Here is a 57671-nt window from a genome sequence, read left to right on the forward strand (position 1 = left end):
CCCCCCCCGCCCCCGCCGAGCCACCTCGCACACCCCGAACTCCCGCACCCATCGCCCGGCGACCTCGTCACCGGGCTCGACGACACGGGTGAGGAAGACACGGGCGAGGAATTCGCCGTCCGGTTCCTGGCCTGTGTTCACGTGGGCGCTCCGATGGCCATCGGTACGCCCCTGGGGACCCCGGTGCGCAGTTGCAGTGCGAGGGCGACGTCGGTCGCGTCGGGGCGGTCGTGTCCGAGCAGGTCGGCGACGGTCCAGGCGACGCGCAGGACACGGTCGAGTCCGCGGGCCGTCAGGACGCCGCGTTCGAGGTTGCGCTCGGCCTCGTCCATCGCGCCGGGTACCGCGTGCCAGCGGCTGCGCAGCTCGCGGCCCGGCACTTCGCTGTTGGTCCGCCACGGGGTGCCCGTGAGGCGTGCCGCGGCCCGCTCCCTGGCCGCCCGTACCCGGTCGGCCACCGTCGCGGTCGACTCGCCCCGGGCGCCGCGCTCGGTGAGCTGGGCCCGGGTGACGCGGTCCACCTCCACCCGCAGGTCGACCCGGTCGAGCAGCGGGCCGGAGAGCCGGGCCTGGTACCGGCGGATCACCGAGGGCGGGCATTCGCAGAAGTCGTCGGTCTGCGAGAAACGTCCGCAGGGGCACGGGTTGGCCGCCAGCACCATCAGGAACTTCGCCGGGAACCGCACGACACCCGCGCTGCGGGCGATCACCACATGCCCCGCCTCCAAGGGCTGCCGCAGTGCGTCCAGGGCCCGACTGCTGAACTCCGGGGTCTCGTCCAGGAAGAGAACTCCCCGGTGGGACAGCGACACCGCACCTGGCCGGGCGATGCTCGGACCGCCTCCGACGAGCGCCTGCATGGTGGCCGAGTGGTGCGGGGCACAGTAGGGGGCGACGTCGATCAGCGGTTTGCCAGGCGGCAGCAGACCCGCCACCGAGTGCACCGCCGTGACCTGCAGCGACTCCTCGCGGGTCAGCCGGGGCAGGACGGCGGGCAGCCGCTCCGCGAGCATCGTCTTGCCGGCACCGGGCGGCCCCTGGAGGAACAGATGGTGGCCGCCGGCCGCCGAGACCTCCACCGCCGTACGGGCCGAGCGCTGGCCCACGACGTCGGCCAGGTCGTGGCCGTAGTCCTGCTGCGCGGCGCCCATGCTGTGCATCCCCGTGGCCGCGCCGGTGCCCGGCACCCGCAGGCCCGCCATGAGCGGATCGGGGCGGCCCGGCTCGTCCGGCTCCTCGTCGGGAACCGGCTCGTCCGCGAGGACCGCGATCAGCTGTCGCAGACTGCGCACGCCCAGCACCGACACCCCGGGCACCAGCGAGGCCTCGACGGCGGCACACTCCGGCACGACGACCTGCTCATAACCCGCTTCCGCGGCGGCCAGCACCGCCGGCAGGATGCCCCGGACCGGACGTACCCGTCCGTCGAGGCCCAGCTCTCCGATCATCACGATGTCGGCGAGCACCCGCGGGTCGATCCGCTCCGCGGCGCCGAGCACCGCACACGCGATGGCGAGATCGAAGCCCGAGCCCGCCTTCGGCACCGACGCCGGGCTGAGCCCCACCGTCAGCTTCTTCTGCGGCCACCCGCCACCCGAGTTCACGACCGCCGCCCGAACCCGGTCCTTGCTCTCCGTAAGACTCTTGTCCGGCAACCCCACCAGCGTGAACGCCGCCACCCCGGGCTCCAGATCCGCCTGGACCTCCACGACCACGCCCTCGACACCCACCAGCGCCACCGAGCACGTACGAGCGAACCCCATGTCAGGCCACCCCTCGCGCGTGCTCGACGACGGGTGCGCCGCGGTTCGGCAGGACGACGCCCACGAGGTCGATGCGGACGCCGCCCGGCGGCGCTCCTCCGTGGGCGTGGATCCAGCAGGCGGCGAGACCCCGCAGCCGCTCCGCCTTCTCAGGGGTCACGGCGGCCATCGGATGCTCGAAGGCACCCGTCCGGCGGGTCTTGACCTCGCAGACGACCAGGACGTCCCCGTCCCGCGCCACGATGTCGATCTCACCCGTCCTGCCACAGCGCCAGTTGCGCTCCAGGACCGTCATCCCGGCTTCCGCCAGCCGCCGCGCGGCCAGCGTCTCGCCGTACTTTCCGAGTGCACTGCGTGCCTGATGTGTGTTCATGTCGGCACCACCTCCGGCGCCAACCGTCACGCACACCGGCCCACCAAGTTGATCTTGGTGGGCTACTCAGTGCTTGTGGAAAACTCCGTCACCCCGATGGAGCAACGTCAGCTGCCCGGAAGCTCCAGATCACTCTTGTTGAGCTCCTCAATGTTCACGTCCTTGAACGTGAGCACCCGCACCTGTTTCACGAACCGGGCCGGCCGATACATGTCCCACACCCACGCATCCGCCATCGACACCTCGAAGAACACCTCACCCTGAACCGAGTGCACCTGCATCTCGTAGTCATTGGTCAGATAGAAGCGCCGCTCGGTCTCGATCACGTACTTGAACAGACCGACGACATCGCGGTACTCCCGATAGAGCTTCAGCTCCATCTCGGTCTCGTACTTCTCGAGGTCCTCGGCGCTCATGGCATGTTCCCCTTCAGCCGTGCGGTCCCACCATTGTGCGCCAGTCCCGTCAGCCCCTAGACGATTTCGGGGTCGAGGGTCACGGGCGTGGCCGGGGGACCTTCGTCGAGCAGCCTGCGGAGCAGCTCGGCGAGTCTGGTCGGATACACCGTCTCATGTGCCCGGGTCAGTTCCTGACACGTCCACCAGCGCGCTCCGGCGACGCTGCGCCGCTCCAGCTCGGTCAGCGCCACGGCCCCGGGCACCACATCCGACGTACGGGCCGTCCGCGCCAGGTAGTACCACTCGTCCTGGTCCCACCGACGCCCCGCGAACGGGAAGGAGCACATCCGTCGCCAGAGCACCGGACCGAGCTCCACATCGGTGATGCCGGTCTCCTCCACGAGTTCCCGCAGAGCGGCCTGTTCACGAGTCTCGTCGCCCTCGATACCGCCGCCCGGGGTGAACCACCAGTCGTTCGTCGGATCGTCCGGTTCATGGCCGTACAGCAGGAGGATGCGGTCGTCCGGGTCGAGGAGCACCACCCTGGCGACCTTGCGCAGCCCGCCCTCGTAGGTGTCCGCCGAAGCCTCAGCGTGCACCCATGGGCTCCGTCCGGGTCCGGGAACGGCCGCGGCCCAGCAGTTTGGCGACCGGGCCGTAGGCGCCGCCGCCGAGGACGAGCGCCGCACCGGCCACGATCAGGATCGTGATCGTCCGCAGCGGGCCCGGCGCGGAGAGCGCACCGAGCTTCTCGAAGCCGGTCGGCTCCTTCAGCGTGCCGTTCATCGGCCATACGACGGCGTCCACGCGGGCCGTCACGGCGGACCGCGCGACAGTGCCGCTGGCGGCGTCCGTCAGATGGGCGCTGGAGTCCAGGGAGCCCTGCCGCTCGTCGCCCAGCAGGAACAGACGTCCCTCGGGGACCGTCACGGACGGGATGGTCTTCCACTCGGCCGCGCTGCCTGCGGGCAGATACGGCTCGTCGATCTGCTTGCCGTTGACGGTCAGCTTGCCGTCCGTGCAGCAGGCGACCGTGTCGCCGCCGACTGCGACCACACGCTTGACCACGGGGGCGTTGGACACCCAGGTCTTGTCGGTGAAGACGACGACATCGCCCCGGCGTACCTCACCGCCGTCGACACGCTGTGCCAGCACCCGGTTGCCGGCGTCGATGGTGGGCGCCATCGAGCTGGTGGGCACGGTGTACGGCCGATAGACCACCGCTCCCCAGGCGAACCCGCCGAGGAACAGCACAAGGCCCAGCGCGACGGCCAGCCCGGACAGTCGCTGTCCGGTCCGGCTGCCCACCGGGCCCGTGTTCGTGCCTCCGCTGCGCGGGGCCGTACGTGTCGTGCTCTCGCCACCCATGGGTCCGCACCCTACCCGGCGGTACCCGACACGGTCAGCCCCTCACCAGCGACGAAGGTCACCCGCTCCGTAAAGGTTTCCCTAGGTCAGCCGGTCAGCCGGTCAGCGGGTCTCGGCCGGCTCGATCCTCCGCCGGCGCCAGAGCACCACCGGCACCGCAGCCGCGAGCGCGAGGCCCTGCGGGGCCGTCGACAGGGTGGTGGAGGCGGCGGACCGGGTGCTCAGATCCTGGTCGAAGGTGTCCGGGACCGGCAGCGTGCCCCAGCGGTTGATCGGCCAGGCCTTCACGATGGCGCGTCCGACGACCTCGTCGACCGGGACCATGCCGTGGTACTTGTCGTCCTGGTTGTAGCGCGAGTCACGCGAGTTCTGGCGGTGGTCGCCCATGACCCAGATGTAGCCCTCGGGCACCTTGACCTTGAACTGGCCGCCGATGTCGTCGACCGTGCACGGGGTGTTGCCCGGGTAGACGTACGACGACTCGCTCAGCGCCTTGCCGTTGACCTTCACCGGACCGGTGCCCTTGCACTCGACGGTGTCGCCGCCGACGCCGATGACGCGCTTGATGAGGTCCTTCTCCTCGGCGGACGGCATCAGGCCGATCCAGCTGAGGAACGTCTGGATGGCGTTCGGGTCGGCGGTCGGCTCGCCCGCCAGCCACTGCGAGGGGTCGTGGAAGACGACGACCTCGCCTCGCTCGGGCTCGGAACCGAACCACGGGGTGAGCTTGTCGACCAGGACGCGGTCACCCTGCTGAAGGGTGTTCTGCATCGAGTCGGAGGGGATCGAGAACGCCTGCACCAGGAACGTCTTGATCAGCAGCGCCAGGACGAGCGCGATACCGATCAGGATCGGCAGCTCCTTCCAGAAGGAGCGCTGGTTCTTCTGCTTGGGGGCCGAGTCGCCCGGCCCGTCCTCCCCGGGCTGTGTCCGCTCGTCCGCCGCGGAGTCACTCCCGGAGGTCACGGCGTCGTCCGTGGCCGGGTCGGCCGCGTCCACGGGGCGTCCGCGGTGCTCCTCGCCGTCGTGCCCGGACCGTGCGCCAACCGCCACATCCCCCACGCCAACTCCTTACTCTGTGCCGCCGCCTGCCCCATATACGGTGCAGGCCCACCACTCCCATAACGAGCGGGAGTTCCGCAGGGCTCGGGAGCTGGATCGTTCCGTTCGGATCGTCGGAGGCAACCCTATGCGACAGCCGGGGGGCCGCAGTCGACCCGGCGGCCGAGTCGGTAATGGATGAGTATGTTTTCGGCTCGTCGAGGCTGTTCCAGTGGCCGAAGGGCCAGGCGATGACCCTCGCCCGTCCCACCACCGAGTCCTCGGAGACGGTACCGCCGTAGTCGGTGTCCTGATGCGCGCGGGAGTCCGCGGAGTTGGCCCGGTGATCGCCCATCACCCACAACCGTCCCTGGGGGACGGTGATGTCGAACTCCTGCGTCGACGGAGCGTTGCCGGGATACAGGTAGTCCCCCTCGGTGAGCGGAACGCCGTTGACGGTGACACGCCCTTGCGCGTCACAGCACTTGACCTTGTCGCCGCCGACGCCGACGACCCTCTTGATGAGGTCCTTCTCGTTGTCGGACGGCAGCAGGCCGATGAAGGTGAGCCCCTCCTTGATCTGCTTGATGACGACGGGGTCTTCCTTCTTCGTCGTCGTCTGCTCGTCCTTGAGCCAGCCGCCCGGGTCCTTGAAGACCACGACGTCCCCGCGCTGCGGCTTGGAGCCGAACCACGGGGTGAACTTGTCGACCAGCACCCGGTCGCCGATCTGGATCGTCTGCTCCATGGAGCCGGACGGGATCACGAAGGCCTGCACGAGGAAGGTCTTCAGCACCAGGGCTATGAGAACGGCGACGCCGACCAGGAGCGGTATCTCCTTGGCTGCGGAGCGCCTGCGGCGCCGCTTGACCTTGCGCTGGAGCTGGCGCCGCTCCGCGCGTGTACGGCCGCCGGCGGGGCTGGAGGCGCGCCGGACACCGGTGGGCAGAAGGTTGTCGGCGGCGTCGCTGGGCACACCGCGCGGTTTGCCGCGATTACCCATCGGCACCTGCCGCGGCGGGCACCCGCGCGTAGGCGTCGGGCCGGTGCAGCCGGGTCCAGTGCGCGGTCGGCCATACGATCCAGTCGGCGCGGCCGATCACCTCGGTCACGGGGATCATGCCGCCGCCGGGCGAGCCCAGATGGTCGCGGGAGTCGCTGGACTCGCCGCGGTGGTCGCCGAGGACGAAGAGGGTGCCGTCGGGCACGACGACGTCGAAGTCCACCGAGGACGGAGAGTCACCGGGATACAGGAACGACGACTCGTCGACCGACCGGCCGTTCACCTCGATCCTCCCCTCCTTGTCGCAGCAGACCACGTGGTCTCCCCCCACACCCACAACGCGCTTGATGTAGTCCGCATCCCCGAAATACCCGGTTCCGTCGAACACCACTACATCTCCGCGCCGCGGCTCGGCACCGAAACGGTACGCCAACTTATTTACGAGAACCCGGTCCCCGATCCTCAATCCGTTCTCCATGGATCCGCTGGGAATCTGGAACGGTTGCGCCACGAAAGCGTTGAGGGACAGCAAAAACAGCAGGCAGACCAACAGGGTCAGGCTGATCCGGCCACCGGGAAGCCACTCGGTGATCCGCGACACCAACGCGAAACGCGACCGTCCCTCCTGCCCCTCTGTGTCCGAGATCTCCTCGGATTCGGAAGGGCGGGAGGAGCGGTCGCGCTCCGTCTGCTGTGCTTCGGTGTCCATCGGGGCCAGATGCTATCCGGCCCCTCTGTGAACCCCGGAAGGCGAGATCAGTTGTCGCGCTTCTCCTTGATCTTCGCGGCCTTGCCGCGCAGCTCACGGAGGTAGTACAGCTTGGCGCGACGCACGTCACCGCGGGTCACGAGCTCGATCTTCTCGACGATCGGGGTGTGCACCGGGAAGGTGCGCTCGACGCCGACGGAGAACGAGACCTTGCGGACCGTGAAGGTCTCGCGGACACCGGCACCCTGGCGACGGATGACTACGCCCTTGAACTGCTGCACACGGGAGCGGTTGCCCTCGATGACGCGGACGTGGACGTTGACGGTGTCACCCGGGCGGAAGGCCGGGATGTCGGTGCGCAGCGACGCGCTGTCGACGGAGTCGAGCAGGTGAGACATTTCGTCTGCTTTCTTCACCCATGCCACAGGTCATAGGCGGTAGCTAGGTGTATCGGAGGATGCTGTCCGTGCCGGGGCGGGCGTCGTGTCCCCCTGTGGCAGGGGCGCACGCCGGACGACGCACAACAGCGACCTATTGTTCCACGTCGTCGACCCGACGCCAAAATCGGCCGTACGGCTCCCCTGCCGGATCGGGCGCCCAGCCCAGGATGGAGAGCATCTCGCGGTCCTTCTTGTCGAAGGACTTGGGATCGCACCGCTCGATGAGGTCGGGCCGGTTGGCCGCGGTGCGCTTGAGCGCCTCGTCGCGCCGCCAGCGGGCGATCTTGCCGTGGTGGCCGCTGAGCAGCGTCTCCGGGATCTCCCGGCCGCGCCACCGGGGCGGCTTGGTGTAGACGGGGCCCTCCAGGAGGTTCGCCATGGCACCGGGCGCGAAGGAGTCGTCCCGGTGGGACTCGGCGTTGCCCAGGACACCGGGCAGCAGCCGGGCCACGGCCTCTGTGACGACGAGGACGGCCGCCTCACCGCCGGCGAGGACGTAGTCGCCGATGGAGACCTCGTAGACGGGCATCCGGGTCGCGTACTCGTCGATGACGCGGCGGTCGATGCCCTCGTAGCGGGCGGGCGTGAAGACCAGCCAGGGCCGCTCGGAGAGCTCCACGGCGAGCTCCTGGGTGAAGGGACGGCCGCTGGGCGTGGGGACGATGAGCGCGGGCGCGTGGGAGCCCGTGTCATAGCCGTCGGCCAGCACGGAGTCCAGCGCGTCCCCCCACGGGTCGGTCTTCATGACCATGCCGGGGCCGCCGCCGTACGGGGTGTCGTCGACGGTGTTGTGGCGGTCGTACGTCCAGTCGCGAAGGTCGTGGACGTGGACGTTCAGCTGTCCACGCGCGCGTGCCTTGCCGACGAGGGAGACGTTCAGGGGTTCGAGGTACTCGGGGAAGATGGTGACGACGTCGAGCCTCATGCGCTGTCTTCCTTGGACGACGCGATTTCGGCCTGGTCGTCGATCAGCCCGGGCGGCGGGTCGATCACCGCCCGCTGCTCCTCGATGTCGATCTCGGTGACGATCGACTCGACGAACGGGATCATCACCTCGCTGCCGTCGGGCCGCTCGACGATGAAGAGGTCCTGGGAGGGCAGATGCGAGATCTCGGTGATCCGGCCGACCTCCACACCGTCCTTGGTCACCACGTCCAGGTCCATCAGCTGGTGGTCGTAGTACTCGTCCTCTTCCTCGGGCAGCTCCTCCGGGTCCACCTCGGCGATCAGGAGGGTGTTCCGGAGGGCCTCCGCGCCGGAGCGGTCCTTCACGCCCTCGAAGCGCAGGAGGAGGCGACCGCTGTGGACGCGGCCGGTCTCGATGGTGAGGGGGCCGGTGGAGGCGGGGTCCGTGAGCAGTACGGCGCCGGGCCCGAGCCTCAGCTCCGGCTCGTCGGTGCGGACCTCCACGGTGACCTCGCCCTTGATGCCGTGGGCACGGCCGATGCGAGCGACTACCAGCTGCACTGTGCTTGTTCTCCTGTAGGTACGACTACGGGCCGGGGACGGCCCAGTGGCCCTCCCCGGCCCGAGCCGGTGCTGCGTTTGGCGTCAGCGGACGTGGTCGACGTCGACGAGGTCGACGCGGACACCACGGCCGCCGATGGCGCCCACGACGGTACGCAGAGCGCGTGCGGTGCGGCCGTTGCGACCGATCACCTTGCCGAGGTCGTCGGGGTGGACCCGGACCTCCAGCACACGCCCGCGACGCAGGTCGCGCGAGGCGACCTGCACATCGTCAGGGTTGTCGACGATGCCCTTCACGAGGTGCTCGAGAGCCTCCTCGAGCATGCTCAGGCCTCGGTCGACTCGGACTCGGCGGCAGCCTCGTCCTTCTTCTCAGCCTTCTTCTTCTGGGTGATGGCCTCACCCTTGCCCTCGTCGTCGCCACCGAGGGCGTCGAACACTGGGCGAGTGGCCTTCGGCTCGGCCACGAGCAGCGGAGCCGGGGCGGGCAGGCCCTTGAACTTCTGCCAGTCGCCGGTCAGCTTCAGGATGGCGAGGACGGGCTCGGTCGGCTGCGCGCCGACACCCAGCCAGTACTGCGCGCGCTCCGAGTCGACCTCGATGCGCGAGGGGTTCTGCACCGGGTGGTACAGACCGATCTCCTCGATCGCACGGCCGTCACGGCGAGTGCGGGAGTCGGCGATGACGATGCGGTAGTGAGGCGAACGGATCTTGCCCAGACGCTTCAGCTTGATCTTGACTGCCACGGGAGTGGGTTCTCCTGGATTTGACGTGGTTGGGCACGGCGAGATTGCCGCGTGGGGTTGCGGTACCCGAGTGCCCGATGGACGCGTCAGCCGGAGGCGAGAGGGTTCCTGTGCGGCTGTCGAGTACAGCTAGCCATTGTGCCATACCCGGCGGGTCGCGTCGGACGGAGCCCGCGGCGAGGCACGCCTGAGGGGCACCCGGCGGCGCAGGGTGCCCCAGGCGTCGTTCCGGCACCCACGAGATGCCGGTACTCCACCGGCCGCGGCTACGCGGCCCCGAGGACCTCGGGAATCCGGAACGGCTTGCCGCACCCTCCGCAGACGATCGGCGCCTGCGCCAGTACCGACGGAACGACGCGCACATTGCGACCGCAGTCGCAGACCGCCTTGACGCGTACGCCGCCGCCGGACGAGCCGTGCCGGGCGGCCGGGCCGCGGAAGGAGCGGGCCGTGTCGGCCGAGGTGGCCGCCGTGTGGGCCTTCAGGGCGCGCTGGAGCCGCTCGATGGTCGGGCGATAGCGACGCTTGGCCTCGGGGTTGAGCGTGACCAGTGAGAAGCCACTGCTGGGATGCGGCTCCTCGGGGTGGTCCAGGCCCAGCTCCTCGGCGATCGCGAGGAATCTGCGGTTGTGGTAGCGGCCGGCGCGGGAGGTGTCACGGACGCCGCGGGAGGCGGCGATCCCATGGACTGCCTCATGGAGCAGTCGCTCGAAGGAGAGCTCGTGTCCGCACGCGGACGACGACTCTCCGATCAGGGACTCTGGCGCGGCGAGATCGGGCAGCTCGGGGTGGTACCGCTGAATGTCGGCCCACGCCTGCGCCAGCTCGGCGGCGAGAACAGGTGGTGTCTGTGTCGTGCTCACGTAATGACAACGAGCCGGAGTGCCCCAGTGTTCCGATTCCGGGGCATCCCAAATAATTTGCACGTACCCGTCAGTTGCCGCTGATGCGTCCTGACGAGGGCGGGTGCGCTGATCTGCGGAGAAGCCTCACAGCTCGTACTAAGCCGGTACGTAGTCTGATATACGACCCGCCACGTAGACGGTGTCCGCGCGCCGGGGCGACTGTGGTCCGCGGATGCGCAAGAGGCGTTTCGGTCGCTCTCCCGCCGGAAGGGCGCTACCTCAATCAGCGCGCGCGACGACCGCGACGTTACCGGGCGCCTTGTCGCCGTCGCCAACCGACCCGCCCGCGGCGACCAGACACCGTACGATCACCGCGAGCCCGGTCGGCATCGCCATGCCGCTCTCCAGGTCACGGGCCCGATCCCGATCCGTACCGGCACACTCTGACCGCCGAGCTCGCGGACCTTGGCCAGAACCGCCTCGTCGCCCTTGATCGCCCTATCGGCGGCCTGGATCCGTTCCCAACGGACCACGTTCGCCCACTGGTTGATCACCGGCAACCATCTCCGCCGGCGCCGACTCCCACAGCCCGTACCCGTACAGACGGATGACCATGCTACGGCTCCAGGTTGCCGGGATGTGAAATCTCGCCAGGTGCACAGCGAACCCACAAGCCGGGCCCCACAGACCCTGGACGCGCGCCCGAGTGCGGAGTTATCTGGCATACGGGGGGAGTGCGAGCGCACGTCACGGGGGCTATGGAATCGGGCACAGCAGCAACTCTCGGCGGATTGGGGCGCTTTCGATGACACCTACGCTCGTGCGGCAGCACCTGACTCATACGGGAGAGGAGCCCCGTGTGGACCGGTGTGCACGCGCGCGTGACTGGTCCGAGATCCAGGAGCGGATGCTGGTTCCGCTCTACGAGGCCGTCTACGAGCGACTCGAAGTGGGCGCCGGCACCCGGGTGCTGGGCCTCGGCTGCGGCAGCGGACTCGCCCTGCTGATGGCGGCGTCGAGAGGGGCCGCGGTCACCGGTGTCGACTCCTCGTCCTCCGAACGACTGGCGCTGGCCCGGGAGCGGCTGCTGCCCGAGGCGTGGGGCACGCGCACGCGTGCGCAGACCCGGATCGTCGACGGTCACCCTCGGGACGCGGCCGACGCGGAGACGCCCGCGTACACCCTGGTGACCGCTTTCGAGCCCATCGGGTGTCTCGCGGGGGACTCGGAGGGGCTCGCCGGGCTGCTCGCCGCGGCGGCGCCGCTCGTCGAGCGGGGGGCGCCCGTGGTGCTCGCCGGCTGGGGTCCGCCGGAACGTTGCACCACGTCGTCCGTGCTGCGGGTGGCCACCAAACTGGCGGATCCGCTGCGCAGCACGGGCAGTTGGCGCCCCGCCCTGCGTGACGACCTGGAGGAGGTGGCCCAGCGGGCGGGTCTCAAGCCGGACGGCTCCGGCCGGGTCGCCTGTCCCTTCGGCTACGCCGACGTGGACAGCGCGCTGCGGGGCCTGCTCTCCACGGGCCTCTTCGACGCGGCGATCTCCGCGACGGACCAGGCCCAGGTCGACAAGGAGGTCACGGAGGCCCTCCACCCGTACCAGCGCCGGGACGGGACGGTGTGGATGCCGAACGTGTTCCGGTACCTGATCGCGCGCGTGCCGTAGCGCTCCGCTGGTGGTGCCGAAGCGTGCCGTCGTTCGGCCGCGGCTTCGCCATGGCTGGTCGCGCCCGCGCGGCGGAGCCGCATATCGGTACAGCCCCAAGCCCCGTTGGGGCGCTACCGAGCCGCCTGCCTCAGCCTTCCGTCTCCTTCGTCAGCCGTGTGATCCCCGCGATCCGGTACGCGTCCGTCTCCTCCAGCGTCTCGTTCGCCAGCAGGGCCTGGGCGAGGGCGTCCAACTGGTCGCGGTGGTCGCGGAGTTTGCGGCAGGCCTCCTCGTAGCACTCGTCGACGATGCGCCGCATCTCGTCGTCGATCACGTCGAGGGTCTGCGGGGCGGCCGCCAGGCCGTATGCCTGCTGGGCGTCGTTGGGGAGCGCGGACAGCCGGCCCACCCGCTCGCTCATCCCCCACCGCGCCACCATCCCGCGTGCGATGTTGGTGACCTGCTCGAGGTCGTTCTCCGCGCCGGTCGTGATGACGCCGTAGACGACGTGCTCCGCGGCCATGCCACCGAGTGCGCCGATGATCCGGCCACGCAGGTACTCCTCGGTGTACGCGTACCGGTCCGCGTCCGGCGTCGACAGCGTCACGCCGAGGGCCCGCCCGCGCGGCACGATGGTGATCTTGCGGACGGGGTCGGCGCCCGGTTGCAGCATGCCGAGGAGGGCGTGGCCGCTCTCGTGGTAGGCGGTGCGGCGGCGCTCCTCCTCGGGCATCACCAGCGGGCGTTCGGCGCCCAGTTGGACCTTCTCCAGCGCCTCCGAGAGGTCGGTCTGTGTGACTCGCTCCTGCTTGCGCTTCACCGCCAGCAACGCCGCCTCGTTCGCCAGGTTGGCCAGTTCGGCGCCGGTCATGCCCGGGGTCGTACGGGCGACCTGGGCCAGGTCGACACCGTCGGCGAGCGGGATCTCGCGGGTGTGGATCTCCAGGATCGCCTCACGGCCGCCCCGGTCCGGGGGCGAGACCATGACCACCCGGTCGAAGCGGCCGGGACGGGTCAGAGCCGGGTCCAGGACGTCGGCCCGGTTGGTCGCCGCGATGACGATGACGCCCTCCGAGCCGGAGAAGCCGTCCATCTCGGTGAGGATCTGATTGAGGGTCTGTTCGCGCTCGTCGTGGCCGCCCATGCCCGAGCCGCCACCGCGGGCCCGGCCGATGGTGTCGATCTCGTCGATGAAGATGATCGACGGAGCCACCTTGCGCGCCTCGGCGAACAGTTCACGCACGCGTGAAGCGCCGACACCCACGATCATCTCGATGAACTCGGACGCGGAAGCCGAGAAGAAGGGCACACCCGCCTCACCGGCGACGGCCCGCGCGAGCAGTGTCTTGCCGGTACCGGGCGGACCCGCGAGCAGCACACCGCGCGGCATCTTGGCGCCCATCTTCCGATAGGCGTCCGGGTTCTTCAGGAAGTCGACGACGTCGTTGAGCTCGCCCTCGACCTCGTCGATGCCCGCCACGTCCTGGAACGTCGTGCGTTTCTCCCCCGACTCCAGCTCGACCGGCTTGGGCGGGGCCTTGCGCCCGAGCATCCCGCCGGCGCCGCCCATCCCCGCGCTCATCCGCCGCGCGATGAAGATCCACAGCACGACCAGGAGCAGCATCGGGGCCAGCGAGATCAGCAGGTTGGACAGGAAGCTGCGGTGCTGGACGACCGGCTCGGCCGTGACGGTGACCTTGTTCTTGGTCAGGTCCTCCCAGAGCTGGTCGTCCGCGAAGGTCGGCCGCTCGGTGTTGAACTTGGTGTACTTCCCGTCGCCCTCCGGGTTGTCCTGCTCCTTCTTGAGCTGGCCCTGGATCGCGTCGCCCTTGGCATAGATCTTGCTGACATTGCCGGCGTCGACCTGCTTGCTGAATTCGGTGTACGAGATCGTCGGCTCGTCGCCCTCGTTGAAGAAGGACAGCACAAGGTTGGCGATCAGGAACACGACCAGCGCGGTGACGACGAGACTCCACCAGCCGCCACGCGGCCTGCGCCCACCGGGCGACGGCTTCTGCGGCTCCTCCGGGGTGCCCTCGGTACGCCAGAGCTGGTCCGGGGACTTGCGGGGCGGCGTGGGGTTGCTCATATCCGGACGTTACGACAGGAAAGCCAACCCAGCATGCGCGCTTACGACGCCGGGGGCACCCCCTGGAACAGGGGGTGCCCCCGGCGTCGTACGGGAACGAACCGTCAGCCCATGAACTTCTTGAACTCGTCCGGCAGCTCGAAGTCCTGCGGGGCCTGCTGGCCCGGCACACCGAAGGCGTTGCCACCCTGGGCGCCCGCGGCCTTGCGCGCGGCCTCCTCGGCCTCCTGCTGCTTGCGCTTCATCGGGTTGCCGGAGCGCTGCTTGCCCTTGGCCTGCTTCGGCTGCTTCTTGGCGCGGCCGGGACCGCCACCCATGCCCGGCATCCCGGGCATCCCCGGCATGCCGCCGCCCTGGGCCATGCGGGACATCATCTTGCGGGCCTCGAAGAACCGCTCGACCAGGTTCTTGACCGCGCTGACCTCGACACCGGAGCCCTTGGCGATACGGGCGCGGCGCGAGCCGTTGATGATCGTCGCGTCCTGGCGTTCGGCCGGGGTCATCGACTTGATGATGGCGGCCGTGCGGTCGACGTCGCGCTCGTCCAGGTTGTTGATCTGGTCCTTGATCTGGCCCATGCCCGGGAGCATGCCGAGCAGCTTGGAGATGCTGCCCATCTTCCTGACCTGTTCCATCTGGGCCAGGAAGTCGTCCAGGGTGAAGTCCTGGCCCTTCTTGGACGCCAGCTTGGAGGCCATCTTCTCGGCCTCTTCCTGACTGAACGTCTTCTCCGCCTGCTCGATCAGGGTGAGCAGGTCACCCATGTCGAGGATGCGGGAAGCCATCCGGTCAGGGTGGAAGGCGTCGAAGTCCTCGAGCTTCTCGCCGTTCGACGCGAACATGATCGGCTTGCCGGTGATCTGCCGGATCGACAGGGCCGCGCCACCGCGGGCGTCACCGTCGAGCTTGGAGAGCACCACGCCGTCGAAGCCGACGCCGTCGCGGAAGGACTCGGCGGTGTTGACCGCGTCCTGACCGATCATCGCGTCGACGACGAAGAGGATCTCGTCGGGCGAAACGGCGTCCCTGATATCTGCCGCCTGCTGCATCATTTCCTGGTCGATGCCGAGGCGGCCGGCGGTGTCCACGATCACGATGTCGTGGACCTTGGACTTGGCGTGCTCGATGGAGTCCTTGGCGACCTTGACCGGGTCACCGACTCCGTTGCCGGGCTCCGGCGCGTAGACGGCCACGCCCGCGCGCTCGGCGACGACGCTGAGCTGGTTCACGGCGTTGGGGCGCTGGAGGTCGGCGGCGACGAGGAGCGGCGAGTGGCCCTGCTCCTTCAGCCAGCGGCCGAGCTTGCCGGCGAGGGTGGTCTTACCGGCACCCTGCAGACCCGCGAGCATGATCACGGTGGGCGGCTGCTTGGCGAAGCGAAGTCGGCGGGTCTCACCGCCGAGGATCGTGACGAGTTCGTCGTTGACGATCTTCAGAACCTGCTGGGCCGGGTTCAGTGCCTTGGAGACATCGGAGCCGAGTGCGCGCTCCTTCACGTTCTTGATGAACGTCCGGACGACGGGCAGGGCCACGTCCGCTTCGAGGAGGGCGATGCGAATCTCGCGGGCCGTGGCGTCGATGTCCGCCTCGGACAACCTGCCCTTGCCGCGGAGATTCTTGAAAGTCGCGCTGAGGCGGTCGGAGAGGGTATCGAACACGGCGGCGTCGGTCCTCGGAGTCGGGGGCGTTTGGACTGCCCTCCAGGGTATCCGGCCCGGCAAGCAAATCGTCCCCGCCCGCTGGGTTGAGCGGACAGGGACGGAAACCCCGGCGTCGGCGGGGAGCGGATCGCACGCATGCCGGCCTCGCGGAGGCGTCCTGGGATCACCCCCGCGTCAGCGGGGAACACACCCGGCTGTCGCGCACCATGGCCGCCGGGTCACGCCCGCAGCGTCTCCTCCAGCTTCCGCGCCACGCTCGACGCCTCCTCCCCCGGCAGCGGCGCCCCCTCGGGCCCCGTGACATAGAACGCGTCGACCGCGTTGGCGCCCAGCGTGGACACATGCGCGCTGCGCATCCGCACCCCCGCGTCCTCCAGCGCCCGCCCGATCCGGAACAGCAGCCCCGGTGCGTCCTGCGCGCGTACCTCGATCACCGTGGCCAACCGGGACGCGGCCGGATGGACGCTCACCCGTGCCGCGGGCGCCACCACACCGCGCCGGCGCGGATACGCGGCGTCCCGCTCGGCCAGTCGCCCGGCGACGTCCAGCGAACCGTCCAGCGCCCGCACGAGGTCCGCGCGCAGTCGCGCCGCCTGCGGCAGGGAGCCGTACTCCGCCGCCACCCGCCAGTTCAGCAGCAGCACCGAGCCCTCGACGCCGTTGGGCAGGTCCAGGGCGCGCAGCTCGGCCGTGCGGACGGTCAGGCGGTGCATGGCGAGCACGCCGGCCACCGCGGGCAGCACGCCCGGTCGGTCGGGCACGGCGATCAGCAGTTCCACACCGAGCGGCTCGGGGTCGCCGGCCGGCTGTTCCTCCGCGAGGACCGGCGCCTCGGTCTGCGCGCGCAGCGACAGCACCGGGCTGCCCGTCGCGATCGCCTCGATGGCGAGCCGCTCCTGTTCGGCGGTGGGCTCGGCGGCCTCGGGTTCGTCCGGGTCGTCGCCGGCGAGCACGGCCGAGACCCGCTTGACCAGGTCGGCGACGAGCGAGCCCCGCCAGGACGACCAGGCGGCCGGCCCGGTGGCCAGCGCGTCGGCCTCCGTCAGGGCGTGCAGCAGTTCGAGGGTGCCCTGCGAACGGACCGCCTCGGCGACCGAACGGACCGTCGCCGGGTCCTCCAGGTCACGCCGGGTGGCCGTGTCCACGAGCAGCAGGTGATGACGTACGAGGGACGCGAGCACCGCCACGTCCTCGCGGTCGAAGCCGATCCGGCTCGCCACGTCGCGCGCGATGATCTCGCCGGCCACGGAGTGGTCACCGGGCCAGCCCTTGCCGATGTCGTGCAGCAGCGCGGCGACGAGCAGCAGGTCGGGACGGTGGACGCGCCGGGTGAACTCCGAGGCCCGCACCGCGGTCTCGATGAGATGCCGGTCGACCGTCCAGATGTGCACCGCGTTGCGCTGCGGCCGGCAGCGCACCCGCTCCCAGTCGGGGAGCAGTCGTGTGATCAGTCCCTCCGCCTCCAGCGCCTCCCAGACATCGATCGTCGGGGCGCCGGAGCCGAGCAGGGTCACGAGTTGTTCGCGGGCCTCGGCGGGCCAGGGCGTGGGCAAGGGGCGCACATTGGCCGCCATGCGCCGTACGGCGTGCAACGACAACGGCAGGCCCGCCTGCGCGGCGGCCGCGGCGGCCCGCAGCGGGAGCACGGGGTCACGCTCGGGACGCGCGGCGCGGGCGAGCACCACCTCGCCGTCCTGCTCGACCACGCCCTCCGCCAGCGGCGACCTGTCCGCCACCGGCTTGCCGCCGCCGAGCATGGCGCGCAGCCGCGGCCGCACAGCACGCGAACGCAGCACGCGCCCCACTTCGCGCCAGGTGACATCACTGGCGTACGAGATGACCCGCGCCGCTTCGTACACCTGCCGCAGCAGCGTGTCCGCGTCGAGCAGTCCGAGCTCGGCGGCGACCTGGTCCTGCTCCTGGAGCGCGAGCCGGTCGGTCGCGCGCCCGGTGGTGAGGTGCAGGGCGTCGCGTACGTCGAGCAGCCGGCGCCGGGCGTCGTCGAGGCCCTCGCGCGGGGCGTCGGCCAGCCAGGAGGCGGCGACGGCGCGCAGGGCGGTGGCGTCCCGCAGTCCGCCGCGGGCTTCCTTCAGGTCCGGCTCCAGCAGGTACTGGAGCTCGCCCTGGCGCTCGGCGCGCTCGGCGCACAGTTCCTGGAGCTCGGGGAGGCGCTTGGGCGCCTGGTTGCGCCAGTCGGCGAGGACGGCGGTGCGCAGTCCGGCGGTCAGGCCCAGATCACCGGCGAGGTGGCGGGCGTCCAGGAGACCGAGTTGGACTTTCAGATCCTCTGCGGCCGTCTTGCGGGCTTCGGCAGGCGTCCGCACGGAGTGGTCGAGGGCGAGGCCCAGGTCCCAGACCGGGTACCAGAGACGGTCGGCCAGGGTCGCGACCGCGCCGGAGTCGCTGCCGTCGTGCAGCAGGAGCAGGTCCAGGTCGCTGCGCGGGGACAGCTCACCACGGCCGTAGCCGCCGACCGCGACCAGGGAGACCCCGCGCAGCGCTTCGGCGCCCGTGTCGAAGAGCCCCGCCAACCAGTCGTCCGTCAGCTCGGCGAGGGCCGAACGGCGCGGCGGCCCGGACTGCGCCCCCTCGGTGAGGAGGCGCAGCCGGGCCGCCGCATAGCCGCTGGGTCCCGAGTCTTCTGCTTCTTTTCGCACGTCCGTACTCGACACCCAGCAGCTCCTAAATCTTCTTCTGTCAGAGCGCGTCGGGTCCGCGCTCGCCGGTCCGGACCCGTACGGCCGTCTCGACCGGCAGGGACCAGACCTTGCCGTCACCGATCTTGCCGGTGCGGGCGGCCTTGACGATGACGTCGATCAGCTGTTCGGCGTCGTCGTCCTCGGCGAGGACCTCGATGCGGATCTTGGGGACCAGGTCGACGGTGTACTCGGCACCGCGGTAGACCTCGGTGTGGCCCCGCTGACGACCGTAGCCGCTCGCCTCGGTGACCGTCAGGCCGTGCACTCCGAAGGCCTGGAGGGCTTCCTTGATCTCGTCGAGCCGGTGGGGCTTGACGACGGCGGTGATGAGCTTCATGCGTCCACCTTCTTGCTCGCTCCTGCGGCGGCCGGGGCCGCGGGGGCCTTGGCGGCACCGCCACCGGCGCCGCTGAAGTCGTATGCGGTCTCGGCGTGCTCGGCCTGGTCGATACCGGCGACCTCTTCGTCCTCGGTGACCCGCATACCGATGGTCTTGTCGAGGATGAAGGCGAGGATCGCGGAGGCGATCAGGGAGTAGGCGAGGACACCGCCGACACCGGCGAGCTGCTTCCACAGCTGGGTCCACGAGTGGTCGCCGTAGAAGACACCGGTCGCGTCCGACTGACCCTTGCCGCTGGCGAAGAAGCCGATCAGGACCGAGCCCGCGACACCGCCGACGAGGTGGACACCGACGACGTCGAGCGAGTCGTCGTAGCCGAACTTGTACTTCAGGCCGACGGCCATGGCGCACAGGACACCGGCGATGGCACCGACCGCGATCGCGCCGATCGGGGTGACCGCACCACCGGAGGGGGTGATGGCGACCAGACCGGCGACCGCGCCGGAGGCGGCGCCCAGCGTGGTGAACGCGCCGTGGCGGATCTTCTCGTAGATGAGCCAGGCCAGCATGGCGGCGGCGGTGGCGACCTGCGTGTTGACGAACATCAGCGTGCCGACGCCGTCGTCGTTGCCGAGCCACGAACCGGCGTTGAAGCCGAACCAGCCGAACCACAGCAGACCGGCGCCGAGCATGACCAGCGGCAGGCTGTGCGGGCGCATCGGGTCCTTCTTGAAGCCGACGCGCTTGCCGATGACCAGGATCACGCCGAGCGCCGCGGCACCGGCGTTGATGTGGACCGCCGTACCACCGGCGAAGTCGATCACGCCCAGGTCGAAGGCCCAGCCGCCGGTACCCCAGACCCAGTGGGCGACGGGGAAGTACACGATCGTGGCCCACAGCGCGATGAACAGCGCCCAGGCGGAGAACTTCACACGGTCGGCCAGCGCACCGCTTATCAGGGCGGGCGTGATGATCGCGAACATCAGCTGGAAGACCATGAAGGCCAGGACCGGGATGTTGTACGGGAGCCAGAGGTCACCCTTGTCGATCCCGCTGAGGCCGACGAAGTCCGACGTCCAGCCGACGAGGCTGCCCTTGTCGGCACCGAAGGCCATGGAGAAGCCGTACAACACCCACAGGATGGTGATGATCCCCATGCTGATGAAGCTCATCATCAGCATGTTCAGGGTGCTCTTGACGCGGACCATGCCTCCGTAGAAGAAGGCCAGACCCGGAGTCATGAGCAGCACCAGGGCGGAACAGATGAGCATGAAGCCCGTGTTGGCGGGCGACAGCTCTACGTCTGCCGCCATCGTGATGGCTGGTGCCATCGGCGTCTCCTCGTCATTGGTACGGCCCCGTGCGGGCGAAGCCTGAGCGGATTTGAGGGGTGGGCCGGTTATGCGCCATGAGATTGGCGCAGCGCGGTTTCGTTGGAAGCCCCTCGTTGTTTCGCCGCCGTGACGAAGGCGCCTTACGTGTTACGCCTCGATGAACTGCCGGATGTTCGCCAGAAGGATCGTTATCGTGGCGCAACCTTCGGTGAAGGCAAGAAACCGGCCGCGGTCGGCCTTCCGATGACCTGGCATGGGGGAGCCGAGTCGGGCAGTTCGGGAGGGCCGGCCGCGGCCGGGGCTCAAGGAATTCAGACTGCTTCGGCCGTCTCCGGAAGCTCGATGCCGAGCTTCTCGGTGAGATCCACAACCTCGGCGAGATCACCGAAATCGCGTACGGCCGTGTCCACCGTCTTTCGGATACGAGTGTTCACCCGCTCGGAGCGAACCTTCTTGGCGATATGCATCGCCTCCTCGGCCAGCACCGCACTGCGCTCGGGCTCGCGCTGGAGCAGGTGCACGGTGGCCATGCCGATCAGGTTGAGTGCGTACGACCGCTGGTGCTCGGCGTCCTTGGCGAAGAGGTCCACGGCCCGCTGCATCACGGGCTCGGCCAGGGAGGCGTACGTGGGGCTGCGGCCGGCGACATAGGCCAGGTCACGGTAGGAGTGGGAGTTCTCGCCGTGCAGCTCGGCCTCGGAGAAGAAGCGGATCCAGTCGGGGTCCGGCTCGTCCCATTCCTCGGAGTCGGCGAAGGTGTCCTCGGCCATCCGGACGGCACGCTTGCACTTGCCGGGCTGTCCCATGTTGGCGTAGGCGCGGGCCTCCATCGCATACAGCATCGACTGGGTGCGCGGACTCGCGCAGTCCCGGCTGCCGTACTGCGCGAGGTGGATCAGCTCCAGGGCGTCGTCGGGCCGGCCGAGGTGGATCATCTGGCGGCTCATGCTGGACAGGACGTACGAGCCCAGCGGCTTGTCGCCGGCCTCCTTGGCGGCGTGCAGGGCCAGAACGAAGTACTTCTGCGCGGTCGGCTGGAGCCCGACGTCGTACGACATCCAGCCCGCGAGCTCCGCCAGTTCGGCGGCGACCTTGAACAGCTTGCGGGTCGTGGTGTCCGGCTGGGGCTCCTGGAGGAGGTCCGTGACCTCGTGCAGCTGGCCGACGACCGCCTTGCGGCGCAGACCGCCGCCGCACTGGGCGTCCCACTGCCGGAACATCACGGTGGTGGACTCCAGGAGGTCCAGCTCGGGCTTGGACAGCCGGCCGACCCGGCGGGCCGCGGCCGCCGACTCGGGCTCGTGGTGCGAGGCGGACGGGGAGGGCACGAGCCAGCGCTGCATGGGCTCGATGAGGGACGGGCCCGCGGACAGGGCCAGCGAGGTCCCGAGGAAGCCGCGCCGCGCCAGCATCAGGTCGCTGCGCGAGAACTCGCTGAGCAGGGCCACGGTCTGCGGGCCCGTCCAGGGCAGGTCGACCCCGGACACGGACGGTGACTGGCGGGCGGCGCGCAGGCCGAGATCCTCGACCGAGACGACACAGCCGAACCGCTCGGAGAACAGCTCCGACAGGATCCTGGGGATCGGCTCACGCGGATTCTCGCCGTCCAGCCAGCGGCGGACGCGTGAGGTGTCGGTGGAGATGTGGTTGGCGCCCAACTGGCGGGCCCGGCGGTTGACTTGGCGGGCGAGTTCACCCTTCGACCAGCCGCTGCGCACGAACCACGAGGTGAGCAGCTCATTGGGGCGCTTGTCGCCGTTCGCCGCGCTGCCGGCGCCCGTTCCACTTTCGCCGTTGCCGCTCACTGGAACGCCCCCATCCCTGAGACCACTTGTCGCTGAGTGCGCCAAGCCCTATCAGAATGCCGGTAAATACGGCCGCCCGTCCGGTACTTCTCACCCTTCGAACGGGATACCGACTTGCCTCCGGCATACCCACAAGTGCATGTGCCCCCAGGACTCGTGCACTCAAAGTAATCCTACGATCACCCCTCCAGCCATGGCGATCCCGGAAACGCCACCATTCGCCACCCCTTCGAATGAACTCACGGTCGCCCGCACGCGATTCACTTGACATAGGACAGCCGGGAGTGGGCGGAACGGTGCACTCAGGGGCGCACAAGACCGGGCGCACCACCCGGGGCACATCCGGGCGCCGAGTAGACGTTCAGGGGCACCACTCAGGTCACTTTCCGTGCATGTCTCGTAACCACCGGTGCGTCGGACCCGTTGGAGGGGGCATGGGCTTCACGATCGGCAGCAGTCGGGGGATCCGCGACATCCGGTCCTCCTCGCGTCGCCGCGGCCGCTCGTCGGAGTGCACCGCCGTGGCCGAGTTCACCGGGCTCTGGGGCTGGGACGTCGTCCCGGGCGCCCGGGCCGCCGCGGGCGCCTGCTCCTGCGGCCGGGCGGACTGCCGGGCACCGGGCGCGCACCCGCTGGACTTCGCACCGGAGGTGCCCGCCGGGGCGACCCTGGACGAAGTGACCGGCACCTGGGCCGAGTTCCCGGGCGCCTCGGTGATGCTGCCGGTCGGCCGGGCCTTCGACGTGATCGAGGTGGCGGAACCCGCCGGCCGCCGCGCCCTGGTCCGCCTGGAGCGCATGGGCCTCCCCCTCGGCCCGGTGACGGCGACCCCCGAGGGCCGCGCCCAGTTCTTCGTCGCCCCCGGCGCCGCGGCCGAACTCCCCGAGCTCCTCTACCGCATGGGCTGGGACGACCCGACCTCCCTGGACCTGCGCGGCCTGGGCCCCGGCACCCACATCACGGCCCCGCCCTCGGACCGCGCCGGCCTGGGCCCGGTCGACTGGCTGCGCTCCCCCGCGCTGGACTCGGCGACGAAACCGCCGGCGGCGAGGCTGCTGCTGGGGACACTGGCGTATGTGGCGCACCGGTCGCGGGCGTAGGACTCCGGACATACGCGGCGGAGGGCCCCGACGGCGAGCAACCACCTCCGCGAGAGCGGCGCCGGTTCAGGCGCAAAGGCAAGTGCCCGTCCCCAACTGCACCTTGGGGGCGGGCACTTCTTCGTGTGGAGGCAATCTCCCCACCGACAGCGGGTGAGTTCTACTCACCGATCAGTGCATCCACGAACGCTTCCGGCTCGAAGGGCGCCAGGTCGTCCGCACCCTCGCCAAGACCCACCAGCTTCACCGGCACGCCCAGCTCCCGCTGGACCGCGATCACGATGCCGCCCTTGGCCGTGCCGTCCAGCTTGGTCAGCACGATGCCGGTGATGTCGACGACCTCGGCGAAGACACGGGCCTGCACGAGGCCGTTCTGTCCGGTCGTGGCGTCCAGCACCAGCAGCACCTCGTCGAGCGGTGCCTGCTTCTCCACGACCCGCTTGACCTTGCCGAGCTCGTCCATGAGCCCGGTCTTGGTGTGGAGGCGCCCGGCGGTGTCGATCAGCACGACGTCCGCGCCGATCTGCTTGCCCTCCTTCACCGCGTCGAAGGCGATGGAGGCGGGGTCGCCGCCCTCGGGGCCCCGGACGGTGTGGGCGCCGACCCGGTCGCCCCAGGTCTGGAGCTGGTCGGCGGCTGCGGCACGGAAGGTGTCGGCGGCGCCGAGGACCACGCTGCGGCCGTCGGCGACCAGGACCCGGGCGAGCTTGCCGGTGGTGGTGGTCTTGCCGGTGCCGTTGACACCGACGACCATCACGATGCCGGGCTTGCTGGTCTCGGGCTCGGTCCTGACCGTGCGGTCGAAGTCGGTGCCGAGCAGCTTGAGGAGCTCCTCGCGCAACAGGCTGCGCAGCTCCACGGGGGTTCGGGTGCCGAGCACCTTCACGCGCTCGCGCAGGCCCTCGACCAGTTCCTGGGTGGGGGCGACGCCGACGTCGGCGGTGAGGAGAATGTCCTCGATCTCCTCCCAGGTGTCCTCGTCGAGGTGCTCGCGCGACAGGAGCGTGAGCAGCCCCTTGCCGAGCGCGTTCTGGGAGCGGGAGAGGCGCGCGCGCAGGCGGACTAGCCGTCCGGCCGTGGGCTCGGGGACCTCGATCTCGGGGACTTCGAGAGCGGGCGGCTCCTCGACGGCGGCCGGGGCCGAGCCGTCCGGGAGATCCACCTCCTCTATCGTCCGGCGCGGTTCGTCGCGGGGCGTCTCGGCCTCGTCGCCGATGTGCGGCTCGGCCGGAGGGGCGGTGATGTCGGGCGCTGCGGGAGGCGGCGGGGGCAGCGGCTTCTTACGTCGGCTGCCGACGACGAGCCCGCCGAGCACACCGAGCACGACCACGGCGATGACTACAGCAAGGATGACGGTTTCCATAACCTGTCCAGTATCAGTCATGGGCCCCTGCCGGACCCAGCCTGCACATTCCACCAAAGGACAAAAGGCCCAGTAGAGGCTTAATCAGACGAAAGCATGATCGCGCCCCATGAGCACCACCGCCTCCTGATGCCGGGGCGGCTTCGGCCCGGCGGCGGCCTCGTCCGAGGGCTCACGACCATGGCCATCTGACGCATCGTCAGCTAGCGTCCCCCTCCACCGTCCAGTGCATCGAGGGGGAACCCATGCCCGTCACGGTCGTACGCTTCAACCTCGTCGAACCCGGCGCCACCCCCGCCTCCCTCCGGGCCCGCTACCAGGCCGCCCTGGAGATGGCCGCGTACGCCGACGAGCACGGGATCACCACCGTGCAGACCGAGGAGCACCACGGCGTCGCCAACAACTGGCTGCCCTCGCCGTTCGCTTTCGCGGGCGCATTGTTCGGCGCGACCCACCGCATCGCGGTCACGGTCTCGGCGATCATCGGCCCGCTGCACGACCCGTTGCGGCTGGCCGAGGAGATCGCCGTACTGGATCTGCTGAGCGGCGGCCGCCTGGTGACGGTCGCGGGAATCGGCTACCGGCCCGAGGAGTACGCCCAGTTCGACGTGGACTGGAAGCGGCGCGGCAAGCTCCAGGACGAACTGCTGGAGACGCTGCTCAAGGCCTGGACCGGCGAGGAGTTCGAGTACCGAGGCCGTACGGTACGGGTCACCCCGCGCCCCTGCACCGACCCGCACCCCCTGCTCCTGGTCGGCGGCTCCTCCCGAGCCGCCGCACGCCGGGCCGCGCGCCTGGGCCTGCCGTTCTTCCCCAGCGCGCATCTGCCGGAGCTGGAGGCGTACTACAAGGAGCGGCTCGTCGAGTACGGCACCGAGGGCTGGACCATGATGCCCGCGGCCGAGACACCGCTGCTGCACATCGCCGAGGACCCGGACCGGGCGTGGGACACGTACGGCTCCTGCTTCCTGCACGAGGCCCGGACGTACGCCTCCTGGCAGTCCGGGGACATCCGGTCCGCCGTGAAGTCGGGGGCCACGAGCGTGGACGAGCTGCGCGCCGAGGGGGTGTACCGGATCCTGACGCCGTCCGAGTGCGTGGCGCAGGGCCTCGGCAACCTCGTCCTGCATCCGCTGGCGGGCGGTATGCCGTTGGAGGAGGGGTGGCGGAGTCTGCGGCTGTTCGCGGAGGAGGTGCTGCCGGCGCTCACGGACTGACCTGTGCGGTGGCCCACCGGGGCGCGTGAGCCTCGATGCGGATGTGGTCCGCCGAGGCCCGGCAGGGAGTTCGAGGTGCTCGACACACCTGAGCGGGGCGACGGCCCGGCCGGCTTCGAGGCGTGGCGCCAGGCCGTGCGGGGCTCGGCGTGGTGCGCTCGCTGAGGGCCCGCTTCCTTCACACCGCCGCCCCCGAACCGGGCAGTGACCGGGTCGGGGGCGGCGGCCGGATCCGGGGAGAAGGGCAGCGGGGATCGGGCCCGTCCCCCCCGAGTTCGTACGGGCCGCTCAGCCCATCTCCTCCAGCGCCTTGCCCTTCGTCTCCTTCACGAACCTGAGGACGAACGGGATGGAGAGCGCGGCGAAGACCGTGTAGATCACGTAGGTCAGGGAGAGGTTCCAGTCCGCCAGCGACGGGAAGCTCGCGGTGATGGCCCAGTTGGCGATCCACTGCGCGGAGGCGGCCACCCCCAGGGCGGCGGCGCGGATCCTGTTCGGGAACATCTCGCCGAGGAAGACCCAGACCACCACACCCCAGGACAGGGCGAAGAAGAGGACGAAGATATGGGCGGCGATCAGGGCCGTCCAGCCCTGCGCGGCCGGCAGCTTGCCGTCGACCAGGTCGAAGGAGAAGGCCCAGGCCTCCAGACCGAGACCGATCACCATGCCGACCGAGCCGATGAGAGCCAGCGGCTTACGGCCGACGCGGTCCACGAAGATCATGGCGATCACGGTGCCGACGATGTTGATGATCGACGTCGTGAACGAGTAGAAGAACGACTCCGTCGGGTCGACACCGACCGACTGCCACAGGGTCGAGGAGTAGTAGAACGCGACGTTGATGCCGACGAACTGCTGGAAGACCGAGAGGCCGATACCCACCCAGACGATCGGCTTGAAGAAGAAGCTGCCGCCGAGCAGGTCCTTGAAGGTGGACTTGTGCTCGCTGTTCATGGCGTGCTCGATCTCGGTGACGCGGGCGTCCAGATCGATGGTGTCGCCCTCGACCTCCTTGAGGATCTCGCGGGCGCGCTCGCGCTTGCCGACGGAGATCAGGAAGCGCGGGGACTCGGGGATCGCGAAGGAGAGCAGGCCGTAGAGAACGGCCGGGATCACCATGACGCCGAGCATGACCTGCCAGGCCTCGATACCCATCACCTTGCCGCGCTGGTCACCGCCGGCCGCGTTCAGCAGGCCCCAGTTGACCAGCTGCGAGATGGCGATACCGATGACGATCGCGGCCTGCTGGAAGGAACCGAGGCGACCGCGGTAGGCCGGAGGGGCGACCTCCGCGATGTAGGCGGGGCCGATCACGGAGGCCATACCGATGGCGAAGCCACCGACGACGCGCCAGAAGGCGAGGTCCCACAGGGCGAAGGGCAGCGCCGAGCCCACCGCGCTGACCGTGAAGAGGACAGCCGAGATCTGCATGCACCGGATGCGGCCGATCCGGTCGGCGATCCGGCCGGCGGTCGCGGCGCCGATGGCGCATCCGATCAGGGCGATGGCGATGACCTGGGCCAGCGCTGCGGAGCCGATGTCGTAGCGATCCCGGATGGCCTCGACCGCGCCGTTGATCACGGAGCTGTCGTAGCCGAAGAGGAAGCCTCCCATCGCGGCGGCGGCCGCGATGAAGATGACGTGACCGAGGTGCTCGGGCTGAGCCGACCTCGCTCCTGACTTGGGTGCCGCTGTGCTGGTCAAGTGGAACTCCTCGGGCCACCGGCAGCGCTGCCGGGTGGGGGGTTGAGCCCTTCCAGTGGCGCATGGCTTCTCGCCGCCCACCACCTGAAGGTAAAAGCAACGTTGCAGAGACTATTCCTTCAAGTTTCGAAGTCAACAGGGGACCACTGTGAATCTTCCGCACCCATGAGGTGTCGATACGTTCAAGACTTGAAGTCAATCAGAAGGCGCAGGTCGCGATAGATGTAGAGGCCACGCGACTATCGGAGGCGCTGCGAGATGACCTTCGACACACCGTCGCCCTGCATGGAGACGCCGTACAGCGCGTCGGCGACCTCCATCGTGCGCTTCTGGTGGGTGATGACGATCAGCTGCGAGGCTTCCTGCAGCTCCTGCATGATGCGGATCAGCCGCTGCAGGTTGGTGTCGTCGAGGGCCGCCTCGACCTCGTCCATGACATAGAACGGGCTGGGCCGGGCCTTGAAGATCGACACCAGCATCGCCACGGCCGTCAGCGACCGCTCACCGCCCGAGAGCAGGCTGAGCCGCTTCACCTTCTTGCCCGGCGGACGCGCCTCGACGTCGACGCCGGTGGTGAGCATGTTGTCGGGGTCGGTGAGGATCAGCCGCCCGTCACCACCCGGGAACAGCCGGCTGAAGACACCCTCGAACTCCCGGGCGGTGTCCCGGAAGGCCTCGGTGAAGACCTGCTCGACGCGCTCGTCGACCTCCTTCACCACCTGAAGCAGGTCGGCGCGGGTCTTCTTCAGGTCCTCCAGCTGCTCGCTGAGGAACTTGTGCCGCTCCTCCAGCGCCGAGAACTCCTCCAGCGCGAGCGGGTTCACCTTCCCGAGCTGCTGATAGGCCCGTTCGGCCGCCTTGAGCCGCTTCTCCTGCTCGGCCCGGTGGAACGACTTCGGCTGGTTGCGCGGATGCTCCGGGTCCTCCGGCAGCTCCTCGCCCTCGGCGGGCGGAGAGGGCGGTACGAGCTGATGGGGCCCGTACTCGGAGACGAGCCCGGCGGGCTCGACGCCCAGCTCCTCCAGCGCCTTGGTCTCCAACTGCTCGATCCGCATGCGCTTCTCGGCGCCGAGCACCTCGCCCCGGTGGACCGAGTCGGTCAGCTTGTCGAGCTCGCCCTTGAGGTCCCGGCCGGCGTTGCGCGCGGCGGCCAGCTCCTGCTCGCGGCGCGCCTTGGCGGCCTCGGCGGCGGCCCGCTCCTCCTCGGCTCGCCCGACCGACACCTCGACGTGCGTGAGGAGTTGCCGCGCACCGGAGGCGACGGCCTCGGCGACAGTGGCCTCGTGCCGCAGCCGTGCCCGCCGCTGCTCGGCACGCGCGCGTGCGTCGCGCTCGGCTCGCGCGGCGCGGTCGAGGGAGTCGGCGCGGCCGGCGAGGCCCTTGACCCGCTCCTCGTGCGTACGCACTTGAAGCCGAGCCTCCATCTCCGTCTGCCGGGCGTTGGCACCGTCGGCGGCGAGCCGGTCCCGTACGGAGGTGTCCGGCTCTTCCTCGACGGGCATCTCCTCGGCGACGGCGAGGCGTTCGGCGAGTTCCTCCACGTCCTGGAGGGCCTTGTCCAGCGATTCCTGTGCCCTCGTGGCGGCGGCGACGGATCGTTCGGCCTCGCCCGCGGCGCCGCGGGCCTGTCCGGCCAGGCGACCGAGCTGCTGGGCCACGGTCGACTTCTCCCGGTCGGCGGCGCGGCGCTGCTCGCTGAGTTCCTCGACCAGTGCGGTACGTTCCCTCCGCCGCTCCTGGGCCTCATGCTGGGCCTCGCTCAACTCCTCGCAGCGGACGGCGAGTTCTTCCAGCTCGGCTGCCGCCTCGTCGACGGATGCCTGTACTTCGAGGAGGCTGGGGGCGCCCGCGGAGCCACCGTGGGCGAAGTGCGCGCCGAGGAGGTCGCCTTCGGCGGTGACGGCGGTCAGGTCGGGGTGGGCGTAGACGAGGTCCTCGGCGTCTTCGAGGGTGCCGACGACGACGATGCCGTGGAGCAGGCGGCGTACGGCCGGCATGAGATCCGAAGGGCCGCGGACGAAATCTGCCGCGCGAGGTCGTGTGGCGTCTGCGGGTCCGTCGTGGCTGGTCGCGCAGTTCCCCGCGCCCCTGAGGGGCGCCTCAGGCACCCCGGCCAGCAGGAGCGATGCCCTCCCGCCGTCCTGCTTCCGCAGCAGCCGGATCGCGTCCGCCGCCGCCGACGGTGATGTCACCGCCAGTGCGTCCGCCGCCGCGCCGAAAGCCGCCGCCAGCGCCACCTCGTAGCCCGGTGTCACCGTCAACAGCTCTGCCGCCGGGCCCAGCAGGCCGGTGAGGCGGTCCTTCGCGCCCAGCAGTATTCCCGTCCCGTCCTTCCTGCGCAGCCCCAACGCGAGCGCCTCGTGCCGGGCCTGTGTGGCCGCCCTCTTCCGCTCCGCCGCCGTGGCCGCCTCCCGGGCTGCCGTCAGCGCGGTCTCTGCCTCGGCCAGCGCCGCCTTCGCCGCGTCGTGCTGTTCCGCCAGTTCGGCGTCGTCCGCGTCGAGCCCGTCGACCTCCGCCTTGAGCGCCTCGTACTCCTCCTGCGCGGCGAAGGCCCGCTCCTGGGCCTCGTCCCGCGTGGCGGCCAGCCGGTCGATCTCGGCCTGGGCCGAGGCGGCGCGCGAACGGGCCGCGTTGACCTGCCCGTTCAGCCGGGCCAGACCCTCGCGGCGGTCGGCGATGGCGCGGGCGACGTCCTTGAGGCGCCGTTCTTCCTGGGTGAGTTCGCGTTCCAGGTCGGCGCGGTGCGCGACCGTGTCCTCCAAGGCATGCTCGGCCGCCTCCAGGGCCGCTTCGAGCTCGGCCTCCTGCTCACGGATCCGGGCGGCCTCGCGCTCCATGTCCTCGGGGTCCCGGCCACGCCGTTCCTCCGGTGGCGCCGAGGTCGCGCTCTTCACGCGCGCGTCGGCGAGCGAGACCGTGCCCCGCACCCGCTCGGCGAGCTGGGAGAGCTCGTACCAGGTCTGTTGGGCCCGCTGGAGCCGCGGCGTCAGCTGCCGCACCTCGTCCTCCAGGAGAGCCTCCCGTTGCAGGGCCTTCTTCAGCTCCTGCTCGGCGGCTTCCCTGCGCTCCTTCAGCGCGGCCTCGTCGGCGATCTCGGACTTGAGCGCCTGGCGCAGCCGTACGAGATCGTCGGCCAGGAGCCTCAGACGGGCGTCGCGCAGATCCGCCTGGATCACCGCGGCCCTCCGCGCGACCGCCGCCTGGCGGCCCAGCGGCTTCAGCTGTCTGCGCAGCTCGTCCGTGAGGTCCTGCACGCGCGCGAGGTTGGCCTGCATCGCGTCCAGCTTCCGCAGCGCCTTCTCCTTGCGCTTGCGGTGCTTCAGCACACCCGCGGCCTCTTCGATGAAGGCCCTGCGGCCCATCGGATCCGCGTGCAGGACCGAGTCGAGCTGGCCCTGGCCGACGATGACATGCATCTCGCGGCCGATGCCGGAGTCGGAGAGCAGTTCCTGAATGTCCAGCAGCCGGCAGGTGTCGCCGTTGATCTGGTACTCGCTGCCGCCGTTGCGGAACATGATCCGCGTGATGGTGACCTCGGCGTACTCGATGGGCAGCGCCCCGTCGGAGTTGTCGATGGTCAGGGACACCTCGGCACGGCCCAGCGGGGGCCGCCCGGTGGTGCCGGCGAAGATGACGTCCTCCATCTTGCCGCCGCGCAGCGACTTGGCGCCCTGCTCGCCCATGACCCAGCTGAGGGCGTCGACGACATTGGACTTGCCCGAGCCGTTCGGTCCGACGACACACGTGATACCCGGTTCGAACCGGAGCGTGGTCGCCGAGGCGAACGACTTGAACCCGCGGAGGGTCAGGGCCTTGAGGTGCACGCCGCTGGACTCTACCTTCCGGGGTTGTCTCACTCCATGAACGCGCTGTGCCCCGCGGTTTCACCAATGAACGTGCAGGGCACATCAGACGTTAAAGAGAGCGGGAAGGTGTACACGGGGGAAAGAAAGAAGGGACGCCGAAGCGTCCCTTGCAAACTCAAACTCTGACAACTTAGCGGTTGATACGAGCAGCCCAACCACTGCGTGTGTCGTGATGCGATGCAGTGATCAGGTGAGCGCGGGCTCCGCCTGGTGTGCGTCGATGCTCTCCAGAAGCGAGTCGTGAGAAGCGGCAGCCGCGAGCGCGTCGTTCTCGGCCTGGATCCGTACGAGCTCGGATTCAAGGTCCTGTACGCGCTGCTGGAGCCGTCGCATCTCGGCAATGAGTCGCGGGTCGGAGCCGCCGACGTAACCGAGAAGCGCCTTTGCCATGATGGATGGTCCTCCACACTGAGTGACCGACCGAAGCGGTGTGGGTCGTGAGGGATTCGCACCCGCGATGCTTGGCACTGTTGAGTTTGTGCTGTCGTTCATCCATGCCAAACAGCTAAGGTGCGCGGGGTGCATTCAGCGTCTCACCAAAAAGTTTGACGGTCAACACGATCACGCCCCGTATTGGCGGCAACCCGGGGGCACGCGGCCGGGAAACGGCGGCGCAGCGACTCCTGCGGGGCTCTCAGGGCGTAGCGATCATCCTTAAGTGCGGAGCCTCCCAGGAAATGCCGTTCTTGGCAACCACCAGGGCCTTTCTGCTTCGGGCAAGTGCCAATGGCATGTCCCTCCGGTCCCACCTGGCCCGCTTTACAGAACCGGCTCAGCGGATGGCGAAGCCGTCGTAACCCCCGCGGGGTGTGTCCCAGATCTCGGTGACGCCGTCCACGCGCCCGGGCGTGTCCTCGCCCTGGAGCCAGTCGAGGAGCCCTTCGCACCGCCCCCTCGGGCCCTCCGCGACCACCTGGACCCGTCCGTCCCCCAAATTGAGAGCAAAACCACTCAACCCACCGAGCTCGAGGGCCTTGGCCCGCGTGAACCAGCGGAAACCCACACCTTGGACACGTCCTCGCACCCAGGCGACCAGTCGCACATCCTCGCTCATAGATGCAACCTAACCAACCAATGTCTCTCTGGGCTCTCCCTCCCCTGGCGCCATGCGGTACCGTCCCCTGCCAATGAATCTCATACGAAACTCACTCGATCGTGTGAGTTTTGTGAGTTCGGTCCGACCGCTGGGGACGAGTCGGCCACAAAGGACGAGGAAGGCCAGGACACATGGGACGCCACCGACGCTCCGCCGCCGGCCGCGCCGCCACGGGCCGCGCCACGGGGGTCACAGAAACAGACGGCTCGTACACGAGCGGCTACGACCCGCAGCACTCGTACAGCTACGACCCGCAGCACTCTTACGGCTTGGACCAGCAGTTCTCGTACGACTTCGACGCCGACGCCCGGGGTCACCACACGGGCGAGTACCCCACGGTGGGCATCGCGCCCTATCTGAACCCCGAGGCGCACTCCCGCAGTGACACCTACCTCTACGCGACGGACGACGACTACGCCCAGGCCACGGGCACCACGAGCACTGCGCTGTTCGCCAGCGAGGGCTTCTCGCCGGGTGACGGCCCGCGGCGCGGCGGTGGTTCGCGCCGCCGCCGTAAGAAGAGGGTCGTGACGCCGGTCAAGACCGGGCTGCTCGGCGTCTCCGCGGCGGTCGCGATCGGCACGGTCGCGGTGGCCACGGGTGTGGTGCCCGGCCTCGATAACTACAAGATCGGCGGCGGCAACGCCGACAAGGTGCAGGCCGCGGACACTCCGACCAACTCCGCGACCGAGCAGGGCGGTACCTCCGGCAGCGCCGACGAGGGCCGGGACGACGAGGCGGCCAGCCGCGGCGGCGAGCGCTCGGCATCTCCCACGCCCTCCGCCTCACCCTCGACGGCCGCGCCGACCAAGACGCCGTCGAAGAAGCCGACGGCCACGCCCAGTGAGAAGAAGCCGGAGACGACACCACCCTCACGCACGGCAACGAAGGCACCGGCGAACACCAAGGCCCCGGTGACGGTCTCCGCGGAGGTCCAGGCCGAGGCCGAGGTGCTGAAGCTGGTGAACGAGGAGCGGGCGAAGGTGGGCTGCAGCCCGGTGGCCGCGAACAGCGCGCTGGGCAAGCTCGCCGAGGACTTCAGCGACGCCATGGCCGCGGAGGGCTTCTTCGACCACACCGACCCCAGTGGCAAAACCCCCTGGGACCGTGCCGAGGCAGCCGGCATCACCAGCCTCGGCGGCGAGAACATAGCCCGGGGTCAGACCGACGCGGCCGCGGTGATGGAGGCCTGGATGAACAGCCCGGGCCACAAGGCGAACATCCTGAACTGCGACTTCAAGACGCTGGGGGTCGGCGTGCACTTCGGGTCGGGTGGCCCGTGGTGGACGCAGGACTTCGGGTACTGATCGAAACGGGAGCGCTAACTAATGGTTAGTGCTCCCTTTTCGTTAGCGCTGCGTTCCCGTACTCTGGGTGTATGGACACCCCGCTCGACCTCTCCTACGACGTGTTCGCCAAGGCCTGTCCCTCGCGCAACACGCTGGAGCATGTGACGGGACGCTGGGGCGGGCTGACCCTCGGCGCCCTGTACGAGGGCTCCCTGCGCTTCAACGAGCTGCGCCGTCGCGTGGACGGCGTGAGCGAGAAGATGCTCTCCCAGACCTTGCAGGCGCTGGAGCGCGACGGCCTGGTGCATCGCGAGGCCCAGCCGACCAACCCGCCCCGCGTGGACTACGAACTGACCCCGCTGGGACGCGGCGTGGCCGAGCGGCTGGTCGGCCTCATCGAGTTCGTGGAGGGCCGCATGGACGACGTGCTCGCGGCACGTCAGCGCTACGACGAGACGCGGGGCGCCCGCTGACACTTCGGGCAGAAGTAGCTGGACCGGTTCATCCAGGGCGCCCGTCGCATCGGCGTACCGCACCGCTTGCAGGGCAGCCCCTCGCGGCCGTACGCGTCGAGAGAGCGGTCGAAGTAGCCTGACTCGCCGTTGACGTTGACGTACAGGCTGTCGAAACTCGTGCCGCCGACGGCGAGCGCCGCGTTCATCACATCCCTTACGTGGCCCAGGAGTTCGGTCGTGCGCGGGCGCGTGAATCCCGCGGTGGGTCGCTCGTAGTGGAGGCGGGCGCGCCAAAGTGCCTCGTCCGCATAGATGTTGCCCACCCCGCTGATCAACGACTGGTCGAGCAGGGCCCGTTTGATGGTGCTGCGCTTACGCCGCAGGGCCTGGTGGAACGCCTCGTCGTCGAAGAGCGGATCCAGGGGATCGCGGGCGATGTGCGCGATGACGTCGGGCAGACCGTCCTCGGTGTTGTCGTGCAACGACAGGCCGCCGAAGGTGCGTTGGTCGACGAAGCGGAGTTCCGTACCGAGGCCGTCGGCGAAGCGGACGCGGATGCGCAGATGCTTCTCGTCCGGGGTCTCGTGCGGCTGGACCAACAGCTGGCCGCTCATTCCGAGGTGCGCCAGGACCGACTGGTTGGTGTCCTCCAGCGGCAGCCACAGATACTTGCCGCGGCGGCTGGGCACGCCGATGCGATGCCCCTTGAGGCGGTGCGTGAAGTCGTCGGCGCCGGCGATGTGACGGCGTACCGCGCGCGGGTGCAGTACCTCGGCCTCGGCGACGGCACGGTGGGCGACCCACCGCTCCAGACCTCGTCGTACGACCTCGACCTCGGGCAACTCGGGCATGGGATCCCCCGGTGTATGAGTCGAGCGCCCGTCCCGGTGCGGGACGGGCGCTCTGGGTATCGCGCTGTGCGGTCAGGCGGAGGCGGGCGCCTCGTCGGCACCGGCGTCGGCCTCGGCGGCCTTCGCTGCAGCCTTGGCTCGCTCGTCCGCCGCGGCCCGGATGGACCGCCATGCGGACTCGGCGGCCTGCTGCTCCGCCTCCTTCTTGCTGCGGCCGGTGCCGGTGCCGTACGAGACGCCTCCGACGCGGGCGGCAGCAGTGAAGGTCTTCTCGTGGTCGGGGCCGGTCTCCGAGACCTGGTACTCGGGCACGCCGAGCCCTTCGGTCGCGGTGAGCTCCTGGAGACTGGTCTTCCAGTCCAGGCCGGCACCGAGGTTGGAGGACTTCTCGATCAGTGGGTCGAAGAGCCGGTGGACGAGTTCGCCCGCCACTTCCAGACCCTGGTCGAGATAGACCGCGCCGATCACCGCTTCGAGGGTGTCGGCAAGGATGGATGCCTTGTCCCGGCCGCCCGTACCCTCTTCACCACGGCCGAGCCGGATGAAGGAGCCCAGGTCGAGCCCACGGCCCACCTCCGCCAGCGCACGAGAGTTGACCACCGCGGCCCGCAACTTGGCCAGCTGGCCTTCGGGCAGGTCGGGGTGGGTGCGGTACAGCGTGTCCGTGACCACGAGGCCGAGGACGGAGTCCCCGAGGAACTCCAGGCGCTCGTTGGTGGGCAGACCGCCGTTCTCGTACGCATAGGACCGGTGGGTCAGCGCACGCACCAGAAGGGCGGACTCGAGTTTGTACCCGAGCCGCCCTTCCAACAGCGTGTGGGACGAGGCCGTGTTGTCCGCAGAATTCTTCTTCGGAGTGGACACAGTGCCTCTCACCAGCCGCTCAGACCTCGAGGACCTGGCGCTTGTTGTACGTGCCGCAAGACGGGCACGCGATGTGCTGCTGCTTGGGCTCGTGGCAGCGCTCGCACGCAACCAGGGGGGTGACCGCAGCCTTCCACTGCGACCGGCGGTGGCGCGTGTTGCTGCGCGACATCTTCCGCTTCGGAACAGCCACGGCTACTTCTCCTGCTTCTCGTTGGCGCGCGCCGGTCGAGGCGCTTCGCCACTGATCTCGTCCTTCTCGCCATCTTCGAGTGAACCGGCGAGTCCCTGCAGTGCCGCCCAACGGATGTCGACGGCGTCGTGGTGGTGGGCCGGGTCGTCCGCCAGCCGCGCTCCACACTGGGAGCACAGGCCGGGGCAGTCGTCCTGGCACACCGGCTGCATCGGCAGGGCAAGCACCACCGCGTCACGCAGCACGGGTTCGAGGTCGAACAGTCCGTCCTCGATGAAGAGCCTGTCCTCGTCTTCCTCGGCGTCGTCGGCCGGCTCCGCCTTGGGGCGGCCCCGGTCGTCGGCGTCAGGGTACGAGAACATCTCCTGGAAGTCCGCTGCGAGCTCCAGCTCAAGCGGCTCCAGACACCTTACGCACTCCCCCTCGGCCTGTGCACGGGCGGTGCCTGTGACAAGCACACCTTCCATGACCGACTCGAGTCGGAGGTCGAGCTTCATCGGGGCGCCTTCCGGCACTCCGATCACTCCCGCGATCCCGAGATCCTTGGGAGCGTCGATCTCACGGGTCAGGCGCTGCAGCGCACCAGGCCGCCGCCCCAGCTCGTGCGTGTCGAACACGAGAGGCTTGCGGTGGTCGAGGCGGGCGTTCAGAGCCATTCCTGCTTTCGATCTTCGAGCTCAGAGGGACGCTGCCCTTCGGTGTTCCCCGGGCAGCGCTGATCGCGGACGTACACGCGACCGAAGAGCCAGGATACTGGACCTTTCCCTCACGGCCCAATCCGGTGGTTCCTTACTGGCCGCGACCCTGCTCGTAGGCCCTGAGCTGCTCCGGCGTGATCATGCCGGTGTCGAAGAGGCTGGTCTCGTCGAGGGCGTACGACTGCTGGGCCTGCTGCTGGGCGTGCTGCTGGTCCTGCTGGGTCTGTCCGGCGTCGTAGGCGGCCTGCTGGGCGTCGTAGCCCTGGTAGGCGTAGGGATCGGCCTGCTGGTAGCCGTAGGGATCCTGCTGCTGGGCGTAGGCCTGCTGCTGCGGGTAGCCGCCGCCGTAGGTGTCCGTCTGCTGGTAGCCGTAGGCCGGCTGCGGCTCGTACTGCGGCTGGGCGGGCTGCTCGGCGGCGGCCCGGTTGTCCTGCTCGGCGAGGGCCGCGAGGTCGGCGAGGTAGTCGGCGTCGCTGGAGTGCTGGACGGTGGTGTTGTCGTCGGCGAGGGAGCCGAGGTCGTCCGTGGCGATCCGGCCGTGCAGCTTCTGGCGGCCCTTGCCGACGGCTTCCAGGGTCTTGGTGAGGACCGCCTCGAAGGCGCCGAGCTTGGTGTCGACGTAGGTGTCGGCGTCCCGGCGCAGGGTCTCGGGGTCATGGCTGCGCTCGGGGGCGTCCTCGTCCTCGTAGCCCTGCTCGTCGAGGCCCGGGCCGGTGCCGAGGAGCTTCTCGCGGCCGCGGCCGACGGAGCCGATGGTCTTGGTGAGGACGACCTCGAAGTTGGCGAGCTTGGAGTCGACGTAGTCGTCGGCCTCCGCGCGGACGTCCTCGGCCTCCCGGCGGGCCTCGGTGAGGATGCGGTCGGCCTCGGTCTGGGAGCGGCGGGCGACCTCGGTGTCGGAGATCAGCGAGCCGCGCTCGGCGTGCGCGGTCGAGATGATCCGCTCGGCCTCCTGGCGGGCCTGCTCGACCATCTGCTCACGGCCGCCGATCAGCTCCTGGGCCTGGGCGAGGGAGTCGGGCAGGGCCGCCCGGACCTCCTCCAGCATCGCGAGCAGCTCGGCGCGGTTGACCACGCACGAGGCCGACATGGGCATCGACCGGGCGCCGGAGACCGCGGCGACGATCTCGTCGAGCTTCTTCTGCACGTCCACCTGTGCTCGCCACTCTCTACAGCTGTGTTGGAGACGGACGGGACGACTGTAGCCCCATCAGTCCTTGCGCAGGCGCTCGTTGAGCGCCTCCAGAACCAGCGGCGGCACCAGGTGGGCGATGTCTCCGCCCCAGGTGGCGACCTCCTTGACGAGCGAGGAGGAGAGGAAGCTGTAGGTGGGGTTGGTCGGCACGAAGAGCGTCTCGACGCCGGACAGGCCGTTGTTCATCTGGGCCATCTGCAGCTCGTAGTCGAAGTCGCTGACCGCGCGCAGGCCCTTGACGATGGCCGGGATGTCGCGCTGCTTGCAGTAGTCGACGAGGAGGCCGTGGAAGGCCTCGACCTTGACGTTGCCGTATTCGGCGGTGACCTGGCGGATCAGCTCGATCCGCTCCTCGACCTCGAACAGGCCCTTCTTGGACTTGTTGATCATGACCGCGACATAGACCTCGTCATACAGACGGGAGGCGCGGGAAATGATGTCGAGATGTCCGTTGGTGATCGGGTCGAACGACCCGGGACAGACGGCGCGGCGCACTTGAGATCCCTCGCTCTCCGGTCCGGTCATCGTGCGTCTTCGCACGTAGAGGCGGCGCGACCGTACCAAAAGGTTCCTTCGCCGTAGCGACGGGACCGGAGCGCTTCGAAGCCGTCCGGCCAGTGGAACTCTCCGCCTCTGGTGCTGCGCTCCACGGTGACCAGGGCTTCGGCCGTGAGCCAGCCCTGGGTACGGAGTGTGAGCAGAATCTCCCGAAGATCGTCGTCCGGGACGGCGTACGGGGGGTCGAGGAAGACGATGTCGTACGGGTCCGCCGACGCCGGTGTCTGGACGATCTGTTCGGCTTTGCCCGCCCTCACCTCGGCGCCGGGGAGGCCGAGAGACTTCACGTTCTCGCGGATCGTGCGGGCCGCTCGGGCGTCGGCCTCCACGAGAAGGGTGTGGCCCGCGCCACGGGAGAGAGCCTCCAGACCCACGGCGCCTGATCCTGCGTACAGGTCCAGGACGCGTTCCCCGTGGAGGGGGCGGCCTCCGAGCAGGGACTGCCAGGTGGAGAAGAGACCTTCGCGTGCGCGATCGGAGGTGGGGCGGGTTCCGGTCCCTGGCGGGACGGCCAGTCGACGTCCGCCGGCTGCGCCGGCGATCACGCGGGTCATCTTCGGTCCTTGGTCGTGGGCGGCTTCGGGTACCAGTGTGGCTGGTCGCGCCCGCGCGGCGGTAGCCGCATATGGATTACAGCCCCGCGCCCCTGGGGGGTCTTCCTCACCCCTTTTCCAAGTACTGCTCTCTTTCCTCGTCCAAGAGGGCGTCCAGGGCTGTGCGCAAGCCTGGGAGGCCGGTGAGCTCCGGATCCGCCGCCACCACTGCCGCCGCCTCTTCCCTCGCCTCCGCGATGATCTCCTCGTCCTCGATGACGGCCAGCATGCGCAGGCTGGTGCGGGCGCCGGACTGGGCCTGGCCGAGGACGTCGCCCTCCCGGCGCTGTTCGAGGTCGATACGGGAGAGCTCGAAGCCGTCGAGGGTGGCGGCGACGGAGTTGAGGCGCTGGCGGGCGGGGCTGGCCTCGGGCATCTCGGTGACCAGGAGGCAGAGGCCGGCCGCCGAGCCACGGCCGACGCGGCCGCGGAGCTGGTGGAGCTGGGAGACGCCGAATCTGTCGGCGTCCATGATCACCATGGCGGTGGCGTTCGGGACGTTGACGCCGACCTCGATGACCGTGGTGGCGACCAGGACATGGGTCTCGCCGGCGGCGAAGCGGCGCATGACCGCGTCCTTGTCGTCGGGGTGCATCCGCCCGTGCAGGACCTCGACACGCAGGCCCTGCAGCGGCCCCTTGGTCAGCTGGTCCGCGACCTCGAGAACGGCCAGCGGCGGGCGCTTCTCGGCTTCGTCCTCGGGGGACTTCTTCTTTTTCGGATCCACCTCCTCGTCGCCGATGCGGGGGCAGACGACGTACCCCTGGTGGCCGTTCTCGACCTCCTCCCGCACGCGTTCCCAGGCCCGGGTCAGGAAGTGGGGCTTGTCAGCGGCCGGGACCACATGGCTGGCGATCGGGGAGCGGCCCGCCGGGAGTTGGTCCAGGACCGAGGTCTCCAGGTCGCCGAAGACCGTCATGGCGACCGTGCGCGGAATGGGGGTGGCGGTCATGACGAGGAGGTGGGGCGGCTGTTTGCCCTTGCCGCGCAGGGCGTCCCGCTGTTCCACGCCGAAGCGGTGCTGTTCGTCCACGACGACGAGTCCGAGGTCGTGGAACTGCACCTTGTCCTCGATCAACGCGTGCGTGCCGATGACGATCCCGGCGTCCGCGGTGACGAGGTCGAGCAGGGCCTGTCGACGGGCGGCCATGCCCATCGAGCCGGTCAGGAGCACCACCTTCGTGGCGTGTTCGGACCCGCCCAGCATTCCGCCCTCGGCCAGCTCGCCCATCATCTCGACGATCGAGCGGTGGTGCTGCTGGGCGAGGACCTCGGTGGGGGCGAGCATGGCGGCCTGACCGCCGGCGTCGACCACGGCGAGCATGGCTCTGAGGGCCACCATCGTGTTGTGGGTGACCGTGAAATTGTCGGTGACGTAGGCGTGGCTCGGGTGGGCGACGCTGATGCACTGGACCGGCTTGCGCCCCACATGCTCGACGGCTCGGATTCCGCGTCGGAAGGTGTCGTACTTCGGCCGCGGACGGACGCGGTCGGCCTTGCGGGCCAGGCGGAACGGCGCGTGTTCCTCGGGCAGGGCCACCGAGACATTGAAGGCGGCTCGCTTCGGCAGGACTCGAGCACGGCCTCCAAGTGAACGTACGAGCCAGGCGACGTCGTCCGCGAGTCGGCGTGAGGCCGAACAGAAAGAGATGGTCAGGCCGTCCCTGTGGACAGTCCCGTCCGTGTCCAGAAGGCCCTGCAACAGAGCCAGGCGGTTCTTGACCGACGCGTTCTTGAACTCGTCCGGCACGAACGTCCCGTGTGATGTCAGGCCCCACAGGTTCAGCTCACGCAGGGGCTGGATCACGGGATTGCGGACGCCACCGGCACGTTGTGTCAGCTGAACCGTGTAGTCGCAGCCGGAGCCTTTCACCGGCACCAGTCGGCATTCAGGCGCGACAGCGGCTGCCACCGCGTCCCGGATCTCCGCGTCGACCGTGGAGAAACGCATGGTGCGGCGGAACGAGCCGTCCCCCAGGAGCAGGCCGAACAGGTAGGGGTCCAGCGGCAGCCCTGCATCGCCTCCTAGGTCGACGGGGGTTGCGGCCGGGATGTACCACTTCGAGGACCCGTTCGCCTTGAACGTGTCGAGTCGGATCTCTCGCGTGGTCATGACCTTCGGGTCCTGCCCCCGGTGCCATCCGCAACTCGTACCGACGATCCAGAGATGCTCGTCGTCGCACTCGACAGAGCTGCCGTCGGACAGCACCAGCCGCCAGACATCGCGCTCCCCTTGTGGGAAGACGCCGTCGATCAGCGCGATTTCCCCGTCAGGGACGACCACCTCGTCCCCCACACTCAAGTCGCCCATCCGACGGAAACCGGCAGGGGTGAGCACCAGCGAGTCAAGAGGCTGGGCCTTGCCCGATCCGACCTCTCCCTGCAGCAGCCGGTGCATCGGGTGTTCCGTGGCCAGGTCGTCGAAGATCTCCTTGGAGACCTTCTGCTGGCCCTCGGTGAGGGTGAAGGGGAGGCGGGCGTCGAAGGCGGTCAGGAGGCCGTCCGGCTTGGGCTTGCGGGCCACTGCGGGGAGTTGGGCGTCGGCGTGGCGACGGCGGGCGAGGGCGACCTGGAGGACGAAGGCCTCGTCCCACTTGAGGCGGGAGCGGGCGTCCTCGATGTCGGCCTTGGTGTGCGGGCGGTGGATCTTGAGGAGGGCCTCGGGGAGGGGAACCAGGCCACGGCCGTCACGAAGGGAGTCCGGGAGGGGGTCCACCGCGTCCTGGGCGCTGGGGAGGACCGTCTGGATCGCCTTGCCGATCTTCCAGGACTCCAGCTTGGCCGTGGCGGGGTAGATGGGGATCAGGGCGCCGGCCCAGGTCTCTACCGTCTCCGCTGCGCCATCACTGTCTCCTCGCAGCAACTCATAGGCAGGGTGGGCCAGTTGCAGGCGGCGGTTGAAGACCGAGACCTTGCCCGAGAACATCGCGCGGGTTCCCGGCAGGAGGTCCTTGTGGGGCTTGTGGACGCCGGCGCCGAAGAAGACCAGCTGGAGGCGGCCGCTGCCGTCGGTGATGGTCACCTCCAGACGCTGGCCCTTGCCCCGGGGTGCCTTGGCCGAGGCGAAGGTGTGCAGACGCGCGTCGGCGACCTGGGCGACCACCGTGACGTGCTCGTCCATGGGGAGGTCGGCCAGGTGTGTGAGCTGGCCCCGCTCCTCGTATCTGCGCGGGTAGTGGTGCAGGAGGTCGCCGACGGTGTGCAGGCCGAGATGCTCGGCCATCACCTTCGCGGTGGGTGGGCCGAGCACCTTTTTCAGTGGTTCTTCGAGTGCGGGCACGAGATCCATTGCACACCACCCCACTGACATTGCCGTATACGTCTCGGGAAACCCCTGGTCAGACGGGCTGTTCCGGCTCTAGGATGACGCGCTCCGGCCATCCCGCGGTCACCGCCCCACCGAGACCGCCCTACCCCGCGCCGAAGACCTCCCCACCCTCGGCGTTGCAGCGATGGACTCCCAGACCTCACAGTCATCCCAGGCACCCCCGTCACCTCATACGTTCCAGGTCGACCTGCGTGGCCTGGTGGACCTGCTGTCCCATCACCTCTACTCCAGTCCGAAGGTCTATCTGCGCGAGCTGCTGCAGAACGCCGTGGACGCCATCACCGCCCGGCGCGCCGAACAGCCCGACGCCCCGGCGAAGGTGCGGCTCTACGCCCAGGAGGGCACCCTGCGGGTCGAGGACTCCGGCGTGGGGCTCACCGAGGCGGATGTGCACACCCTGTTGGCGACCATCGGCCGCAGCTCGAAGCGGGCCGACGGACTGCAGGACGGGCTCCAGGAGGTCCGCTCCGACTTCCTCGGCCAGTTCGGCATCGGCCTGCTCGCCTGTTTCGTGGTGGCCGAGCGGATCCGGGTCGTCAGCCGCAGTGCCCGTACGCCCGAGGCGGCGCCCGTGGAGTGGACGGCGAGCGACGACGGTTCGTACACCGTACGGACGTTGACGCACGAGGCCCGGCCCGAGCCCGGTACCACCGTGCATCTGACGGCTCGGGCGGGAGCCGGGGAGTGGCTCACCCCCGAGCGGGTCCTCACGCTGGCGCGGGACTTCGGCTCGCTGCTGCCGTACGACGTGCGGGTGGGCGACGAGGCGGTCACCGACCTGCCGGCGCCCTGGGACCGGCCCTACCCCTCCCCCGCCACCCGGAGGGTGGCCCTGGCGCGGCACTGTCACGACCTCTTCGGGTTCACCCCGCTGGACTCGATCGAGCTGACCGTGCCGCTCGCCGGGATCCGCGGAGTGGCGTACGTGCTGCCCTCGGCGGTCAGTCCGGCCACGCGCGCGACGCACCGCGTCCACCTCAAGGGCATGCTGCTGACCGAGCGCGCCGAACAGCTGCTGCCGGACTGGGCGTTCTTCGTGCGCTGCGTCCTGGACACGGACAGTCTGCGGCCGACGGCCTCGCGGGAGTCGCTGTACGAGGACGAGACGCTGGCGGCCGTACGGGAGGCGCTGGGCGAGAAGATCCGGTCCTGGCTGACGGGGCTGGCCGCCGGTGATCCGGAGCGGCTGGCGGCCTTCCTCTCCGTGCACCACCTGGGCGTGAAGTCGCTGGCCCGGCACGACAAGGACATGCTGCGCACGATGCTGCCGTGGCTGCCCTTCGAGACGACCGACGGACAGCTGTCCCTGGAGGAGTTCGCACAGCGGCACCCCGTGGTGCACTTCACACGGACCGTGGAGGAGTACCGGCAGGTCGCGCCGATCGCGTCCGCCCAGGGCGTGGGAGTGGTCAACGGCGGTTACACGTACGACAGCGATCTGGTCGAGGCGCTGCCGTCGGTGCGGCCGGGGACGGTGGTCGCCGAGCTGGACACCGACACCGTGACCGCGCACCTGGACGCGGTCGACCCGGCCGACGAGCTGGCGCTGTCCGGCTTCCTGGCGGCCGCGCGGGCCAGACTCGACCCGCTGGGCTGTGACGTCGTACTGCGCGCGTTCCGCCCGCTCTCCGTGCCCGCGCTGCACCTGGACGACCGGTCCGCCCGGCACGAGCAGGCGCGCGCGGAGGCCGAGGCGCAGGCCGACGATCTGTGGGCGGGCATCCTCGGCTCGCTGCGCGGCAGCGCGCCACGCGCGCGTCTGGTGCTCAATCACCTCAATCCGCTGATCCGGAGGATCAGTTCACTCGGCGATCCGGAGCTGATCGGCACCGCGACGGAGTCCCTGTACGGACAGGCGCTGCTGATGGCGCAGCGGCCGCTCAGGCCCGCGGACTCGGCATTGCTGAACCGGGCCTTCATGGGCCTTCTGGAGTGGGCCACGAACGGCGAGGAGGGTCGCTGATGAGCGAGATCACGGACTTCGACACCCTGCGCCGGGCGATGGCCGAGAACGGCGAACAGCCGGAGGGTCCCGCCCGCAACGCGCGCGCGGAGCAGCTGCTGGTGGCGGCCGAGAAGCTGAACGTCCCGCTCGCCGTGATCGAGGCGCTCGGACACCAGCTGAAGGTCTACAACTACAGCTCCGAGAAGGACAAGATGTTCGTCCCCTTCGCGCGTCTGCTGCGCATGTGGGACGAGCGGCCCGAGGACTTCGACGAGTACGAGACCCACACCCTGCACTGGGTCTTCAAGTGGATGTCGTCCGGCATGCTCGACCAGCCGCATGTGCCGCTCGCCTCCGTCGAGAGGTGGCTCGGCGAGATGGAGCACCGCTACCGGCTCGCCGGGCACTCCGAACGAGCCGTGCGCAGCGCCGAGTTCAACGTCGCCGCGCACATCGGGGACGTACCGCGCGCGGAACGGGCGTACGCCGCGTGGCTCGCCGCCGACCGGGACCGCATGGCCGACTGCCACGCGTGCGAGCTGCACGGGCAGGGGTGGTGGCGGAGCGAGCGGAGCCGGGACGCGGAGGCGCTCGAGCTGTGGGCGCCGGTCCTGGAGGGCGAGCTCAGTTGCGCGCACGAGCCGCACACCTCCCTGGCGGCCTCCCTGCTGCCCCTGTCGCGCCTCGGCCGTCTCGACGAGGCGCGCGCGAACCATCTGCGGGGCTTCCGGCTCGTACGGGCCATGGAGAGCATGCGCGGCGCCTACGCGGACCACGTCGAGTTCTGTGCTCTGAGCGGCAACGAGGCGCGCGGGTTGGAGCTGCTCGCGGAGCGGCCCGCGTACTTCACGGACACCGGGCATCCGCGCAGCGGGCTGGAGTTCCTGAGCGTGGTGGCGCTGCTCATGGACCGGCTGACCGGGCTCGGCCTCGGCGACCGTCAGGTGCCGGGACCGGCCGGCCGTTCGTGGACGGCCCGCGAACTCGCCACGCACGCGCGTGCGGAGGCCCTCGACCTGGCCGGCCGCTTCGACGCGCGCAACGGCACGGCGCACGTCAGCGAGCGGGCACGCGCGCGTATGGCGCAGGAGCCGCTGGTGGAGCGATTGCCGCTGGGGGTGCGCTCGGCGAGGACGGCCGCCCCGTCGGCCGCGTCCCCCGCGGTCGCGCCGGAGGCCGCGGAGCCGGATCTGGCGGCTCTGATCTCCGAGGCGCGGCGGCTGTCGGACGGTCTGCTGCCGAACGCCGTCGAGGCGTGGGTGGCGGTCTCGCGGGCGGCGCAGGACGTCGAACTGGACCCGCGCGACCGGGCGGAGATCGCCGACCACCAGGCCATGGACCTCGGCCCCGAGGGCATCGAGCTGTTCGAGCGTGCCGCCGAGCTGTACGCGCAGGCGGGTGACCCGGGTGAGGCGCTGGCCGCACGCGCGCGTGGGGCGTTCGTACGCGCGCTCGCGGGCGACACCGACGCGGCGCTCACGGCGATCGCCGACCCGTACGACGAGATCCTCGCGCTCTACGCCGAGGACGGCACCGGCGTACGCCAGACCGCGTCCGTGCTGATGGCACGGGCACGGATCCTGATGCGACGGGTGCAGGAGGCCGGGGAGGCGCCGGAGGGGGACGGCGGCGGGGCGCCGGGCGAGCGGGCGGGCGCCGACGGAGTGAGTCCCCTCGGGGAGGACCTTGCCGCGGAGGGGGCGCCGACGTCGGCCGCGACTCCCGTGGACGGCCCGGTCGCGGACGGCCTCCCGTCGAGTGGCGCCCTTGGTGGCGCTGCCCGCCAGGGTGAGATGCCGGGCGACGGTTCGCCGGCCGGCGGGGTTCCGGGCGGCGACCCGACGGCAGCGGCGGCCCTTGACGGCGCCGCGACGGCTGCCGGGGGCTCGGACGGCGACCCGTCGACTGCCGAGGTCCCGAATGGCGACCCGACAACAGCCACGCCCCCGGAAGACAACCCAACGCCAACCGCGGCCCCGGGCGACAATCCGACAGCAGCCGGGGTCTCGGGCAGTAGCCCGACGCCAATCGCGGCCCCGGGCGGCAATCCGACGGCAACCGGCGTCTCGGGCCGCCGTCCTTCCATGGCCTCCCTCCAAGCCGACGCCGACGCCGCCGTACGGGAGGTGCTCGCGCTCGTCGACGGACGGGCCGGGGACGATGTGCAGCTCGGGTCGCGGGCCGCCGAGGCGTGGGCGATGTTCGCGGAGCTGGCCGTCGGCGCCGGGGAGCTGAGGACCGGGGCGGACCTGTTCCGGCATGCCGCGGAGGGGTTCGTGAGGGCCGGGCTGCCGTGGTTCGCCGTGGAGTCCGAGGCCCGGCTGGCGCAGCTCGCCCACCACATGGGCGACGTCGCGGAGGCCGAGCGGGCACTGCGGGCCGCATTGGAGCACGGCGGACCGTATCTGGAGGCCGTCGGACGGGCCCAGCTGCATCTCCAGCTCGCCGAGGTGCTGGGCGGCAGGGGGCTGGTCGAGGAGGCCGCCGAGCATGCCCTGGAGGCGGCGCACTGGGCCGACGGGGCCGGCGAGGGACCGGCGCTGGGCGCGTGGGCGCGGCAGCTGCTCGGCGGATTCCTGCTGCGGCAGGGACGGTGGGCCGAGGCCGCGGAGGTGTTGGAGTCGGCGCTGCCCGACCTGGCCGCCGAGACGCATGGCGACGGCGCGGTCGTCCAGGTGCAGTGGTGGCTCGGCGACTGTCTGAGCGAGCTCGGCGAGCACCGTGCGGCGGCCGAACGGCGGCTGCAGGCGGCCGAGATCGCCAAGCTCTGGCCCGAGCAGCACGACCACGCGACGCTCGCCCATCTCGCCGCCGAGTCCCTCGGCCAGGCCGGGCTGTCCGCCGAGGCGGACCAGGCCTACACCCGCGCGGGTGAGCTGTGGCGCGCGCTCGGCGACGTCCACGGCCTGGTCCGCGCCCTGCGCGCCCGTGCCTGGCTCGCGCTGGGCACGGAGGACGGGCAGGGCGACGCCCGGGAGCTGATGGCGGCCGCGGTCCGGGAGTGCGAGGAGGCGCTGGGTGCGGACGCCGCCGACGAGGAGGCCCGGCAGCGGCTCGTCGCCGAGCTCGGGCACACGCTCCGGCAGTTCGGCGACCTGCTCGCCCGTTCCGCCGCCGAGGACGACGATGACGACTCCATCCGGGCCGCGATGGAGGACGCCCTGTCCCAGGTGACGGAGGCCATCGTGGTGTTCGCCTCGCTCGGCGACGACGCCCTGCACAGCCGTACCGGCGCCGAGCTCGCCGCGGGCTGGCTGGAGGCCGACCTGAGCCGCCCCGACCGGGCGGCGGCACGCGCGCGTGCGGTGCTGGCGGCGTACGAGGAGTACCAGGCGTACGAGGAGCACGAGGGGAACGACACCGACGAGACGGCACCGGCCCGGCGGGCCGAGGCACAGCAGATGCTCGACGTCCTGGAGGACTAGGGCCCTGGCTGCTACTCGACCCCGATGAGCAGCAGGGCGCCCTGGCGTCCGCCCCGGTACACCACCGTGTCGACGCCGAGGTGTCCCTCACGCACGCGTGCTTCGAGGTGGTCGGCGATGGACTCGGGGGCCTCGTCGCCGAGGACGAGGGTGACGAGTTCGCCGCCTGCCGAGAGCATGCGGTCCAGGACGGTCTCGGCGGCGGCGGTGACATCCGAGCCGATGACGGCCACATCGCCGTCGATGAGGCCGAGGACGTCGCCGGCCTGGCAGATGCCGGCCATGGTCCAGGACTGGCGCTCGGCGACGGCGACCTCGGCGTAGCGGGTCGCGCCGGCCGCCGAGGTCATCGACACGACGTCCTCGTCGAAGCGGCGCTCGGGCTCGTGCACGGCGAGCGCCGCGATGCCCTGCACGGCGGAGCGGGTCGGGATGAGGGCGACGCGGATGCCCTCCGCGCGGGCCTGCTCGGCCGCTGCGGCGGCGGTGTGGCGCAGGTCGGCGTCGTTGGGCAGCAGGACGACCTCGCGCGCGTGGGCCCGTCGTACGGCTTCGACCATCTCCCCGCTGGCGGGGAGCTCTCCGGGGCGCGCGAGCACGGTGGTGGCGCCGGCCTCGGTGTACAGCCCGGCCAGGCCCTCGCCGGGCACGACGGCGACGACGGCCCGCTGCACCCGCTCCCGCAGCGGCCGCTCACCACCCCGCGTGTGCACGTCGCCGAGGCCGAAGTGCGTGATCCGGATCCGGTACGGCCGCCCGGCCTCGACTCCCGCCTCCACCGCGGCACCCGCGTCGTCGACGTGCACATGGACGTTCCACAGCCCGTCGCCGCCCACCACGACGAGCGAGTCCCCAAGACCGTCGAGCCGCATCCGCAGCCGGTCCACGGCGTCGTCCTCGGCCTCCAGGAGATAGATCACCTCGAAGGCGGGCCCACCCTGCGCGAGGGGGCTGTCGGCGCACTCGTCGACGTCACCGAGGCCTGCCGCCCCAGCCGCATGGACATCGGCCCGAGCCGCTGAGCCGGAGTCGAAGGCCGCCTCGCCCCCGTCGAGGGGCAGGGAGTCTCCGAGCGGATCGCCGTGGGCCACGGAAGTGCCGTCGCCAGGCGCCGCGACACCGTCGGCCGTCTCCGCGCCACGGGTGTCCACGCGCCCGTGGACAGTCCCTGAGCCTTCGTGGCCCACCCGCGCGAGCCGCCCGGGGACCGCCCCCGGCGCCTCCCCCGTGAACGTCTGCACCAACGCCCCGAGCACCGCCACCAGCCCCCGCCCCCCGGCGTCGACCACCCCGGCGCGCTCCAGCACGGGCAGCTGGCCCGGAGTCGCCGCGAGAGCCTCCCGTGCTCCTTCGTAGGCGGCCCGCGCGACCGCCCCGCAGCCGCCGTCGGTCGCCTCGGCCGCGTCGGCCGCCGCCGAGGCGACCGAGAGAACCGTTCCCTCGACCGGGTGAGCCACGGCCTGGCGGGCGGAGTCGGCGGCGTGCCGGAAGGCGAGCCGCAGGCCGGCTCCGTCGGTGTGAACGGTGTCGCTGTCGGCGGCGACTACCTGGGCCATGCCGCGCAGCAGCTGCGCGAGGATCGTGCCGGAGTTGCCCCGGGCGCCTATGAGGGCACCGTGCGCCATCGCGCGCGCCGCGTCGGACGACGACGGCTTCCCGGCACCCCCCGAGCCGCCCAGGTGGCCTCCGGGGCCGACCTCGTGGCCCGCGAACACGGCCTCGACGGCCGCGACGGCGGACTCCATGGTCAGGTAGAGGTTGGTGCCGGTGTCCCCGTCGGCGACGGGGTAGACATTGATCGCGTCGATCTCCTCGCGCGCCCGCCCCAGCGCCGACAGCGCGAGGCCGCACCAGGTGCGTACCGCGAGAGCATCGAAGAATGTCTGCGGCACCTGCGCCACCTGCGCCTCCCTGAGCTGCCCGGATGTGGACGCAGCGTAGACCCCGAAGAGGTGTCCGCCGGAAGAGGGCCTGGAGCAGGCCCATGGGCAGCCATGGTAGTTTCGTTGTACTGGCGCAGTCGTTGTATGCTGCTCCGGTTGCCCGATCTCATCGGGTCATTTCCCCCGGCAGCGCCACTCAGATCTCTGATCCTACGATCTCGATCCCGGCACGCCGGGTTCTATCCGTAAGTGCATCTGAAGTCTTTGGAGTGACCCGTGGCTGCCAACTGCGACGTCTGCGGCAAGGGGCCGGGCTTCGGCAACAACATCTCGCACTCGCACCGCCGTACGTCCCGTCGCTGGAACCCGAACATCCAGCGCGTCCGTACCGTGGTCAGCGGGACGCCGAAGCGCGTGAACGCTTGCACCTCGTGCATCAAGGCCGGCAAGGTCTCGCGCTGACGCACAGTTAAGCGCGCGGCCACTGCTGGTTCGCTGTAAGTAGCCGGTCCACCGTGAGGTGGGTCGGCTTCTTGCTGTACCTGACAAGGGTCCGACTGTTCAGACGACTGTCAGACGGTCACGGCCATCAGGCCGAGGCAGTACCCGGCCCTGCCGGGGACCTGAGGGCCCACCCGTGATCCACGGGCCCGATACCCCCGCCCAGCGCGAACCCGGCCCGGATCGCCCCGGTGACGTACTTCTTGGCCGCCGCCACCGCCTCCGGCACGGACTGACCCTTGGCGAGGTGCGAGGCGATCGCCGAGGCGAGCGTGCAGCCGGTGCCGTGGGTGTGCCGGTTGTCGTAGCGGGGCGAGCGCAGCCAGTGTTCCTGCGAGCCGTCGGTGAGCAGATCGACGGCGTCGCCGGTGAGATGGCCGCCCTTGATGAGGGCCCACCGCGGCCCGTACGACAGGACGGCGGCCGCGGCCCGGCGCAGGTCCTCCTCGGTCTCCACCCGCACGCCGGTGAGTTGCGCCACCTCGTCGAGGTTCGGTGTCGCCACCGTGGCCACCGGAAGCAGCTTCGTCCGGACGGAGTCCAGCGCGGACGCGGCCAGCAGCGAGTCGCCGTGCTTGGAGATGCCGACCGGGTCGACGACGGCCGGGGCGTCCGTGCCGCCGATCAATGCGGCCACCGCCTCGACGAGTTCCGCGGAGGCCAGCATGCCGGTCTTCACGGCCTGTACGCCGATGTCGTCGGCGACACTGCGGTACTGGGCCCGCACGGCCGCCACCGGCAGCTCCCAAGCCCCCTGCACGCCGAGGGAGTTCTGCGCGGTGACGGCCGTGACGACGCTCATGCCGTGCACGCCGAGCGCGAGCATCGTCTTCAGGTCGGCCTGGATCCCGGCGCCTCCGCCGGAGTCGGAGCCCGCGACCGTCAGTACCCTCGGCGGTGCGCTCACGACTCGATGTCCCCGAAGTGGTCCCAGCCGCCCTTGCTGGTCCAGGGCGCCCCGTCGACCGTCACCTGGGGCAGCGCCGAGGGGTTGAGGACCTCGCCGATGACCTTCCAGCGGGCCGGCAGCTTCACGTCCGGCGGGAACGTCGCCACGATCGCGTGGTCCTCGCCCCCGGTGAGCACCCACTGCATGGGGTCGACGCCGACGGCCTGCCCGATGTCGTTCATCTGGGACGGGATGTCGATCGCGCCGGAACGGATGTCGATACGGACCTTGCTGGCCTCGGCGATGTGTCCGAGGTCGGCGATCAATCCGTCGCTCACGTCGCACATCGCGGTCGCGCCGAGCCCGGCGGCCGCGGGGCCCGCGTGGTACGGCGGTTCGGGGCGCCGGTGCGCCTCCACGAAGGCGCGCGGCGAGCGGAAGCCGCGGGAGAGCACCGCGAACCCGGCCGCGGACCAGCCCAGCCAGCCGGTCACCGCGACGAGGTCGCCGGGCTGTGCGCCGCCGCGCGTGACGGGCTCCTGGTTGCGCAGATCGCCGAGCGCGGTGATGGAGACCATGATCGTGTCTCCTCGTACGACATCCCCGCCCACGACCGACGCGCCCGCCACCTGGCACTCGTCCCGCAGCCCGTCCATCAGTTCGCTCGCCCAGGTGACCGGGAGTTCGGCCGGCGCGACCAGACCGAGCAGGAGAGCCGTCGGTACGGCGCCCATGGCGGCGATGTCCGCGAGGTTCTGTGCGGCGGCCTTGCGGCCCACGTCGTAGGCCGTGGACCAGTCGCGGCGGAAGTGCCGTCCCTCCAGGAGGATGTCGGTGCTGGCCACGACCCGGCGGTCGGGAGCGGCCACCACCGCGGCGTCGTCGCCGGGGCCGACCCGGACCGCCGGGGTGGTGGTGAGACGGGAGGTGAGCTCCCTGATGAGCCCGAACTCCCCGAGCTCACCAACAGTGCCCTTCATTGCCCTTTCGCCCCTTCTGTCCCTTGTTATGCCCGGTCGCGCGTGACCAGTGTCCTCGATACGGTCGAAGAGACCGTCAACTTCTGTCATGCCTGCCCCCGGCGCGGAGGCCGCTGGCCCCGCAGGTCTCCCCGCGGCGAGCGGCGACGCGATACCGTGGCGTTCCTTTTCCCCACATGATCCTCGTGGCCGCCCTGGAGGTTCCGTGGTACAGGCGTACATCCTGATCCAGACGGAGGTCGGCAAAGCGTCGACCGTCGCCGAGACGATCAGCAAGATTCCTGGGGTGATCCAGGCCGAGGACGTGACAGGACCTTATGACGTGATCGTGCGGGCGCAGGCCGACACCGTGGACGACCTGGGCCGCATGGTGGTCGCGAAGGTCCAGCAAGTGGACGGCATCACCCGCACCCTGACCTGCCCGGTCGTCCATCTGTAGCCCCCGTCTACCCTTGGCCGGTGAACTTTTTCCGTCACCGGCACCGCACTGTCCTCGGGCTGCCCGCCCTGGCCCTGCTGATCGTCACCACAGGGTGCTCCTCAGCAGACGACAGTGACTCGGTGACGGTTCCCAGCCCCACGGCGAAGGTCGCGAAGCTGTGCCGAAACCTGGACAGTGTCCTGCCGGACAAGGTCGACGGTCTCGACCGGCATGATCCCGAGCCCGCGTCCGCGCTGACTGCGGGCTGGGGAAGCCCGGCGATCATACTGCGCTGCGGTGTCGTCCGGCCGCCGAAGATGGTCGACCCCAAGGTCGCGACCGGAAGCGACCCCAAGGCGATAGCGGGCGAGGTGAACGGCGTCGAGTGGCTCATGGAGAAGCAGGACGACGGATCGACCCGCTTCACCACGGCCAACCGCCGGGCGTACGTCGAGGTGACGGTCCCCGAGGGGCGGGACACCGCGGGGATGCTGACCGACATGGCCTCGTCGGTCAAGAAGGCGATCCCCTTCGGGAAGTGAGCCCTACGGCTTCCCGGAGGGGCCGCTAGCGGAGCCCCGTGGAGCGCCTGAGCGCCGCCTGGATCAGCCGGTCCACCAGCTCCGGGTAGCTGACCCCGGTCGCCTGCCACATCTGCGGGTACATCGAGATCGGGGTGAAGCCCGGCATCGTGTTGATCTCGTTGATGACGAACTCCCCGTCCTCCGTGAGGAAGAAGTCCGCGCGCACCAGGCCCTCGCAGGACGCCGCGTCGAAGGCCGCCACGGCGAGGCGCTGGACCTCCGCCGTCTCCTGCGGGGTCAGCGGGGCCGGGACGATGCCCGGGGTGGAGTCGATGTACTTGGCCTCGAAGTCGTAGTACGCGTGCGCGTCCGGCGGCGGGATCTCCGCGGGGACCGAGGCCCGCGGGCCGTCCTCGAACTCCAGGACACCGCACTCGATCTCACGGCCGCGCAGCGCCGCCTCGACGAGGATCTTCGGGTCGTGCCGCTGGGCCTCGGCGATCGCCTCGTCCAGCCCGGACAGGTCGTCGACCTTGGTGATGCCGATCGACGAACCCGCGCGCGCGGGCTTCACGAACAGCGGCCAGCCGTGCTCGCCGACCAGGTCGACGATCTTCTTGCGGGCGGCCGGCTCGTCCTGCTCCCACTCACGGGGCCGAATCACCACGTACGGGCCGACCTTGAGCCCGAAGGAGGTGAACACCCGCTTCATGTACTCCTTGTCCTGGCCGACGGCCGAGGCGAGCACGCCCGAGCCGACGTACGGGACACCGGAGAGCTCCAGCAGGCCCTGGAGGGTGCCGTCCTCGCCGTAGGGGCCGTGCAGGACGGGGAAGACGACATCGACCTCGCCGAGTGCCTTGGGCACCGATCCCGGCTCGCTGTAGACGACTTCACGGTTCGCGGGGTCGACGGGGAGCACCACGCCGCCCTCCGGCGACTCGGCGAGCTCCTCGATGTCCGGCGTACGGCGGTCGGTGATCGCCATGCGTTCCGGTTCGTCGGCGATGAGGGCCCAACGCCCGTCCCTGGTGATGCCGATCGGCAGGACCTCGTACTTGGTCCGGTCGATGGCCTTGAGGACGGCGCCGCCGGTGACCACGGAGATCCCGTGTTCGGAGCTGCGCCCGCCGGACACGACGGCCACGCGCGGCTTGCGAGGCGGCTGCTCGGGGCTCTGGGAGAGGTTCTCGGTGCTCATATCGCGTTGAGAGTACCCGTTGGTAGAGCCCCGATACAGCGTGACTCAGGGGGCGTCGCTCAGCGTCGTTCGGGCTTCGCGCTGCGCGACATCAGCTCCTTGACGGCGACCACCGGAGGCTTGCCCTCGTGCACGATGGCGACGACCGTCTCGGTGATCGGCATGTCGACGCCGTGCCTGCGCGCCAGATCCAGCACGGACTCACAGGACTTGACGCCCTCGGCGGTCTGCTTGGTGACCGCGATGGTCTCCTGCAGGGTCATGCCCTTGCCGAGGTTGGTGCCGAAGGTGTGGTTGCGCGACAGCGGCGAGGAGCAGGTCGCCACCAGGTCGCCCAGACCGGCGAGTCCGGAGAACGTCAGCGGGTCGGCGCCCATCGCCAGCCCCAGGCGCATCGTCTCGGCGAGACCTCGCGTGATGAGCGAGCCCTTGGTGTTGTCGCCGAGCCCCATGCCGTCCGCGATACCGACGGCGAGCCCGATGACGTTCTTCACGGCACCGCCCAGCTCGCAACCGATCACGTCCGTCTCGGTGTACGGCCTGAAGTACGGCGTGTGGCAAGCCGACTGGAGCCGCCGGGCCACCGTCTCGTCCGTGCACGCGACCACCGCGGCGGCCGGCATGCGGGCCGCGATCTCGCGGGCGAGGTTGGGTCCGGTGACCACGGCGATGCGGTTCGGGCCGACCTTGGCGACATCCTCGATGACCTCGCTCATCCGCATGGCGGAGCCGAGTTCGACGCCCTTCATGAGGGAGACGAGGACCGTGTCGGGCGCGAGCAACGGCACCCACTCGGCGAGGTTGCCGCGCAACGTCTGTGAGGGGACGGCGAGTACGGTGAAGTCGGCGTCGCGCGCGGCCTCGGCGGCGTCCGTCGTCGCCCGTAGGTTTTCCGGGAGTTCGACGCCGGGCAGGTAGTCCGGGTTGGTGTGCGTGGAGTTGACCGCGTCCGCGAGTTCGGCGCGGCGGCCCCACAGGGTGACCTCGCAGCCCGCGTCGGCCAGCACCATGCCGAAGGCGGTGCCCCACGATCCGGTGCCGAAGACGGCCGCCTTGACCGGCTTGCTCACTTGCTCTGCCCCTCTTCCTGCTCGACCTTCGCCTGAGCCTGCGCGGAGGACCTGCGCCGCTGCTCGATCCGCTCCTGGCGCGGGTCGTAAGGTGACTCGGGCGCCTTCTCGCCGCGAATCTCCTCCAGTTGGCGGGTGACCGCGGCCATGATGACCTCGGTCGCCTCCTTCAGGAGCTCCGGGCTCATCTCCTTGTCGTAGAAGCGCGACAGGTCCACGGGGGGACCCGCGAGGACGTGCGAGGTCTTGCGGGGGCGGAGGTTGAGCTTCTTGGCGTACGGCGGCAGCAGTTCGTTGGCGCCCCACTGCGCGACCGGGATCACCGGGCACTTGGTCTGCAGGGCCACGCGCGCGGCGCCGGTCTTGCCGGTCATGGGCCACTGGTCGGGGTCCCGGGTGATGGTGCCCTCGGGGTAGAACGCGACGCACTCGCCGCGTTCCACGGCGTCGATGGCGGCCCGGAAGGCGCTCAGCGCGTCCGTGGTCTCGCGGTAGACGGGGATCTGTCCGGTGCCGCGCATCATGGCGCCGATGAATCCCTTGTTGAAAAGACCACTCTTCGCGAGGAATCGCGGAACACGGCCGGTGTTGTACTGAAAGTGTGCGTAGGCGAAGGGATCGACGTGCGAATTGTGGTTCACCGCGGTGATAAATCCGCCGTCGGCCGGAATGTTCTCCATTCCGCGCCAGTCCCGCTTGATCAGAACCACCAGAGGCGGTTTGGCGATCACCGCTGCGAGGCGGTACCAGAAGCCGATTCTGCGGCGGGGCACGCGGACACCTTCCTCTAGGGCCTGAGGGCCGGACAAGTGTCGCCCCAGGCCGCCCGTCTGTCGAGAACACCGTACGCCTAGCGGCGACGGCCGCCAGATGGCCCAGGTGACGGCTGAGTGACAATGCTCGCGACAAGAGAGGGACGGAACGCTCGTGCAGTGGACCTTGGTCATACCCCTGAAGCCCCTGGCGCGCGCCAAGAGCAGGCTCTCGGACACCGCCGCCGACGAGTTGCGTCCGGGCCTGGCCCTCGCCTTCGCCCAGGACACGGTGGCAGCCGCGCTGGCCAGCCCTGCCGTCAGGGATGTGGCGGTCGTCACGGACGACACCTTGGCGGCGCGGGAGCTGATCGCCCTGGGCGCCCGCGTCATCCCCGACGAGCCGCGCGCGGGCCTGAACGCGGCGTTGGCACACGGGGCGGCGACCGTACGTGCTCGGCGCCCCGAAAGCGCCGTGGCAGCCCTGAATGCCGATCTGCCGGCATTGCGCCCGCTGGAATTGGCCCGGGTCCTGGATGCGGCCGCCGAATTCCCCCGCGCTTTTCTCCCGGATGCGGCAGCAATCGGTACGACACTGCTGGCCGCGGGGAAGAGCCACGAATTGCGCCCCGCTTTCGGCACTGATTCCCGGGCCCGCCATCGCGCGTCAGGGGCGGTGGAACTGTGTCTCACCGAGGTGGATTCCGTACGCCAGGACGTGGACACCGGCGCGGACCTTCGGGTGGCACTGGCGCTGGGAGTGGGACCGCGGACGGCGACGGCAACGGCGGGACTGTTGATCACCGGCCAGTAGGAGCGCCCCAAAGGGGCGCGGGGCTGTATCGATATGCGGCTCCGCCGCGTGGGCGCGACCAGCCACAACGCAACCCGCACCCGACAACGAACCACTACCCTGGCGACCATGCAGGCCACCGCGTACACCTACGACGCCGATACCCGCACCGGCAGCGTGCTGCTCGACGACGGCACCCCCGTCGCCTTCGACACAGCGGCCTTCGACGCAGGCGGTTTGCGACTGCTGCGGCCCGGACAGCGGGTGCGGATCGAACGGGATGACGCCAAGATCACCCTCGTAACCCTCCAGACCTTCTGAACATGCCGCGGGCCGGACTCCGACACGGAGTCCGGCCCGGCGCGTGAGCACCCCTGCGCCCCTACCTCTTGCGGGCGGTGGTCTTCTTGGCGGTGGTCGTGCGAGCCGTGGACTTCTTGGCGGGGGCCTTCTTGGCCGTCGCCTTCTTCGCCGGGGCCTTCTTGGCCGTCGCCTTCTTGGCGGTGGTCTTCTTCGCGGCGGTGGTCTTGGCGGCGCCCGTGGTCTTCTTGGCCGTCGTCTTCTTCGCCGTGGTCTTCTTCGCGGTCGCCGTGGTCTTCTTGGCGGTCGTCTTCTTCGCCGTGGTCTTCTTCGCGGCGGCCGTCGCCCTCTTCGCCGGGGCGGCCTTCTTCGCGGCGGCCTTCTTGACCGTCGCCGAAGCCCCGCCGGTCAGGCTGCCCTTGGGCGCCTTCTTGACCGCGACGTCGTTCTTCGGGAGCTTCTTCGTGCCGCTGACCAGGTCCTTGAAGCCCTGGCCCGCACGGAAGCGCGGAACGGAGGTCTTCTTGACCCGAACCCGCTCGCCCGTCTGGGGGTTGCGGGCGTAACGAGCCGGGCGGTCGACCTTCTCGAACGAACCGAAGCCGGTGACCGAGACCCGGTCCCCCGCCACGGTCGCGCGGACGATGGCGTCCAGGACCGCGTCGACCGCGTCGGCGGCCTGCTGACGGCCACCGACCTTGTCGGCAATCGCTTCTACGAGCTGCGCCTTGTTCACGTCTTCCCCTTCGGAGACATTGCCCGAACGAAACTGTTCAGGCTTTTTCGCACGTTAGGCAGATATATACCGCAAATCAAACACGAAACGGGCTTATCACCCTTGTGCCGCAACGGGTTCGGCTGTCTCGGACTTGTTCAGCGTTCCTCTTCGGG

General features: G+C 70.1%; 53 protein-coding genes (1 of these 53 running past the window's edge). 12 read left to right on the forward strand and 41 right to left on the reverse strand.

Annotated features, from left to right (window positions below):
- Positions 1-137: 137 nt before the first annotated feature.
- The 14 genes from TN53_RS14235 to TN53_RS14300 all read right to left on the reverse strand — a co-directional run bounded on the left by TN53_RS14235 (position 138) and on the right by TN53_RS14300 (position 10171).
- The gene (locus tag TN53_RS14235) at positions 138-1763 is read right to left on the reverse strand and encodes a YifB family Mg chelatase-like AAA ATPase (protein ID WP_046258829.1); all 1626 of its coding nucleotides are present in this window, start codon (positions 1761-1763) and stop codon (positions 138-140) included.
- Between the two features lies 1 nt (position 1764).
- A complete protein-coding gene (locus TN53_RS14240) occupies positions 1765-2136 on the reverse strand; it encodes a YraN family protein (protein WP_046258830.1) in 372 nt (123 codons plus the stop codon).
- A 107-nt stretch (positions 2137-2243) separates the two neighbouring features.
- The gene (locus tag TN53_RS14245) at positions 2244-2552 is read right to left on the reverse strand and encodes a DUF2469 domain-containing protein (protein WP_005311352.1); all 309 of its coding nucleotides are present in this window, start codon (positions 2550-2552) and stop codon (positions 2244-2246) included.
- A gap of 56 nt (positions 2553-2608) precedes the next feature.
- A complete protein-coding gene (locus TN53_RS14250; protein WP_046258831.1) occupies positions 2609-3133 on the reverse strand; it encodes an NUDIX hydrolase in 525 nt (174 codons plus the stop codon).
- A complete protein-coding gene (lepB, locus tag TN53_RS14255) occupies positions 3123-3902 on the reverse strand; it encodes a signal peptidase I (RefSeq protein ID WP_046258832.1) in 780 nt (259 codons plus the stop codon). The genes TN53_RS14250 and lepB (TN53_RS14255) overlap by 11 nt, the downstream gene beginning before the upstream one ends.
- 102 nt (positions 3903-4004) lie before the next feature.
- Positions 4005-4964 carry a signal peptidase I gene (lepB, locus tag TN53_RS14260; RefSeq protein WP_063776248.1) on the reverse strand — a complete coding sequence of 320 codons (960 nt, stop codon included), beginning with the start codon at positions 4962-4964 and terminating at the stop codon, positions 4005-4007.
- Positions 4852-5946: a signal peptidase I gene (gene lepB, locus TN53_RS14265; RefSeq protein ID WP_046258834.1), complete on the reverse strand. Its 1095-nt coding sequence runs from the start codon at positions 5944-5946 to the stop codon at positions 4852-4854. The genes lepB (TN53_RS14260) and lepB (TN53_RS14265) overlap by 113 nt, the downstream gene beginning before the upstream one ends.
- Positions 5939-6655, reverse strand: coding sequence for a signal peptidase I (lepB, locus tag TN53_RS14270; RefSeq protein ID WP_046258835.1), 717 nt, complete (start codon positions 6653-6655; stop codon positions 5939-5941). Before lepB (TN53_RS14270) ends, lepB (TN53_RS14265) begins: the two co-directional genes overlap by 8 nt.
- A gap of 47 nt (positions 6656-6702) precedes the next feature.
- Positions 6703-7053 (reverse strand): 50S ribosomal protein L19, encoded by a 351-nt coding sequence (gene rplS / locus TN53_RS14275; protein ID WP_046258836.1) that lies wholly within the window; start codon positions 7051-7053, stop codon positions 6703-6705.
- Between the two features lie 133 nt (positions 7054-7186).
- Complete coding sequence (gene trmD, locus TN53_RS14280; protein WP_046258837.1) at positions 7187-8020, reverse strand: tRNA (guanosine(37)-N1)-methyltransferase TrmD; 834 nt, start codon at positions 8018-8020, stop codon at positions 7187-7189.
- Positions 8017-8562: a ribosome maturation factor RimM gene (rimM, locus tag TN53_RS14285; protein ID WP_046258838.1), complete on the reverse strand. Its 546-nt coding sequence runs from the start codon at positions 8560-8562 to the stop codon at positions 8017-8019. Before rimM ends, trmD begins: the two co-directional genes overlap by 4 nt.
- An 84-nt stretch (positions 8563-8646) precedes the next feature.
- The gene (locus TN53_RS14290) at positions 8647-8886 is read right to left on the reverse strand and encodes an RNA-binding protein (RefSeq protein ID WP_005479813.1); all 240 of its coding nucleotides are present in this window, start codon (positions 8884-8886) and stop codon (positions 8647-8649) included.
- Between the two features lie 2 nt (positions 8887-8888).
- Positions 8889-9308: a 30S ribosomal protein S16 gene (rpsP, locus tag TN53_RS14295; RefSeq protein ID WP_046258839.1), complete on the reverse strand. Its 420-nt coding sequence runs from the start codon at positions 9306-9308 to the stop codon at positions 8889-8891.
- A gap of 266 nt (positions 9309-9574) precedes the next feature.
- On the reverse strand, positions 9575-10171 hold the full coding sequence (locus tag TN53_RS14300; RefSeq protein WP_046258840.1) for a hypothetical protein: 597 nt from the start codon (positions 10169-10171) through the stop codon (positions 9575-9577).
- Positions 10172-10958: 787 nt separating this feature from the next.
- Here TN53_RS14300 and TN53_RS14305 point away from each other — a divergent pair.
- Positions 10959-11816, forward strand: coding sequence for an SAM-dependent methyltransferase (locus TN53_RS14305; protein ID WP_095046485.1), 858 nt, complete (start codon positions 10959-10961; stop codon positions 11814-11816).
- A gap of 130 nt (positions 11817-11946) precedes the next feature.
- On the opposite strand, the gene ftsH is transcribed toward TN53_RS14305, so the two are convergent.
- The 6 genes from ftsH to TN53_RS14335 all read right to left on the reverse strand — a co-directional run bounded on the left by ftsH (position 11947) and on the right by TN53_RS14335 (position 21726).
- The gene (gene ftsH, locus TN53_RS14310; RefSeq protein WP_046258842.1) at positions 11947-13887 is read right to left on the reverse strand and encodes an ATP-dependent zinc metalloprotease FtsH; all 1941 of its coding nucleotides are present in this window, start codon (positions 13885-13887) and stop codon (positions 11947-11949) included.
- Between the two features lie 104 nt (positions 13888-13991).
- A complete protein-coding gene (ffh, locus tag TN53_RS14315) occupies positions 13992-15545 on the reverse strand; it encodes a signal recognition particle protein (protein WP_046258843.1) in 1554 nt (517 codons plus the stop codon).
- 221 nt (positions 15546-15766) lie between these two features.
- A complete protein-coding gene (locus TN53_RS14320) occupies positions 15767-18220 on the reverse strand; it encodes a [protein-PII] uridylyltransferase (protein ID WP_046258844.1) in 2454 nt (817 codons plus the stop codon).
- Positions 18221-18245: 25 nt separating this feature from the next.
- Positions 18246-18584, reverse strand: coding sequence for a P-II family nitrogen regulator (locus tag TN53_RS14325; RefSeq protein WP_003997576.1), 339 nt, complete (start codon positions 18582-18584; stop codon positions 18246-18248).
- On the reverse strand, positions 18581-19918 hold the full coding sequence (locus tag TN53_RS14330) for an ammonium transporter (protein WP_046258845.1): 1338 nt from the start codon (positions 19916-19918) through the stop codon (positions 18581-18583). Before TN53_RS14330 ends, TN53_RS14325 begins: the two co-directional genes overlap by 4 nt.
- Before the next feature lie 314 nt (positions 19919-20232).
- Positions 20233-21726 carry a hypothetical protein gene (locus TN53_RS14335; protein ID WP_046258846.1) on the reverse strand — a complete coding sequence of 498 codons (1494 nt, stop codon included), beginning with the start codon at positions 21724-21726 and terminating at the stop codon, positions 20233-20235.
- Between the two features lie 434 nt (positions 21727-22160).
- On the opposite strand from TN53_RS14335, the gene TN53_RS14340 reads away from it, so the two are divergent.
- Positions 22161-22826 carry a bifunctional DNA primase/polymerase gene (locus TN53_RS14340; protein ID WP_046258847.1) on the forward strand — a complete coding sequence of 222 codons (666 nt, stop codon included), beginning with the start codon at positions 22161-22163 and terminating at the stop codon, positions 22824-22826.
- A 160-nt stretch (positions 22827-22986) separates the two neighbouring features.
- Here the strand turns inward: TN53_RS14340 and ftsY are convergent, their stop codons facing one another.
- Complete coding sequence (gene ftsY, locus TN53_RS14345) at positions 22987-24189, reverse strand: signal recognition particle-docking protein FtsY (protein ID WP_046258848.1); 1203 nt, start codon at positions 24187-24189, stop codon at positions 22987-22989.
- Positions 24190-24434: 245 nt separating this feature from the next.
- On the opposite strand from ftsY, the gene TN53_RS14350 reads away from it, so the two are divergent.
- Entirely contained in the window at positions 24435-25406 is a 972-nt protein-coding gene (locus tag TN53_RS14350; protein ID WP_046258849.1) for an LLM class flavin-dependent oxidoreductase, read from the forward strand.
- A 288-nt stretch (positions 25407-25694) separates the two neighbouring features.
- On the opposite strand, the gene TN53_RS14355 is transcribed toward TN53_RS14350, so the two are convergent.
- The 4 genes from TN53_RS14355 to TN53_RS14370 form a co-directional block, all read right to left on the reverse strand.
- Positions 25695-27110, reverse strand: coding sequence for a sugar porter family MFS transporter (locus TN53_RS14355; RefSeq protein WP_046258850.1), 1416 nt, complete (start codon positions 27108-27110; stop codon positions 25695-25697).
- 239 nt (positions 27111-27349) lie between these two features.
- Complete coding sequence (gene smc / locus TN53_RS14360; protein WP_046258851.1) at positions 27350-30934, reverse strand: chromosome segregation protein SMC; 3585 nt, start codon at positions 30932-30934, stop codon at positions 27350-27352.
- Between the two features lie 228 nt (positions 30935-31162).
- A complete protein-coding gene (locus TN53_RS14365) occupies positions 31163-31366 on the reverse strand; it encodes a hypothetical protein (RefSeq protein ID WP_037649730.1) in 204 nt (67 codons plus the stop codon).
- Between the two features lie 382 nt (positions 31367-31748).
- The gene (locus TN53_RS14370; protein WP_046258852.1) at positions 31749-32030 is read right to left on the reverse strand and encodes an acylphosphatase; all 282 of its coding nucleotides are present in this window, start codon (positions 32028-32030) and stop codon (positions 31749-31751) included.
- Between the two features lie 173 nt (positions 32031-32203).
- Between TN53_RS14370 and TN53_RS14375 the strand changes: the two genes are divergently transcribed.
- Together TN53_RS14375 and TN53_RS14380 are read left to right on the forward strand one after the other, a co-directional pair.
- Positions 32204-33379 carry a CAP domain-containing protein gene (locus TN53_RS14375; protein WP_046258853.1) on the forward strand — a complete coding sequence of 392 codons (1176 nt, stop codon included), beginning with the start codon at positions 32204-32206 and terminating at the stop codon, positions 33377-33379.
- Positions 33380-33450: 71 nt separating this feature from the next.
- A complete protein-coding gene (locus TN53_RS14380; protein ID WP_046258854.1) occupies positions 33451-33834 on the forward strand; it encodes a winged helix-turn-helix transcriptional regulator in 384 nt (127 codons plus the stop codon).
- On the opposite strand, the gene mutM is transcribed toward TN53_RS14380, so the two are convergent.
- The 8 genes from mutM to TN53_RS14420 form a co-directional block, all read right to left on the reverse strand.
- Positions 33807-34667 (reverse strand): bifunctional DNA-formamidopyrimidine glycosylase/DNA-(apurinic or apyrimidinic site) lyase, encoded by an 861-nt coding sequence (mutM, locus tag TN53_RS14385; protein ID WP_046258855.1) that lies wholly within the window; start codon positions 34665-34667, stop codon positions 33807-33809. The genes TN53_RS14380 and mutM overlap by 28 nt on opposite strands.
- 72 nt (positions 34668-34739) lie before the next feature.
- Complete coding sequence (gene rnc, locus TN53_RS14390) at positions 34740-35531, reverse strand: ribonuclease III (protein WP_046258856.1); 792 nt, start codon at positions 35529-35531, stop codon at positions 34740-34742.
- Between the two features lie 19 nt (positions 35532-35550).
- Positions 35551-35724 (reverse strand): 50S ribosomal protein L32, encoded by a 174-nt coding sequence (gene rpmF, locus TN53_RS14395; protein WP_015657589.1) that lies wholly within the window; start codon positions 35722-35724, stop codon positions 35551-35553.
- Positions 35725-35726: 2 nt separating this feature from the next.
- Positions 35727-36380: a YceD family protein gene (locus tag TN53_RS14400; protein ID WP_046258857.1), complete on the reverse strand. Its 654-nt coding sequence runs from the start codon at positions 36378-36380 to the stop codon at positions 35727-35729.
- Positions 36381-36513: 133 nt separating this feature from the next.
- Positions 36514-37575, reverse strand: a complete 1062-nt coding sequence (locus TN53_RS14405) for an ATP synthase F0 subunit B (RefSeq protein ID WP_046258858.1) — start codon at positions 37573-37575, stop codon at positions 36514-36516.
- 57 nt (positions 37576-37632) lie between these two features.
- Positions 37633-38112, reverse strand: a complete 480-nt coding sequence (coaD, locus tag TN53_RS14410) for a pantetheine-phosphate adenylyltransferase (RefSeq protein WP_046258859.1) — start codon at positions 38110-38112, stop codon at positions 37633-37635.
- A gap of 26 nt (positions 38113-38138) precedes the next feature.
- Entirely contained in the window at positions 38139-38729 is a 591-nt protein-coding gene (gene rsmD, locus TN53_RS14415) for a 16S rRNA (guanine(966)-N(2))-methyltransferase RsmD (RefSeq protein WP_046258860.1), read from the reverse strand.
- A 106-nt stretch (positions 38730-38835) separates the two neighbouring features.
- Positions 38836-42057: a helicase-related protein gene (locus TN53_RS14420; RefSeq protein WP_046258861.1), complete on the reverse strand. Its 3222-nt coding sequence runs from the start codon at positions 42055-42057 to the stop codon at positions 38836-38838.
- Positions 42058-42220: 163 nt separating this feature from the next.
- On the opposite strand from TN53_RS14420, the gene TN53_RS14425 reads away from it, so the two are divergent.
- On the forward strand, positions 42221-44059 hold the full coding sequence (locus TN53_RS14425; protein ID WP_046258862.1) for an HSP90 family protein: 1839 nt from the start codon (positions 42221-42223) through the stop codon (positions 44057-44059).
- Positions 44059-47466, forward strand: a complete 3408-nt coding sequence (locus TN53_RS45055; protein WP_046258863.1) for a hypothetical protein — start codon at positions 44059-44061, stop codon at positions 47464-47466. The genes TN53_RS14425 and TN53_RS45055 overlap by 1 nt, the downstream gene beginning before the upstream one ends.
- A gap of 11 nt (positions 47467-47477) precedes the next feature.
- On the opposite strand, the gene TN53_RS14435 is transcribed toward TN53_RS45055, so the two are convergent.
- Positions 47478-49367: a DAK2 domain-containing protein gene (locus TN53_RS14435; protein WP_046258864.1), complete on the reverse strand. Its 1890-nt coding sequence runs from the start codon at positions 49365-49367 to the stop codon at positions 47478-47480.
- Between the two features lie 258 nt (positions 49368-49625).
- Between TN53_RS14435 and rpmB the strand changes: the two genes are divergently transcribed.
- Positions 49626-49811, forward strand: a complete 186-nt coding sequence (rpmB, locus tag TN53_RS14440; RefSeq protein WP_003973430.1) for a 50S ribosomal protein L28 — start codon at positions 49626-49628, stop codon at positions 49809-49811.
- A 127-nt stretch (positions 49812-49938) separates the two neighbouring features.
- Here rpmB and thiD read toward each other — a convergent pair whose 3' ends face one another.
- Together thiD and TN53_RS14450 are read right to left on the reverse strand one after the other, a co-directional pair.
- Positions 49939-50757, reverse strand: a complete 819-nt coding sequence (gene thiD / locus TN53_RS14445) for a bifunctional hydroxymethylpyrimidine kinase/phosphomethylpyrimidine kinase (RefSeq protein WP_046258865.1) — start codon at positions 50755-50757, stop codon at positions 49939-49941.
- Positions 50754-51719 carry a thiamine-phosphate kinase gene (locus TN53_RS14450; protein WP_046258866.1) on the reverse strand — a complete coding sequence of 322 codons (966 nt, stop codon included), beginning with the start codon at positions 51717-51719 and terminating at the stop codon, positions 50754-50756. Before TN53_RS14450 ends, thiD begins: the two co-directional genes overlap by 4 nt.
- Before the next feature lie 205 nt (positions 51720-51924).
- On the opposite strand from TN53_RS14450, the gene TN53_RS14455 reads away from it, so the two are divergent.
- Entirely contained in the window at positions 51925-52158 is a 234-nt protein-coding gene (locus TN53_RS14455) for an Lrp/AsnC family transcriptional regulator (protein ID WP_003997603.1), read from the forward strand.
- Positions 52159-52178: 20 nt separating this feature from the next.
- The gene (locus TN53_RS14460) at positions 52179-52682 is read left to right on the forward strand and encodes a DUF3515 domain-containing protein (RefSeq protein ID WP_046258867.1); all 504 of its coding nucleotides are present in this window, start codon (positions 52179-52181) and stop codon (positions 52680-52682) included.
- Positions 52683-52707: 25 nt separating this feature from the next.
- On the opposite strand, the gene TN53_RS14465 is transcribed toward TN53_RS14460, so the two are convergent.
- From TN53_RS14465 to TN53_RS14475, 3 genes are read right to left on the reverse strand one after another with little or no spacing between them, the layout of a single operon-like run.
- Positions 52708-53865, reverse strand: a complete 1158-nt coding sequence (locus TN53_RS14465; protein ID WP_046258868.1) for a D-alanine--D-alanine ligase family protein — start codon at positions 53863-53865, stop codon at positions 52708-52710.
- A 59-nt stretch (positions 53866-53924) separates the two neighbouring features.
- A complete protein-coding gene (locus tag TN53_RS14470) occupies positions 53925-54935 on the reverse strand; it encodes an NAD(P)H-dependent glycerol-3-phosphate dehydrogenase (RefSeq protein WP_046258869.1) in 1011 nt (336 codons plus the stop codon).
- A complete protein-coding gene (locus TN53_RS14475) occupies positions 54932-55708 on the reverse strand; it encodes a lysophospholipid acyltransferase family protein (protein WP_046258870.1) in 777 nt (258 codons plus the stop codon). Before TN53_RS14475 ends, TN53_RS14470 begins: the two co-directional genes overlap by 4 nt.
- Before the next feature lie 154 nt (positions 55709-55862).
- Between TN53_RS14475 and cofC the strand changes: the two genes are divergently transcribed.
- Positions 55863-56501: a 2-phospho-L-lactate guanylyltransferase gene (cofC, locus tag TN53_RS14480; RefSeq protein ID WP_046258871.1), complete on the forward strand. Its 639-nt coding sequence runs from the start codon at positions 55863-55865 to the stop codon at positions 56499-56501.
- 108 nt (positions 56502-56609) lie between these two features.
- Positions 56610-56801, forward strand: a complete 192-nt coding sequence (locus TN53_RS14485) for a hypothetical protein (RefSeq protein WP_046258872.1) — start codon at positions 56610-56612, stop codon at positions 56799-56801.
- Between the two features lie 61 nt (positions 56802-56862).
- On the opposite strand, the gene TN53_RS14490 is transcribed toward TN53_RS14485, so the two are convergent.
- Positions 56863-57516, reverse strand: coding sequence for an HU family DNA-binding protein (locus tag TN53_RS14490; RefSeq protein ID WP_046258873.1), 654 nt, complete (start codon positions 57514-57516; stop codon positions 56863-56865).
- A 137-nt stretch (positions 57517-57653) separates the two neighbouring features.
- On the reverse strand, positions 57654-57671 hold the final stretch of the coding sequence (locus TN53_RS14495) for a hypothetical protein (protein WP_046258874.1). 213 nt of this gene lie beyond the right edge of the window; the window shows 18 of its 231 coding nt (coding positions 214-231); its start codon lies off the right edge, out of view; its stop codon occupies positions 57654-57656.

The organism is Streptomyces sp. WM6386, assembly GCF_000972385.1.
GTDB lineage: Bacteria > Actinomycetota > Actinomycetes > Streptomycetales > Streptomycetaceae > Streptomyces.

Bases quoted from the DNA above. Each gene is read 5' to 3' on its own strand.
- TN53_RS14235 (WP_046258829.1), bottom strand. From the start codon at position 1,763: ATGGGGTTCGCTCGTACGTGCTCGGTGGCGCTGGTGGGTGTCGAGGGC.
- TN53_RS14240 (WP_046258830.1), bottom strand. From the start codon at position 2,136: ATGAACACACATCAGGCACGCAGTGCACTCGGAAAGTACGGCGAGACG.
- TN53_RS14245 (WP_005311352.1), bottom strand. From the start codon at position 2,552: ATGAGCGCCGAGGACCTCGAGAAGTACGAGACCGAGATGGAGCTGAAG.
- lepB (WP_046258832.1), bottom strand. From the start codon at position 3,902: ATGGGTGGCGAGAGCACGACACGTACGGCCCCGCGCAGCGGAGGCACG.
- lepB (WP_046258834.1), bottom strand. From the start codon at position 5,946: ATGGGTAATCGCGGCAAACCGCGCGGTGTGCCCAGCGACGCCGCCGAC.
- lepB (WP_046258835.1), bottom strand. From the start codon at position 6,655: ATGGACACCGAAGCACAGCAGACGGAGCGCGACCGCTCCTCCCGCCCT.
- rplS (WP_046258836.1), bottom strand. From the start codon at position 7,053: ATGTCTCACCTGCTCGACTCCGTCGACAGCGCGTCGCTGCGCACCGAC.
- trmD (WP_046258837.1), bottom strand. From the start codon at position 8,020: ATGAGGCTCGACGTCGTCACCATCTTCCCCGAGTACCTCGAACCCCTG.
- TN53_RS14290 (WP_005479813.1), bottom strand. From the start codon at position 8,886: ATGCTCGAGGAGGCTCTCGAGCACCTCGTGAAGGGCATCGTCGACAAC.
- TN53_RS14305 (WP_095046485.1), top strand. From the start codon at position 10,959: ATGACACCTACGCTCGTGCGGCAGCACCTGACTCATACGGGAGAGGAG.
- ftsH (WP_046258842.1), bottom strand. From the start codon at position 13,887: ATGAGCAACCCCACGCCGCCCCGCAAGTCCCCGGACCAGCTCTGGCGT.
- TN53_RS14325 (WP_003997576.1), bottom strand. From the start codon at position 18,584: ATGAAGCTCATCACCGCCGTCGTCAAGCCCCACCGGCTCGACGAGATC.
- TN53_RS14330 (WP_046258845.1), bottom strand. From the start codon at position 19,918: ATGGCACCAGCCATCACGATGGCGGCAGACGTAGAGCTGTCGCCCGCC.
- TN53_RS14340 (WP_046258847.1), top strand. From the start codon at position 22,161: ATGGGCTTCACGATCGGCAGCAGTCGGGGGATCCGCGACATCCGGTCC.
- ftsY (WP_046258848.1), bottom strand. From the start codon at position 24,189: ATGGAAACCGTCATCCTTGCTGTAGTCATCGCCGTGGTCGTGCTCGGT.
- TN53_RS14350 (WP_046258849.1), top strand. From the start codon at position 24,435: ATGCCCGTCACGGTCGTACGCTTCAACCTCGTCGAACCCGGCGCCACC.
- TN53_RS14365 (WP_037649730.1), bottom strand. From the start codon at position 31,366: ATGGCAAAGGCGCTTCTCGGTTACGTCGGCGGCTCCGACCCGCGACTC.
- TN53_RS14370 (WP_046258852.1), bottom strand. From the start codon at position 32,030: ATGAGCGAGGATGTGCGACTGGTCGCCTGGGTGCGAGGACGTGTCCAA.
- TN53_RS14375 (WP_046258853.1), top strand. From the start codon at position 32,204: ATGGGACGCCACCGACGCTCCGCCGCCGGCCGCGCCGCCACGGGCCGC.
- TN53_RS14380 (WP_046258854.1), top strand. From the start codon at position 33,451: ATGGACACCCCGCTCGACCTCTCCTACGACGTGTTCGCCAAGGCCTGT.
- mutM (WP_046258855.1), bottom strand. From the start codon at position 34,667: ATGCCCGAGTTGCCCGAGGTCGAGGTCGTACGACGAGGTCTGGAGCGG.
- TN53_RS14400 (WP_046258857.1), bottom strand. From the start codon at position 36,380: ATGGCTCTGAACGCCCGCCTCGACCACCGCAAGCCTCTCGTGTTCGAC.
- rsmD (WP_046258860.1), bottom strand. From the start codon at position 38,729: ATGACCCGCGTGATCGCCGGCGCAGCCGGCGGACGTCGACTGGCCGTC.
- TN53_RS14420 (WP_046258861.1), bottom strand. From the start codon at position 42,057: ATGGATCTCGTGCCCGCACTCGAAGAACCACTGAAAAAGGTGCTCGGC.
- TN53_RS14425 (WP_046258862.1), top strand. From the start codon at position 42,221: ATGGACTCCCAGACCTCACAGTCATCCCAGGCACCCCCGTCACCTCAT.
- TN53_RS45055 (WP_046258863.1), top strand. From the start codon at position 44,059: ATGAGCGAGATCACGGACTTCGACACCCTGCGCCGGGCGATGGCCGAG.
- TN53_RS14450 (WP_046258866.1), bottom strand. From the start codon at position 51,719: ATGAAGGGCACTGTTGGTGAGCTCGGGGAGTTCGGGCTCATCAGGGAG.
- TN53_RS14465 (WP_046258868.1), bottom strand. From the start codon at position 53,865: ATGAGCACCGAGAACCTCTCCCAGAGCCCCGAGCAGCCGCCTCGCAAG.
- TN53_RS14485 (WP_046258872.1), top strand. From the start codon at position 56,610: ATGCAGGCCACCGCGTACACCTACGACGCCGATACCCGCACCGGCAGC.